The 56,964-nt window shown below is 70.0% G+C and carries 55 protein-coding genes (2 of these 55 cut by a window edge); 30 read left to right on the forward strand and 25 right to left on the reverse strand.

The features are described from left to right. Positions 1–655, reverse strand: partial view of a hypothetical protein gene (locus ACQP2H_RS30280; protein WP_433229894.1) — the start only. 1,610 nt of this gene lie to the left of the window's left edge; 655 of the gene's 2,265 nt are visible here — the first part of the coding sequence; its start codon is at positions 653–655; the stop codon falls past the left edge of the window. After that, the gene (locus ACQP2H_RS30285) at positions 652–1,314 is read right to left on the reverse strand and encodes a TnsA-like heteromeric transposase endonuclease subunit (protein ID WP_433229897.1); all 663 of its coding nucleotides are present in this window, start codon (positions 1,312–1,314) and stop codon (positions 652–654) included. The genes ACQP2H_RS30280 and ACQP2H_RS30285 overlap by 4 nt, the downstream gene beginning before the upstream one ends. A gap of 355 nt (positions 1,315–1,669) precedes the next feature. On the opposite strand from ACQP2H_RS30285, the gene ACQP2H_RS30290 reads away from it, so the two are divergent. Further along, entirely contained in the window at positions 1,670–2,176 is a 507-nt protein-coding gene (locus ACQP2H_RS30290; RefSeq protein ID WP_433229900.1) for an NUDIX hydrolase, read from the forward strand. Between the two features lie 105 nt (positions 2,177–2,281). Here the strand turns inward: ACQP2H_RS30290 and ACQP2H_RS30295 are convergent, their stop codons facing one another. Together ACQP2H_RS30295 and ACQP2H_RS30300 are read right to left on the reverse strand one after the other, a co-directional pair. Continuing rightward, entirely contained in the window at positions 2,282–2,905 is a 624-nt protein-coding gene (locus ACQP2H_RS30295) for a DinB family protein (protein ID WP_433229902.1), read from the reverse strand. Positions 2,906–2,935: 30 nt separating this feature from the next. Then, a complete protein-coding gene (locus ACQP2H_RS30300) occupies positions 2,936–3,889 on the reverse strand; it encodes a phosphotransferase (protein WP_433229905.1) in 954 nt (317 codons plus the stop codon). Positions 3,890–4,207: 318 nt separating this feature from the next. Between ACQP2H_RS30300 and ACQP2H_RS30305 the strand changes: the two genes are divergently transcribed. After that, on the forward strand, positions 4,208–4,726 hold the full coding sequence (locus ACQP2H_RS30305; RefSeq protein WP_091250974.1) for an AAA family ATPase: 519 nt from the start codon (positions 4,208–4,210) through the stop codon (positions 4,724–4,726). Positions 4,727–4,910: 184 nt separating this feature from the next. Here the strand turns inward: ACQP2H_RS30305 and ACQP2H_RS30310 are convergent, their stop codons facing one another. From ACQP2H_RS30310 to ACQP2H_RS30355, 10 genes are all read right to left on the reverse strand, one after another. Further along, entirely contained in the window at positions 4,911–5,258 is a 348-nt protein-coding gene (locus ACQP2H_RS30310; RefSeq protein ID WP_433229909.1) for a hypothetical protein, read from the reverse strand. Further along, entirely contained in the window at positions 5,255–6,361 is a 1,107-nt protein-coding gene (locus tag ACQP2H_RS30315) for a hypothetical protein (protein WP_433229911.1), read from the reverse strand. Before ACQP2H_RS30315 ends, ACQP2H_RS30310 begins: the two co-directional genes overlap by 4 nt. Positions 6,362–6,786: 425 nt before the next feature. Next, on the reverse strand, positions 6,787–7,227 hold the full coding sequence (locus ACQP2H_RS30320) for a hypothetical protein (RefSeq protein WP_433229914.1): 441 nt from the start codon (positions 7,225–7,227) through the stop codon (positions 6,787–6,789). Positions 7,228–7,255: 28 nt separating this feature from the next. Next, entirely contained in the window at positions 7,256–7,969 is a 714-nt protein-coding gene (locus tag ACQP2H_RS30325) for a hypothetical protein (RefSeq protein ID WP_433229916.1), read from the reverse strand. Between the two features lie 469 nt (positions 7,970–8,438). After that, positions 8,439–9,314, reverse strand: a complete 876-nt coding sequence (locus ACQP2H_RS30330; protein ID WP_363817539.1) for a replication-relaxation family protein — start codon at positions 9,312–9,314, stop codon at positions 8,439–8,441. Positions 9,315–9,523: 209 nt separating this feature from the next. Further along, positions 9,524–12,022, reverse strand: a complete 2,499-nt coding sequence (locus ACQP2H_RS30335; RefSeq protein ID WP_433233732.1) for a type IV secretory system conjugative DNA transfer family protein — start codon at positions 12,020–12,022, stop codon at positions 9,524–9,526. 17 nt (positions 12,023–12,039) lie between these two features. Continuing rightward, positions 12,040–13,827, reverse strand: coding sequence for a VirB4 family type IV secretion system protein (locus tag ACQP2H_RS30340; protein ID WP_433229919.1), 1,788 nt, complete (start codon positions 13,825–13,827; stop codon positions 12,040–12,042). Beyond that, on the reverse strand, positions 13,824–14,756 hold the full coding sequence (locus tag ACQP2H_RS30345) for a PrgI family protein (protein WP_433233735.1): 933 nt from the start codon (positions 14,754–14,756) through the stop codon (positions 13,824–13,826). Before ACQP2H_RS30345 ends, ACQP2H_RS30340 begins: the two co-directional genes overlap by 4 nt. Positions 14,757–14,794: 38 nt before the next feature. Further along, positions 14,795–15,709 carry a hypothetical protein gene (locus ACQP2H_RS30350; protein ID WP_433229922.1) on the reverse strand — a complete coding sequence of 305 codons (915 nt, stop codon included), beginning with the start codon at positions 15,707–15,709 and terminating at the stop codon, positions 14,795–14,797. Between the two features lie 6 nt (positions 15,710–15,715). Further along, entirely contained in the window at positions 15,716–16,096 is a 381-nt protein-coding gene (locus ACQP2H_RS30355) for a pilin (RefSeq protein ID WP_433229923.1), read from the reverse strand. 715 nt (positions 16,097–16,811) lie between these two features. Between ACQP2H_RS30355 and ACQP2H_RS30360 the strand changes: the two genes are divergently transcribed. Beyond that, entirely contained in the window at positions 16,812–17,705 is an 894-nt protein-coding gene (locus ACQP2H_RS30360; RefSeq protein ID WP_433229926.1) for a hypothetical protein, read from the forward strand. A gap of 192 nt (positions 17,706–17,897) precedes the next feature. Here the strand turns inward: ACQP2H_RS30360 and ACQP2H_RS30365 are convergent, their stop codons facing one another. Then, entirely contained in the window at positions 17,898–18,776 is an 879-nt protein-coding gene (locus ACQP2H_RS30365; protein WP_433229929.1) for a hypothetical protein, read from the reverse strand. A gap of 1,042 nt (positions 18,777–19,818) precedes the next feature. On the opposite strand from ACQP2H_RS30365, the gene ACQP2H_RS30370 reads away from it, so the two are divergent. Further along, positions 19,819–20,280 carry a tetratricopeptide repeat protein gene (locus ACQP2H_RS30370; protein WP_363817523.1) on the forward strand — a complete coding sequence of 154 codons (462 nt, stop codon included), beginning with the start codon at positions 19,819–19,821 and terminating at the stop codon, positions 20,278–20,280. Between the two features lie 44 nt (positions 20,281–20,324). Here ACQP2H_RS30370 and ACQP2H_RS30375 read toward each other — a convergent pair whose 3' ends face one another. The 4 genes from ACQP2H_RS30375 to ACQP2H_RS30390 all read right to left on the reverse strand — a co-directional run bounded on the left by ACQP2H_RS30375 (position 20,325) and on the right by ACQP2H_RS30390 (position 24,908). Beyond that, positions 20,325–21,095, reverse strand: a complete 771-nt coding sequence (locus ACQP2H_RS30375; protein WP_433229932.1) for a TniQ family protein — start codon at positions 21,093–21,095, stop codon at positions 20,325–20,327. Continuing rightward, positions 21,092–22,126 (reverse strand): ATP-binding protein, encoded by a 1,035-nt coding sequence (locus ACQP2H_RS30380; protein WP_363817518.1) that lies wholly within the window; start codon positions 22,124–22,126, stop codon positions 21,092–21,094. Before ACQP2H_RS30380 ends, ACQP2H_RS30375 begins: the two co-directional genes overlap by 4 nt. Beyond that, positions 22,120–24,123 carry an integrase gene (locus tag ACQP2H_RS30385; protein WP_363817515.1) on the reverse strand — a complete coding sequence of 668 codons (2,004 nt, stop codon included), beginning with the start codon at positions 24,121–24,123 and terminating at the stop codon, positions 22,120–22,122. The genes ACQP2H_RS30380 and ACQP2H_RS30385 overlap by 7 nt, the downstream gene beginning before the upstream one ends. Before the next feature lie 65 nt (positions 24,124–24,188). Beyond that, positions 24,189–24,908: a TnsA-like heteromeric transposase endonuclease subunit gene (locus ACQP2H_RS30390; RefSeq protein WP_363817512.1), complete on the reverse strand. Its 720-nt coding sequence runs from the start codon at positions 24,906–24,908 to the stop codon at positions 24,189–24,191. A 311-nt stretch (positions 24,909–25,219) separates the two neighbouring features. Here ACQP2H_RS30390 and ACQP2H_RS30395 point away from each other — a divergent pair, with 311 nt between their 5' ends. Genes ACQP2H_RS30395 through ACQP2H_RS30415 form a run of 5 tightly spaced genes read left to right on the forward strand, consistent with a single transcriptional unit; the run spans position 25,220 to position 29,449 of the window. Then, positions 25,220–26,155 (forward strand): hypothetical protein, encoded by a 936-nt coding sequence (locus ACQP2H_RS30395; protein ID WP_433229936.1) that lies wholly within the window; start codon positions 25,220–25,222, stop codon positions 26,153–26,155. Then, on the forward strand, positions 26,139–27,131 hold the full coding sequence (locus ACQP2H_RS30400) for a TRM11 family SAM-dependent methyltransferase (RefSeq protein ID WP_433229938.1): 993 nt from the start codon (positions 26,139–26,141) through the stop codon (positions 27,129–27,131). Before ACQP2H_RS30395 ends, ACQP2H_RS30400 begins: the two co-directional genes overlap by 17 nt. Beyond that, positions 27,128–27,994, forward strand: coding sequence for a hypothetical protein (locus ACQP2H_RS30405; RefSeq protein ID WP_433229941.1), 867 nt, complete (start codon positions 27,128–27,130; stop codon positions 27,992–27,994). The genes ACQP2H_RS30400 and ACQP2H_RS30405 overlap by 4 nt, the downstream gene beginning before the upstream one ends. Beyond that, positions 27,991–28,548, forward strand: coding sequence for a DNA cytosine methyltransferase (locus ACQP2H_RS30410; RefSeq protein WP_433229943.1), 558 nt, complete (start codon positions 27,991–27,993; stop codon positions 28,546–28,548). Before ACQP2H_RS30405 ends, ACQP2H_RS30410 begins: the two co-directional genes overlap by 4 nt. After that, positions 28,526–29,449 carry a hypothetical protein gene (locus tag ACQP2H_RS30415; RefSeq protein WP_433229946.1) on the forward strand — a complete coding sequence of 308 codons (924 nt, stop codon included), beginning with the start codon at positions 28,526–28,528 and terminating at the stop codon, positions 29,447–29,449. Before ACQP2H_RS30410 ends, ACQP2H_RS30415 begins: the two co-directional genes overlap by 23 nt. 107 nt (positions 29,450–29,556) lie before the next feature. Here the strand turns inward: ACQP2H_RS30415 and ACQP2H_RS30420 are convergent, their stop codons facing one another. Beyond that, on the reverse strand, positions 29,557–30,039 hold the full coding sequence (locus ACQP2H_RS30420) for a DUF2690 domain-containing protein (RefSeq protein WP_433229948.1): 483 nt from the start codon (positions 30,037–30,039) through the stop codon (positions 29,557–29,559). 67 nt (positions 30,040–30,106) lie between these two features. Beyond that, a complete protein-coding gene (locus ACQP2H_RS30425; RefSeq protein WP_433229951.1) occupies positions 30,107–30,421 on the reverse strand; it encodes a hypothetical protein in 315 nt (104 codons plus the stop codon). A 217-nt stretch (positions 30,422–30,638) separates the two neighbouring features. Between ACQP2H_RS30425 and ACQP2H_RS30430 the strand changes: the two genes are divergently transcribed. Then, a complete protein-coding gene (locus ACQP2H_RS30430; RefSeq protein ID WP_433229954.1) occupies positions 30,639–34,484 on the forward strand; it encodes an AAA family ATPase in 3,846 nt (1,281 codons plus the stop codon). A gap of 175 nt (positions 34,485–34,659) precedes the next feature. On the opposite strand, the gene ACQP2H_RS30435 is transcribed toward ACQP2H_RS30430, so the two are convergent. Together ACQP2H_RS30435 and ACQP2H_RS30440 are read right to left on the reverse strand one after the other, a co-directional pair. After that, entirely contained in the window at positions 34,660–35,067 is a 408-nt protein-coding gene (locus ACQP2H_RS30435) for a hypothetical protein (RefSeq protein ID WP_433229957.1), read from the reverse strand. Positions 35,068–35,183: 116 nt separating this feature from the next. Continuing rightward, complete coding sequence (locus ACQP2H_RS30440) at positions 35,184–35,345, reverse strand: hypothetical protein (RefSeq protein ID WP_433229960.1); 162 nt, start codon at positions 35,343–35,345, stop codon at positions 35,184–35,186. A 181-nt stretch (positions 35,346–35,526) separates the two neighbouring features. Here ACQP2H_RS30440 and ACQP2H_RS30445 point away from each other — a divergent pair, with 181 nt between their 5' ends. From ACQP2H_RS30445 to ACQP2H_RS30530, 18 genes are all read left to right on the forward strand, one after another. Then, positions 35,527–35,787, forward strand: a complete 261-nt coding sequence (locus ACQP2H_RS30445; RefSeq protein WP_433229962.1) for a helix-turn-helix domain-containing protein — start codon at positions 35,527–35,529, stop codon at positions 35,785–35,787. Positions 35,788–35,878: 91 nt separating this feature from the next. Then, positions 35,879–37,345 (forward strand): tyrosine-type recombinase/integrase, encoded by a 1,467-nt coding sequence (locus ACQP2H_RS30450; protein ID WP_433229964.1) that lies wholly within the window; start codon positions 35,879–35,881, stop codon positions 37,343–37,345. 425 nt (positions 37,346–37,770) lie between these two features. Then, positions 37,771–38,010, forward strand: a complete 240-nt coding sequence (locus ACQP2H_RS30455; protein ID WP_433229967.1) for a hypothetical protein — start codon at positions 37,771–37,773, stop codon at positions 38,008–38,010. Next, on the forward strand, positions 38,003–38,656 hold the full coding sequence (locus ACQP2H_RS30460; protein ID WP_433229970.1) for an RNA polymerase sigma factor: 654 nt from the start codon (positions 38,003–38,005) through the stop codon (positions 38,654–38,656). The genes ACQP2H_RS30455 and ACQP2H_RS30460 overlap by 8 nt, the downstream gene beginning before the upstream one ends. A gap of 14 nt (positions 38,657–38,670) precedes the next feature. Beyond that, entirely contained in the window at positions 38,671–39,408 is a 738-nt protein-coding gene (locus ACQP2H_RS30465) for a hypothetical protein (protein WP_433229972.1), read from the forward strand. Positions 39,409–40,944: 1,536 nt separating this feature from the next. Beyond that, positions 40,945–42,015, forward strand: coding sequence for an ATP-binding protein (locus ACQP2H_RS30470; RefSeq protein WP_433229975.1), 1,071 nt, complete (start codon positions 40,945–40,947; stop codon positions 42,013–42,015). Between the two features lie 14 nt (positions 42,016–42,029). Next, positions 42,030–42,455, forward strand: a complete 426-nt coding sequence (locus tag ACQP2H_RS30475) for a roadblock/LC7 domain-containing protein (RefSeq protein ID WP_433229977.1) — start codon at positions 42,030–42,032, stop codon at positions 42,453–42,455. Next, a complete protein-coding gene (locus tag ACQP2H_RS30480; protein ID WP_433229980.1) occupies positions 42,455–42,826 on the forward strand; it encodes a DUF742 domain-containing protein in 372 nt (123 codons plus the stop codon). The genes ACQP2H_RS30475 and ACQP2H_RS30480 overlap by 1 nt, the downstream gene beginning before the upstream one ends. Next, entirely contained in the window at positions 42,801–43,409 is a 609-nt protein-coding gene (locus ACQP2H_RS30485) for a GTP-binding protein (RefSeq protein WP_433229983.1), read from the forward strand. Before ACQP2H_RS30480 ends, ACQP2H_RS30485 begins: the two co-directional genes overlap by 26 nt. After that, positions 43,406–43,963 carry a GAF domain-containing protein gene (locus ACQP2H_RS30490; RefSeq protein ID WP_433229986.1) on the forward strand — a complete coding sequence of 186 codons (558 nt, stop codon included), beginning with the start codon at positions 43,406–43,408 and terminating at the stop codon, positions 43,961–43,963. The genes ACQP2H_RS30485 and ACQP2H_RS30490 overlap by 4 nt, the downstream gene beginning before the upstream one ends. Positions 43,964–44,133: 170 nt before the next feature. Then, positions 44,134–45,396 (forward strand): acyl-CoA dehydrogenase family protein, encoded by a 1,263-nt coding sequence (locus ACQP2H_RS30495; RefSeq protein WP_433229988.1) that lies wholly within the window; start codon positions 44,134–44,136, stop codon positions 45,394–45,396. Beyond that, positions 45,390–46,613 (forward strand): hypothetical protein, encoded by a 1,224-nt coding sequence (locus ACQP2H_RS30500; protein WP_433229991.1) that lies wholly within the window; start codon positions 45,390–45,392, stop codon positions 46,611–46,613. Before ACQP2H_RS30495 ends, ACQP2H_RS30500 begins: the two co-directional genes overlap by 7 nt. Further along, complete coding sequence (locus tag ACQP2H_RS30505; RefSeq protein WP_433229993.1) at positions 46,610–47,524, forward strand: endonuclease/exonuclease/phosphatase family protein; 915 nt, start codon at positions 46,610–46,612, stop codon at positions 47,522–47,524. Before ACQP2H_RS30500 ends, ACQP2H_RS30505 begins: the two co-directional genes overlap by 4 nt. Before the next feature lie 344 nt (positions 47,525–47,868). Further along, on the forward strand, positions 47,869–48,993 hold the full coding sequence (locus ACQP2H_RS30510) for a hypothetical protein (protein WP_433229996.1): 1,125 nt from the start codon (positions 47,869–47,871) through the stop codon (positions 48,991–48,993). Further along, positions 48,990–50,717, forward strand: a complete 1,728-nt coding sequence (locus ACQP2H_RS30515) for a DEAD/DEAH box helicase family protein (protein ID WP_433229999.1) — start codon at positions 48,990–48,992, stop codon at positions 50,715–50,717. Before ACQP2H_RS30510 ends, ACQP2H_RS30515 begins: the two co-directional genes overlap by 4 nt. Further along, positions 50,627–51,052, forward strand: coding sequence for a helicase associated domain-containing protein (locus ACQP2H_RS30520; RefSeq protein WP_433230002.1), 426 nt, complete (start codon positions 50,627–50,629; stop codon positions 51,050–51,052). The genes ACQP2H_RS30515 and ACQP2H_RS30520 overlap by 91 nt, the downstream gene beginning before the upstream one ends. Positions 51,053–51,310: 258 nt before the next feature. Then, complete coding sequence (locus tag ACQP2H_RS30525; RefSeq protein ID WP_433230005.1) at positions 51,311–52,492, forward strand: hypothetical protein; 1,182 nt, start codon at positions 51,311–51,313, stop codon at positions 52,490–52,492. Positions 52,493–52,879: 387 nt separating this feature from the next. Beyond that, entirely contained in the window at positions 52,880–53,821 is a 942-nt protein-coding gene (locus ACQP2H_RS30530; RefSeq protein ID WP_433230007.1) for an Eco29kI family restriction endonuclease, read from the forward strand. A 50-nt stretch (positions 53,822–53,871) separates the two neighbouring features. On the opposite strand, the gene ACQP2H_RS30535 is transcribed toward ACQP2H_RS30530, so the two are convergent. Continuing rightward, on the reverse strand, positions 53,872–54,297 hold the full coding sequence (locus ACQP2H_RS30535; protein WP_433230010.1) for a DUF4259 domain-containing protein: 426 nt from the start codon (positions 54,295–54,297) through the stop codon (positions 53,872–53,874). Between the two features lie 151 nt (positions 54,298–54,448). Here ACQP2H_RS30535 and ACQP2H_RS30540 point away from each other — a divergent pair, with 151 nt between their 5' ends. Together ACQP2H_RS30540 and ACQP2H_RS30545 are read left to right on the forward strand one after the other, a co-directional pair. After that, positions 54,449–55,753, forward strand: coding sequence for a DNA cytosine methyltransferase (locus tag ACQP2H_RS30540; RefSeq protein WP_433230013.1), 1,305 nt, complete (start codon positions 54,449–54,451; stop codon positions 55,751–55,753). Between the two features lie 392 nt (positions 55,754–56,145). Further along, on the forward strand, positions 56,146–56,550 hold the full coding sequence (locus ACQP2H_RS30545) for a very short patch repair endonuclease (protein WP_433230015.1): 405 nt from the start codon (positions 56,146–56,148) through the stop codon (positions 56,548–56,550). 272 nt (positions 56,551–56,822) lie between these two features. Here ACQP2H_RS30545 and ACQP2H_RS30550 read toward each other — a convergent pair whose 3' ends face one another. Beyond that, positions 56,823–56,964, reverse strand: the 3' portion of a protein-coding gene (locus ACQP2H_RS30550) for a transposase (protein ID WP_433230017.1). 119 nt of this gene lie beyond the right edge of the window; the window shows 142 of its 261 coding nt (coding positions 120–261); its start codon lies beyond the right edge, outside the window; its stop codon occupies positions 56,823–56,825.

A 56,964-nucleotide genomic window follows, 5' to 3' on the forward strand; every position in this document is an offset into this window, starting at 1 on the left:
GCCGACGCCGCGCCATCATGCTGATCCGCGACCGGTGGAGCGTCTCCACCCGCACCGCGAAGATCGCCTCGCGGACCGGCTCGGTGATGCTCGGCCGCCCACCGCCACGGCGTACCCAACTGCCCGGGATCGCCCCGGCGACCCCGAACCGGCGGCAGTCCGCGCCCAGCCGCTCCAGCGTGCGCAGGCTGACATGGGCGAACCCGAGCCGCCGGGCGTCCTGCGGATCAAGCTCTTGGAGTTCGGCCACCTTCGCCCGCCGCCGCGCGGTCAACGTCGTGGCGTTCGGGTCGTAGCCACGTCGGGGCTCGCCCGGGGCCGGCCGCAACGGATCCCCGCCACGGAAACCGGTCTCCACCTCCAGCACGTGTGCCAGCCGGACCAGCGCCAACTCCCGCTGATCCTGAGTCAGGTCGGCGAGCGTCACCGGTTGTCGGGTCGCCGAGTCCGGCCCCAGGATCAGCGCGTTCACCGGCGCGCGGCGTGCCGGGCCGGTCAGCAGGGCCCGTACCGTGGTCTGCATCGTCGTACCGTCACCACGGTGCAGCTGGATGTGCCCGTACTGCGGGGCGAACGACTCGACCAGCCACTCGACGCCATCGACCACGACGACGGCGCCGGGCGACAGGTCGAGCACGCCGACGTGCTGACTCATCGGCCAGCTCCGCCCAGTGAGGCCCGCACCTTCGTGGCGTCATTCAGCGGGGCCGATAGGTCGATCCCGAGTCGGCGGTGCCAGATCAGGTGCAGGGCGTGCGCTCGTGCCACCGCGGGTAGCCGCGTGGCCTCCACAAGATCGCCGAACGATCGCGGGCCTGACGCGACCGCCGTGAACAACTCCGGCTGCAGGCCCAACGGGTCGCGCAGCGGGCGGCGCTGCGCGGAGAGCGTGTCCAGACCGGTCTGCACGTGTGGCCGCCAGCCGGTGACAACCAGATACGACCAGCCGGCCGCCAACGCCGCTTCCCGCGCTGCGGCGAAGCACACCCGGTCGTCGTCGCCGATCCGCTCACCCGGCCGCACATCGATCAACAGGCCACCTCCGGCCGTCACCGCCAGGAAGTCCGGGATGTGCTCCCGCCAACCCGACCCGGTCGCGAACCGCAACCGGAACGGCTGACCCAACACGTCGATCACGCCGCCCGCGAAGTCCAACGCCAGCAGCAGCCGCTGCTCGGCGATGCTCTCGAAACCGTGGTGACGACCCGTCGACACCATGAACTGCAAGCCCGGACGGTGCCGCTGTCCCTGACGCCAGGAGAACCGGCGCACCGGCTCGCACCGTGATATCGGCATCGAGGCCAAGTCGCGCACCGCGCAGAGCACCGGGGCGCCCGAGGCCCGCCACTGCGCCCGCCACCTTCCGGACCACCCGTCCGCCAGAGCCAGCGATCTCGATGCCCTGTCGAAGCCGGCCCACTGCGTGCACAGATCCGCGAGCCTGCACCGGTCGGACCGCAGTCCACCGACGCTGATCGCACCGTCTGACGACACCTGCCCATTTAACAGGATCGATTAACGTCCGGGACTTGGATTCCCGATTCGCATAGTTTGCGGCGAGTCGAGCTAGAACGACGAGCACCGCCGAAAGGGTCGGGCCTGCTGAAGCGTTACCCTGCGTCTCACGCCGATCATTGCGGTAGCGCGCGCACGGGATCAGGAGTCTGCCATGCCGCTGAACCTTCGAACCTCCGCCCGCGCGATCATCCTCGACGAGGATGACCACGTCCTGCTATGCCGATTCGTCTTCCCCCACCCGGCGGTCCCGGACGGCGCACCAGCCGTCTGGGCTGCTCCAGGCGGCGGCATAGAACCAGGCGAGGACCGGCTGTCCGCACTGCGCCGTGAGCTGCGAGAAGAAACCGGCTTGGTCACCGCCATCGATCCGCCGCACGTCTGGCATCAAGTAATCGCTGCCGCAGACCTTCCACCCGGCCTCGACGGCCTCGTCAACGACTACTTCCTCATCCGCGCCACCCACTTCGAGCCTCAAGGCGAGATCACCGACGATCAACTCGCCGCTGATGAGCTCCTCGCCGGCTTTCACTGGTGGCAGCTCTCTGAGATCACCGATTACACCGGACCTGACTTGTTTTCGCCCCGTGACCTCGCCACACCCCTGACCGATTTACTCACCTTCGGGATACCATCCGACCCGGTCACGCTGGGCCTATAAAGATCAGCGGCCCACTGAAATCTGCGTGATCACTGACGGATATCGGCGCGCCACCCGATCAGCGAACCTCATCCCCACCAGACCCCGCCGACAACGTCCTGTTGCTCAGGGCGCAGTTCCACTCCCGCCGTGCGCGCCAGATTGGCCAGCATGATCCGAGCCGCCGGCCGCGGCCTGGGCAGCTCGCTCGATCTTCGCCCATTGGGCCTCGCGGGGCGCCGTGTCGATCGGTTCCTCGTACTCAGCTGTTACCCCGGTCCGGCCGTCGAGCTGTTCACGCAGGATGTCGGCGTGGCCGGCATGCCGGGTGGTGTCAACCAGGACGTGGACCATGATGTTGAAAAGCTTCACATCGGGGCGCGGCCACCACGGCACGTGGCCGGGAGCGTCGATGGCAAGCTCCTTGATCGTCGCGTCCGCATGGTCCCACGCGCGCTGATAGAAGCCGATGATCTGTTCACGGGTCTCGCCCGGGGTCGCCCACAGGTCGCTGCCGTCGGCGTCCTGCCATCGGCCCAGCGGCTCCGGGAACGGACGGTCGAAGATCTCACCCAGGTATCTGGCCTCCCAGGTCGCCAGGTGTTTGACCAGGCCGAGTAGGTTGGTCCCGGTCACTGTCAGTGGGCGTCGGACGTCGTACTCGGACAGACCGTCGAGCTTCCAGACCAGCGCTTGACGTGCTGATCTCAGCTGGCCGTGCAGGTACTCCTTCGCGAAGTCATCGATCACGAAGACCGAGCCTGCCATACGACCGCAAGATCAGTAGCCGCGGAGATCACGGCCTCGTGATGTCGAGAAGTCGGCGATCAGGCGGGTCACCAACGGGCGCAACGCAGCTGATCTCGCGCGGCGCCAGATGGAAATGCTCGGATTGAAGGTGTCCGGGACCGTCGCGGCGCGAATGGACCACATCCCGGCTAAGCCCACGACGAAACGCGATGCCTCAGCGGGCAGCGAGCACAACAGCCGATACGCGCGATCCGTCGCCGCTTGCTGACCGAGGGCGTGTCCGGTGGCGACCACGTCAGCCGCCATCTGGGCGAGATCGATCCACGGGGCACCGGCCGCCGCATATGCCCAGTCGAGCAGTACCGCCGACGTTCCTTGCTCGTCGACTGTCGTGTTGTCGAGGCGGATGTCGCGGTGGACCAACGCGTCGCCTGCCGTCCAGCGGTCCCACCCGGCTACCACCTTGGCCGCCGGCTCCGCGTAGGCCGCTTCCCAATCGTCGCGCGAGCCGATCTCGAGCAAGCGCGTCCAGCCGTCGAAGTCGAAGATGCGCTGGGCTACGGGCGGCAGCATGCCCGGCGCCCGATGCCCGTTCGCCGCCCGGCACGCCTCCGTGACGGCCTCGATGGACGCATCGGTCCAAGACGCCTTCGTCGCGCCAGGAGCCCAGGTAGTGGCCAACGCGACCCAGGACCCATGTTCGACGGTCGCGAGGCGTCGAGGCGCCGGCACGGAATCCGGCAGGATGTCCAGGATTCCAGCTTCCTGCAGAATCATCTTGTGGTTTTGCGCCCGAACCTCGGCGGACACGGCCTTGATGAAAACCTGTCGCCCGTCGGCCAGCCGCAAGCCCACAGCCGGCCCGGGTGACATGCCGCCGTGCAGATCCGTGTGAGCGACGATCGTTGAGCCGAGGGCCTCGGCGACCGCCGTTCGTACCGGCTCTGGCGTGTCGGCCCACGCGGCCCGGGGTGTAAACGTCACGCCGCATCATATTCCGGGCATGCACGTCGCCCTTGAGCATCGTCACCGGCGCGAGCCGCCACCTACGCCTGGCAAACCCCGCCAACTATCGCTGGTAACTGAGCCGACGCCCCTGGATATGGCGGCTCGACCCGCCATCTATCGGTGGTAGTCACAGTGGGTTGGTGTGGCTGCCAGCGAGAGGCGGCGGGATCGCACCCCCGACGCATCCGACGCGTGAGCGGAGGCACAGGGGCTGGAACCTGATCGCGGACCTTGGCACCGACGGGCATCAGGTCGAACGTCGATCTCCCGGGCGACGCGCTAGCGTCGGGTTCCATGATCGTGTGGCTGAACGGCACCCACGGCGCCGGCAAGACGACGACCAGCGCACTCCTGCAGCGACTGGTCCCGGACTCACGGGTTCTCGACGCCGAGAAGGTCGGCGAGACGCTCATGGACATCACGCCAGGGCTGCCCGAGACGGACAACTTCCAGCACTGGCCGCCGTGGCGACAGCTCGTCGTCGAGACCGCCCGCCGGGTACTCGACTACACCGGCGGCACGCTGGTGATGCCCATGACCGTCCTGGTCGAGCAGTACTGGAACGAGATCAGCACAGGCCTGGCCCACCACGCCATCCCGGTGAGGCACTTCGTCCTGCACGCTGACCACGACACCCTCCGCAGGCGTATCGAGGGCGAACATCCCGTGCCCTCCCCGTTCCGCCTCAGCTATCTCGAGCCTTATGCCGAGGCGGCCCGCACGTGGCTACATGCCGAGGCCGAGGTCGTCGACACCACGCACCTCACGCCCGCCCAGGCCGCTCGGCGAATCGCCGGTGCCGTCCGGACCTGAGGCCCGGCCACCCACCGAACGGGCACGGCCGCACGGCCACGCCCGGGGTGATCGCCTGTCCGACCGGACGCCAGCCGGAATTGGCGTGGTGCGGGACGTCGAGAGCCGCGGACCCGACACGCGCTCAACACCTCTGGTCGCTGCCGGACCACCGCTCCTCACCCTGGCGCTTCCGGTTGACGACCTACCCGGCGTCAAGGATCGCGGCAGCCCGCTGGAAGAGCCGCTCGGCGAGGTTCTCCAGCGGTGTCGGGCTGGTGCTGCGGTACGGCGTGGCAGGGTGCCAGGCCGAGGGGGGTTCGTCCGCGAGCACGGTCCAGGTCATGGCGGGGGTGAGGACCTCGACGAGGGCGTGGCTCTGCTGCGGGTAGGGGTCGCGGTGGATCCGGACCCGCAGTCGGTGGCCGCCGCTGGTACGGCGGACCTCGGTGAGGTCGTAGCCTCCCCCGCGTTCGCCGAAGCTCCGGTCCACCACCGTCAGGCCTCGTGGGCTCGTGTCGGTGTCGCCGGTGGGGGTGCCGCCGCGGGTCACCGCTGCTCCTCGTCTTGCTGTTCGGGGCCGGTGGCGGTGTGGGAGGCGGTGGCGAGGTGGCTCGCGGCGGTGCGCAGGGCAACGGCGGCGTCGGTGAGTGATGCCCGGATCGCGGTGGCGTCAGCGTCGTCGAGGCCGTCGCTTTCGCTGCCGCGTGGGCTGCCGGCGAGGTGCTGGAGCCCGCCCATGAGGGTGTGGGTGAGGTAGGTCAGGGAGGTGGTGAGATCAGCGAGGTCGTGCGGGGTGGGGATGGCGGCGGATCGGGCCGGGCCGAGGCAGTCGGCCAGGTAGCTGGCGGCGGTGCCGAGCATCCGCGCCGCGGTGTGGGTCAGCGCCGGGCTGAAACCGGCCTCGTCGCCGAAGGCCGAGCCGACCAGCTCACCCAGGTGCTCGGGAGACGCCTCCTGCGGCTCCTGCGCCACGGCCGGGCTCGCACTGTTCCCGCCGGATGGTTGCTCGTCGGTTCGCGGTGCGGACGTTGCCCCGGTCAGGGTGGCGAGTGTGCGGATGCGGGACCAGGCCACACCGGTCGCCTGCGCCGACTGGGCGGACCAGTCGGCGGCGTCGCGCAGCCATACCTGGACGTCTTCGGCGGCGTCGATGACCTCATCCCGCACGTCGCTGTCGTCGTCGAGGCCAGTGAACTGGGTCTGTCGAGCCTGGTCGAGCAGGTAGGACCCGGTCTGTGCGTGCACCCGGGCGAGGAGCCGGCTGGTGCGGTGCAGGTATCCGAGCAGGGAGGCGACGTCGGCGGCGGTGTGCAGGGACAGCAGCGCGCTGAAGGGCCCGGTGGCTGTGTGCAGCCACCGGTGGAGGTGTTCGGCGGCGGTGATGGCGCTGCCGAGTCGGGCGGGGGTGGAGGGGCCGTCGAGGGCGAACAGCTCGGTCATCGCGTCGATCCAGGCGCTGGTTGCGCTGTCGACCGGCAGCTGGTCCTCGACGAAGACCGCCGGGGCGAGGTTGCCGTCGGCGTCTGGGCAGATGGGTCGGTTGTCCGCGAGGTGCCACCATCGGGCATCGCCGCGGTAGGCGCTGGTCCAGTTCTCGGCGGGCTGGTCTACCACCAGCTCGCGGCAGACAGGGCAGATCGGGAGTTGAATCATGGTGCTCGTCCTTTCAGACAGGGTGATATCGGCGACCAGGATCTGGTCGCCGTCGGCTTCGGTGGGGTGACCGGCGCTCGCGGGTGTCGCTGCCGGTGGTGGTCGTGGAAGAGGGGAAGGGCGGCCGCATCGCCGGCCGGTAGCGCAACAGGTGCCCCTGCCAGGGGCGGCCGGCGGATCACAGGCCCGGCGCCGTGTCTCGGGTACGAGGACTGGGTCTGGGCCGGGGCGGCGAACCTGGGTCGGCTGATCTCGGCCGAGGTGCTCGGCGAACACCGCCCGTGGGGATCGCCTGCTGGTCGGGGACCTGCGGCAGTCGCAGTCGCCCGTGGGGCATGAGGTGGGTGGCGGGGCCGACCGGGCAGCAGCGCGCATCCTTCGGGTACAGGGATGGCAGCTGCTGGCCCGGCCGGTTCCGGGGGGTGTCAGTGCGGGGCGCGGAAGCGTCCGCGGCCGACACCGGGAATGACGGTGCCGTCGATGTAGCCGACGACGAAGGTGCTCCAGCCGGCGTCGACGCCGGACTGGATGAGGTGCAACAGGTCGCTCTCCGGCCCGCGCAGTGGCATGTCGCCGAGACGACCCGGGTGCAGCCGGCGGTAGCGCCTGCCGGTGAGCTCGCCGGCCAGCACCGGTGTCTCCTGCCAGCCGGTGAGGCTGGAGGTGACGGGCCGCAGGCGGTGATGCTCACCCACGGAGGTGCCGTTGCCGGACAGGTAGATCTGGTGGAACCCGTCGTGCATCACCCGCAGCGCCGGTGGCGCCGGGTGGGGTGCATCGCGGTCGCCTGTGTTCCGGCGGCGGGCGCGGATGCAGGCGTCGGCGAGTTGCTCGACCTCGTCGAGCAGGAACATGACGCGACCCATGGCAGTGTCCTTCCTGTCGATGCTGGGGTCAGAGCGCGACGGCGAGTAGCCGCTGATCGGGGTCGATGGTGGTGAGCAGGCGGAGGGCCTGTTCGAGGTAGGTGACCCGGTCGGCCATGGCGTCGCTGGTTGGGGCCAGCTTCGCGCCGTCGGCGGTGATCAGCGCGTCGGCCGCGACTGCGGTCAGCGCGCTGTGGTGCTGGTAGGCCATAGAGCCGGCCTGGTACATCTCCAGCTCGCCGAGGGCGATCTGCCCGGTGCCGTAGGTGGCGGCGTTGTGCATCCGGATCGCGTTGACCCGGGGCTGGTTGGTGAAGTCCGCCGCTGCCGTGTCGTAGGGGTACTTGGTGGGGTCCGCCAGGTGGCGGGCCTCGTAGACGTGCCACGGGGTGGCCGGCCGGGTGCCGTGCACGACCTGGCTGAACAGCTGGTGGCGGATGCCCGCTCCCATGCCGGCGGCCTGGCGCATGCCGTGCAGGTCGAGCAGTCGTACCGGTCCGCCCGCGCAGTAGGTGGGGCGGCCCTTGCGTAGGCCGAACATCTGGCCGCGCTGCCACGGGTACATGGCGGTGGCCCAGAACCGGGGCGACAGGGTGCCCTGCACACCGAAGGTGCGGTCGAGTTGGTGCGTGGTCAGGGCTTCCCGGGGCAGGTTGTCCGGAACGCAGACGATCATGGTGCTGACCGTCGCTGTGGGCGTGGCGGCCGGCGGGGTGGCCTTGTGGGTCGGGTTCTTGGCCATGGCAGTTCCTCCTGGGGTGTGGGCGCGTGAGGGCGCGCGGAGATGACCGGCCCACCGGGTACGTGGGTCGGTCGAAGGGGAGAGGTGCGGTACGGGGTGGTGCGGTGTGGCCTGGGGTCGCCGCGCGGCGCGGTGCCGACCGGCCCTGGGTGGGGCGGGTGGGCGTGGCGCACCGGTGGGTGCGGCGGTGGTTCCGAGGTGGGACCGGACCGGGTGGGGATATATGTGGGTGCTGTTGGTGCCGTGAAAGGTAGCGGCCTGTTCTGTCAGGCCGCTGCGGCGAGATGGTCGCCGAAGAGTGGGGTTGACCTGCACTGTGAGACGTTCCGGCCCGGGCTGGGTCGTCGTCGGCGCGGACGCTGTGAGACTCCGCGACTCTCACAAACGATCTTGGTGGATGACAGACGCGGTCGGTAGTCGACCTGCGCGGGGGCCCTTGGTTCGAGAGATCGGTGCCGCGGTGTGAGTTCTAAAGGTCGTCGAAGCGTTGCGGGTTGGTGACGGTGTCGGGTCCGTGGTCGCAGGGCAGTTCGTGCAGGTACCTGCGGTGGGTGGGGTCCGAGACGAGGGTCCACACCCGGCCGGCCGGGTCGGGTCCGTGCACGGCGGTCGCGATCGGGCTGGCGGTATGCAGTCCGGCGAGCACGCCCAGGAGGCTGGTCTCGCGGCGGCGGCTGGGTACCCAGAACAGGACGGGGTAGCGGGGTCCGAAGGTGGTGAGGCGTTCGTATCCGCGTAGCTTGGCCACGACGCGGGCGAGGTTCTCGGTGTCGTTGTCGTGTTCCAGGAAGAACCCGGTCGCGGTGTCGTCGACGGTCCAGACGCCGTGGCCGTCGGGGCGGATGCCGGCCTGGGCGTAGACGGTGGTGGCGTGCTGCTCGGACCACCACCGCGACAGCCGGACGGTGTCCATACAGCGGGCGGTGGCCAGGAGGTCGGTGAAGAACTGGTTGACCCCGAGCAGGTGGTTGACCTGGCCACTGGCGGCGATGCGCTTGGCGCGTTCCAGGGAACTGCGGGGTGCCTTGCCGCCGTGGCTGTTCGGGTCGTGGTAGCTCGTCGGGTGTAGTTGCAGGCCGACGGGCCCGAGGGTGTAGAGCAGGGATCCGTAGCGGCCGTGGGCGCCGCTGCGGCCGAAGCGGTGCAGCACGTCGAGGCGGTGCAGGATCGTGAGCCGCCGCTGGGCGGTGCGGCGGTTGTCGAAGAACGCGTGGGTGATCTGGTCGGTGGACAGCAGGTAGTGCTCGGCGAGCAACCCGAGCAGGGCGCGGTCGCGGGGAACGATACGACCGAAGACCGCCAGTGGGTCGGGTTTGCTGGAGAGGGATGGAACACGGGAATACACGGTGTTTGCTCCTGGGGAAGAGTGTTCCCTCCCGATCGGGAGGGGTGTCTGGCACGGGAAGAGACGGCACCGGGGGTCTGTCAGGGGGTGTGTGCGGCACTGACAGCCCAGGTCGGGGATGTGCGGCGGGTGTCGGGCGGTCACGGGTGGCGATCCCGGTGGCGAGCCGGTGAGCGACCCGGGCGACGCCACCGGCTTACAGAGGACGGTCAGGTGCGGTCGCTCTTCGGGCGGTTGCGCCGGTCGTCGGGTTTGCGGCTGAGCCGCTCCACGAGGTCGTCGACAGCGCTGGTGTCCTGGGCCGGTACCGCCGCGGCGGCGGCCTGACGGATGGCGGTCGCCTCGCCGACGACCGGCTTCGGCGGCCGGGTCTTCATCGTGAACGCCGGTGTCTGTCGGCCGTCGACGACGAGCCGCGCGGCGGCGGTGTAGGCGTCGAGGTGAGCGAGGTCGTGCTCGCCCAGCTCGGGCATCGTGTGTCGGGACAGCACCTTCGCGTCCTCCGGCGCCACCGTGAAGTAGACCTTGTTGCGGGCGTTCGCGGACGCGGCGGCGAGTAGGTCGCGCGGGAACTGCGCGAGGTCCTGGTGGGCGAGGACGAGCGACAGCCGGTACTTGCGGGCTTCGGCGAGCATCGTGTCGAGGCTGTTGGCCAGGGTGAGGAAGTTCTGCGCCTCGTCGATGATCAGGGTCGCGTCGCGTCGCCGGTCGGATGCTGTGGCGGCGCGGGCGGTGGCGGCCTGCCACACCTGGGCGAGGATCAGGGAGCCGAGGAGCCGGCTGGTGTCCTCGCCGAGCACACCCTTGGGGATCCGGACGAGCAGCACCCCACCGTCGAGGACCTTGCCCATGTCGAAGCTGGAGCGCGGGTAGCGCATGGTGCGCTTGACGAAGTCGCGCAGCAGGAACGACCGCAGCCTGGCCAGGACGGGCCCGATGACCTGGGAGCGGAGGCTGTCGTTGAGGCTGTCGTACCACTGCCAGAAGCCGCTCAACCCGGCCGGATCGTCCAGGTCCACCGTCATCGCGGCACGGAACTGAGGGCTGTTCAGAAGTGGCGGGATGTGCTGCAAGGTCACGTTGTTGTGCCGCAGCAGGGTCAGGCACGCCACCCGCATGACGTCGTCCATCCGCGGCCCCCACGCCTTCTGGAAGATGCTGCCGAAGATGCTGACCAGGTTGTCGACGACCAGGTCAGGATCATCGCCCTCAAGGGGGTTCAGCGTCGGCGGGTTCTCCTGGTCGGGGTCGAAGAGCACGACGCGGTCGGCGACGCTGGCGGGAAGCCGGTCGAGGATGTCCAGGACCAGGTCACCGTGCGGGTCGATGACCACGGTGCCCCGACCGGCCTTGATGTCGTCGAGGGCCATGTTGACTAGCAGGGTGGTCTTCCCGGAGCCCGTCGCACCGATCACATGCATGTGATACCTCGCATCGGGCACCGACAGCCCCACACTGTGGCCACCGATCTCGGCGTCGCCGAGCATCTTCACGCCACGCCCGCCTGCGGGGACGGCGACCGGTGCCGGCATGGACGCCGCCCGCGCCCGGTCGAGGCCGGGCACGGCGAGGTCCTGCGGCAGAGCTGCCAGGGCGGCGAGTTCCGGGGCGGAGGTGAGGAATCCGGGGCCGAGCCGGCGGGCGGCGAGAACGGCCACCGGGGCGGGCATCCGGGCCCGGTGGGTGAGCCGGTTGCGGCCGGTGTGGATGGCGAACGCCGAGGCGAGGGTGTCGGCGATACCCCGCAGCCGCCCCCCCGAGTCCGCGCCGGGACGCCGGTTGGTGGTGGCGACGGCGTACCGGATGCCGGTCTGCCACAACGGGTGCGCCGTCTTGTCCAAGATCGCCCGCACGTCCCGCTCGACCGTCGGATCCCGGCGGACGGCGGACACGGTGGCCCGGCCACCACCGCCGCTGCCGGGTAGGAACGCGTCGAGCAGCCACAGCAGCGGCGCGGCCGGGTTGATCGCCGGGACAGCGGTCGTGCCGGACCGTAGCCGTCCAGCGGAGCGGCGGGCTCGTGCCGCCCGCCGGGGGGTGGCCGGGCGGGCGAGGATCTGCACGCACGCGTACTCGCCGGCTTTGAGCTGCGCTCCGGCTGACATCAGCGCGCGCAGCGGGTCGGCGTCGTGGTCGGTGGCAAGCGGTAGCCACTCCGCGAACACCGGCAGCAGATGCCCGCCAGTGGCCGGGTGCGCGTGCAGGGGGATCGGCGGGGGCGGGTTGGTGTCGGTGGTGGTGGCCGAGCTGGGCCACGCCGCCCGTACCGCCGCCTCGACCGCCCCTACCGGGACAGTGCCGGGCACCCAGATCGAGATGAGCAACTGCCGACCGGACCACGTGTACTGCCACACCACGTGCGGGGCGCCGCAGAGCAGACGCCGCCGCCGTGACGGGGTGAGTACACCGGCGAGGTTCGCCCACAACGCGCCTGCGCTGTGCGGGTCGACCTCGGGCGGCGGCGCGATCGTCACCAGACGCGCGCCCCGGGCGTGGTGGCGGTGCCGCCAGATCTCGACCATGTTCCAGGCTGCGACCCAGACGACCAGCAGCCCGGCGGCGACAGCCGCCAACCACGGCCGCTGTGTGGCCCACACAGCGGCGTCGACCAGGGCGGCCCCGACTCCCGTAGGAGGCGGAACGGAACCGGTGCCCGGCCCGAACGTGGGGCTGGGCACCGGTGGCGGCGACGCGAGCACGGATCGCAGGGCGTCGAGGGGTGGTGTCACAGGTCGTCCTCCTCGTCGCCCTCGGCCAGATCGGCCGGGTTCGTGGTGCACAGCGCATGCTCCGCATCGGAGGAGATCGACTCGAAGCTTGTCCTGTTCACCCCGGAGATCAACAGGCCGTGGCCGCGGCGGGCCGAGAGCAGCAGGCGTCGTTCGCCGCCGGTGAGCCCGAACGCTTCCCCGACGGCGTCGATGGCCTGTGGGGCCTGCCGTAGCAGCACCTGGGTGGCGGCGTTGGACACCACGGCCTGGCCGAGTTCGGTGCCGAGTACGTCGGCGGCGTCTTGGGTGACGACAGTCAGCCCGGCGTTGCGTTTGCGGGCCGCCTTGGACATGCGGAACAGGAAGCGGGCGCCTTCGCCGTCGCGCATCAGCAGCCATGCCTCGTCGACGACGACGAGCCGGCGCTGCGACGGGCGTCGCGGTGCGTCGACGGTGCGCCAGATCGAGTCCAGGGCGAGGAGGGTGCCGACGGTGCGCAGCTCATCGGGTAGATGCCGAAGCGACCACACGACCAAGTGCCCGACCGGCACCTGGGTGGTGGGGCCGTTGAACAGGTCGGCGAAGCTTCCTTGCACCCATGGCGCGAGCCGGGCTGCCAGCGTCGCGGCGGCCGGGTCGTCGTCGGTACGCAGCGTCTGCGCGAGGTCCCGTAGCAGCGGCGCCGGTCGGTGGTGGGTGGCGGGTTCTGTGGTGATGCCCGCTTGCCGGTAGACGGCGAGGATGGCCCGGTCTAGGGCGGCCCGTTCCGCCGGTGGCGGCTGGTGGCCGAGTAGGACGCTGATGAGGGTGTGGAGGAACAGGCCGCGGCGGGTCAGGGTGTCGGGGCGGCGGTCGCCGTCGGGCAGGTCGAGGGGGTTGATCTTCACGCCGGGTAGGCCCAACCGGACGACGCTGCCGCCGACGGCGTCGGCCAGCCGCAGGTACTCGTCCTCGGGGTCCACCACCGCGATCTGCACACCGTGGTAGAGGTTGCGCAGGATCTCCAGTTTCACGAAGTACGACTTCCCAGCACCACTTCTAGCCAGGACGATCGAGTTGTGGTTCTCCTGCGCCCACCGGTCCCACCAGACGATCCCGGCGCTGGCCGGGTTGACCCCGTACAGGACCCCGCCGGTGGTGGGCGGGTCGCCGGGCAGCGGTGCGGGCAGGTCCGGGCTGGCCAGCGGGAACGCGGCGGCCAAAGCGGCGGTGTCCATCGTGCGGAGCATCCGCAGCCCGTCGGTGGCCAGTGGCAGGGTGGTGGTCCAGCCGGCCAGTTGCCGCCAGGTCGCCAGCTGCACGTCCAGGAGGGTCGACGCGGCGGCGGCCCGTACCTGCGCGCACGCCTGTGCCAGTTCGGCCTCGGAGCGGGCGTGCACCGTCAGGTACAGGCCCACCCGGAACAGCTTCGCCGCGCCGCGGGCGAGTCGTTCGGCCAGGTCACCGGCGTCCTCGGCGGCGGCGTCGACGTAGGGGTCGGCCAGCCTGCCCCGGTCGGAGTCCGCCCGACGAGATGACTCCAGGCGGGCCCGTTGGGTGCGTAGGCGGGCAGCGGCGATCGGTGCTGGCAGCGGCTCGATGTGCAGGGCGAGGTCGAGGCGGCCCGGCCAGGACAGCAGCGGTTCCAGCCACGCGCCGCCGACCTCGGCCGGGTAGCCGGTCACCACGAGGGTGGCCGCGTATCCGTCGCCGACGCGCAGCCACCGTGGGGTGACCTCGACCGTGGCCGGCGCGACCGCCGACGCCAGCGAGGCCGGCCGCGACTGCGCACCGCCTCCCGTGGTTCCTCTCTTCCTGATCATGGTGTCTTCCTCTTCGTGCGGGCAGGGGCAGGGGTGGTGGCGGTGATGAGGGCGTCGGGTGCGGCCAGTCCGCCCGGGCGCGGTGGCCGGTAGGGGTCGGCGGCGGATGCCAGAGCGGCGGTTACCGCCGGTCCGTCCAGCACCCGTGGGCTGACGCCGAGGCCGGACAGCGTCCGTGCCGTGTCGTCGGCGCGACGCAGGCCAGCGTGAGGGCTGTGCTCGCCGGCCGCCGTGCGGTGGACGATCAGGACCTGTCGGCGCAGCGGGTCTCGTCGGGTAGCGAGGTCGGTGAGGAACGTGGCGTGGTCGGCGCACGCCGCCCGCAGCTGGGGGTGCGGTTGGGCGTCCGCGGCGGCGGCGAGGGCACGTCCGTGGGAGGCCAGGTCAACCGGTTGGGCGGACACGACGATCTGCGTGGGCGTCGACAGGCTGTTGAGCCACCTGCCCCAGCCGTCGATCAGGGCCGCCTGCTCGGTGGGGGTGCGTAGGGCGAGGTTCACCGTGGTGGTGCCGACGATCGCCGCCCTGCCCGCGCCGAGGCTGATCTCCCCGTCGTCGTCGATGGCGTCTGCGGGCAGCCGCAGCGGCGCCGGCAGCGGCACTCGTCCGTTCTTGGGTGTGTCGACCCAGTCCGGCGGCCCGGTGTCCGCGGTGACGCTGGTGTTGGACATCGAGCGGGGGGTGCGGGTGTGGCGGATGGCGTGCAGCAGCCACACGTCCATGGGCAGGCCGTCGCGGCGGCCGAGCGCCAGGCCGGTGACCAGCCCGCCGAGCACCACACCCGCGCCGATGAGGACCGGTGCCGGCACGACATCGTGCAGGGTGCGCCACGCGGTGTAGAAGAGCAGGGTGCCGGCGGCGACGATCGCCAGTTGGTGGAACGTCAGGCCGTAGGCGACCTTGTCGGGGGCGTCGACGTCGGCGGGCATCCGCGCCCGGGTCAGGTCACTGTCGGAGTCGGGTCGGGTCATCGGATGGTCCTTCGTAGCGTGTTGAGGCCGGGGACGGCGCGGGTGAGTTGCTGGACCACGACGACGCGGACGACCGCGCCGAGCATGTTCGCGGTGCCGCGTCCGCTCTGCCCCGCCCAGCGGGCCATCAGGGTGGGGATCTTGACGGTGGTCCACAGCAGAACCACGACGACCAGGAGGTTCAGGGTGCCGCCGGGGTCGGCGGGCAGACCGAACACCGGCAGCATGGCCGCCGGGTCGAGGAGGGTCTGTTCGCCCGCGGTGAGGAAGAACGCTTGGGCGACGGGTATCGCGAGGCATCCGGTGTAGGAGCGCCACCACAGGCGGGCGAACGGGTCGGTCTGTGGCAGGGCGTGGCAGGCCAGCGCCAGCGGCGCGACGGCCGTCATCACCAGTAGCGCCACGAACCGGCCGATCACCTGGAACGCGGTCGTCACGACCAGTACGGCGATGATGAGGACCAGGATCAGGAACAATAGCGGGACCATGTGGTTCTGTGCCGCCGTGAGGTGCTTCCGGATCGCGGTGAACGCCCCCGTGTCGCCGGGGCCGCCCTCGCTGACCGCCCCGGTCAGGGCGTTGGCCACGTCGATCAACTGGGCGCAGGCGAGTTGGGAGAAGTGGGCGGCGGTGAACCCGACGACCAGCCGGGGGAGGAGGTCCTTGATCGTGTACCGGGACTGTTCGCCGCCGCCGGCGACCATGACGAGCACGCCGGCGGCGACGAACGCGAGGACGAAGACAGTGTCGACGATCCAGACCGACCGGCCGGTGAGGGCCTGCACCTGCGGTAGCGCGGTGACCTTCGGGGTGTGGAGCAGGATGCCGGTGATCAGGTCGAAGATCGCGGTGAGGCAGGCCAGGATCGCGGTGGTGAGCCAGTCGAGGGCCTGGTCGAGGAACCATCCCATGACGTCTCAGCCGCCGACGATGCCCTGGATGATCTGCAGCAGGATCGGCGCGAGGACCGCCAAGCCGTAGCCGATCAGCGCGTTGCGTAGGGCGAGTTTGGCCTTCTCCACCTGTGACGGGTCACCACCGGCGGTGGCCCAGTAGACGCCGGCCAGGACGAGGAAGAGGGTGGCGATCGCGGCGAGGATCCCCATGATCCAGGCCTGCAGATTGGCGATCACCACCGGCAGCGAGTTCGCCGCCACGTGAACGGCGCCACCGGGATCGGCGTACGCGGCGGCCGGGATGGTCAGGGTCAGGCCGACGGCGGCCAGCGGCACAACCGCCCGCAACGCGACACGACTGGCCCGGTGGGTTGCACGGATGTGATGTGGGGTGCGGGACATGGTGGTTTACCTCCCGCCGCGCCCCCGGGGCGCGGCGATTGCTCGAAGCGGTCCAGAGGGCCGCCGCCGGGCGCAGGTGAAGGAACCGACGACACCGCGAGCCCCGGGAGGAGCTCGTCCTCCCTTAGGGGTGGGTTGCGGTCATCAATGTGGTGTCAGCGCATCAACGTGGCGCGGCACCCGAGGCACGCGGATCGCGGCTCCTCGTGTCGCCCGGCGGCGGACGGGACCACCGAGCAGCAGTACCGCTCGGAAAAGTCCCGCACCCCCAAACCGGGTCTTGTGAGCCGTGGCGAACACTTGCCGCGCTCACAGCACGCTCACCAGTGGGCGGCAGCGTGCTAGGGGCTGAGGTGGTCGAGAAGCCAGGCGGTGACTGCTCGGGCGATACCGGAAGCGACACCGGCGGTCACCACCGGGACGATCCTGGCCCGCAGGCGGCGAGTGTGGTCGCTGTCGGCGTCCGGGAACGCGTCGTGTCGGCAGGTGCGCGGCGAGGGGGGCATGTCGGAGGGCATGTCACCAGGAGGCTCCTGCGACCACCCGTCCAGCAAGATCATCGACCGTCGTAGGACAACGGTGCCGTCCGGCGGTCCCCCGGGCACCGCCGGACAGCAGACCGTCCGGGGTGTGTCCGGTGGGACGCTCGGTCAGGTGCCGGACACCCCGGCCGCCGTCGATACTCGCCGCATCGAATCTCGTCGGGGAGGAACACATGTCCGACCGCAGCATGGCGACGGAGCTTTCGTTGGTGCAGACGGTGGAGGGGCTGGCACGGTGCATCCGTCACCTCCTGTCCCACTGCGGGAACCTGTCCCTGCGGGAGCTGGAGTCGTGGGGGATCGCGCACAACCGGCCGATGCCGCGGACGTCCCTCGGTGACGCGCGCTCCGGGGCCCGGCCGCCCAGCCGCCAACTCCTGCTCAACCTCCTCGCCGCCTGCGAGGTGCGCGACGACCGGGAGGTCTCCGAGTGGCTTGACGCGCTCGACCGCGTCCACAAGTCGAAGTCGCTCCAGACCCGCCAACGGCTTCTTCGTGACCTGACGCAGCCCGTGTCCGCCTACCGGTTCTTCGCCGAACTGGATGACGTCACCGAGATCTCCCATCTGATCCAGCAGGCTGAGGACGAGGTGTGGCTGTGGGGGACGACCCTGGCGCTGCTCATTCCCTATATCGATACCTACCTCGGTCAGGCGCTGGACCGCGACGTCCGGGTCAAGGTCCTCCTGATCAATCCCGGCGGGGCGGCGATGTCCATGCTGGCCTTCCGGGCCGGGCCCACGTGGGGCCGGCAGAGACTGGAGGAGCGACTGTCCATCAACCTCAGGATGCTCGAAGGGCGACTCGCGCAGGGCAACGGCCTGGAGGTGCGCCTGGTCGACTATCTGCCCCCGTACACGCTCTACGCCTACGACCCCGGTCTGAACGACGGTTCGATGGAGCTTCGCCTCGGCTCCGTCGGTGGCCGCCACGAGCTACGCCCCACCTTCCGGCTGATCCGCAAACGGGACGGTGAGTGGTTCGACTACTTCTACGAGCAGTTCACCAGCGTCTGGAACGCCGCCGAACCATACCGGAGTGGTCAACTGCCGGACGTCCCCCAATAGAGCCGGCGCCTGTCGGATGGAGCGGACCTTCCGGTTGCTCGTACGTGCCGCCTGCCAGGTCCGGTCGACAGCAATCCGACCCTGGCCCTGCTGGACTGCGGCATCTGTCCGCCGACGTACCGCAGGACAACGCAAGCCGACATGGTGGTGGCCCGACGCGACGCGTCGGGCCACCACCATGTCGGCATGCGTTCAGGCAGCCGCCGTGACCGGCGCCGTGGTGGTGTCGCGGCGGGCGGCCGCGGCACGCCCGGCCCGCCGCTGGCCGCGTCGCTGCGCGTGGGCACGCAGGCGCGCCAGAGTCTGCGGCGACGCGACCCCGGTCAGCAGCCCGTCGGCGAGGGCCTCGGCGATGCGGCCGTCAATGCGCGACAACCGCATCCGCAACGCGTCGACGCTGATGCCGGCCGTGGCGGCGATGGGTTCGATCGCCCGGTGCCCGAGCCGCACGTCGATGTAGGCCTGCTCGTCTTCCGGGTCGAGGATCCCGAGGGTCACCGCACGGCGGACCAGCAGATCGGGGTGGCCATAGGGCGTCTTCGGGGCCCGGGGTCCCGCGGCGGCGTGTTCGATGTCCTCCACCAGCAGGTACTCCTGCCGTTGCAGGCGCAGGTCCCGCCCGGCCCGCCACGCCGCCCGGCACAGACCCGCGTACGGCGCGGGTTTAGTCAGGTCGGCCCGGTCGCGTAGCGCGGTCAGGAAACCGGTCAGGATCTCGGCGTCCACGTCCGCCGGGTCACCGTCGTAGCCCTCGCAGAGCCGGGCCGCGTACTGCCGCAGCGCCGGCAGCGCCATGCCGACCGCAGCGACGACCCAGTGCGGCCCGTCGAGCCGGGCGCGGCGGATCAGCTCCCGCCACACCTCGTCACGCGCTGTGTAGGCACGGGGGTGGCGCAGCAGCCAGTCCCGCAGCGCCGGCAGCGGCATCACCCGCTGAGGGAGACCCGCGTCGGGGCCGAACGCCGCACCGTCGAGCACCAGCGGCGCGGGTTCGCACGTCAGCGCGGCGAAGGCGGTCGCCGCCGCGTCAAGGGCGGAGGTGGGCCAGTCCGTAGCGTCGGACACGCTCATGTCAAAACTCCTGTGACAGTGAAGGGATGCGATGACCGCCGCCGGTGTCATCGCGGCGAGCGGTGGCACCGATTCCGCCACACGAGCCTCACAAGCCTCTGACAGAGCTGCTCAGACCTCCGATCGCCACCCGTCCGCCGGCTTCTGTCAGGACCACCCCTACCGACTTCCATCGAATGTGATCGTTGGAATCGGATCTGACAAAGGCGGGTTGATCTGCCCTGTGACAGGCTGACAGAGTCCACCGGGCAGGCTCGCGGCGGCACTGTCACCGGCCCGCCCACGGTCCCGTGACACGACGCCGACGACACTCACAGCGCTCGCGGACGGGAGCCTGTGACAGGCCGGCCCGCTCACACACTGCTGTCACCGGTCGCTGCCGGCTGGCCGTGCCAGCTCGCCGGACGCACCTGCGTCGGCGGCAGAAGCTCTGCCACCGTTGACACGACCAACCTGTGGCAGTGCCGCCGCAGCGGTGAAACCGGGCTGCCCCGGTGACACTCACACCACTCTCACAGTGCTGGTCAACGCGGTGATCCACGCCGATCCTATGGCGTCCCCACGGGCCGAGGCCGGCATCCCTGCCCGTTCTGTCAGTGACGCTCGGTAACTGGCAGAAGGGGTGGAGTTCAGGGTCGCTCGGCGGCTTCCGCTGGTCGTCGCCATGGCGGACGGGCCGGAGAAAGCTATCCGAACCGGGACTGTCCGTTCTCAGTTGAGGTGATCCGGGATCAGCGCGCTGAGCTGGGGGGATCAGTTCGATTGAGAAAGCTGGTGGTTGAGTTTTCTCAACTGATCTGATCCGCGTCGGCGTTAGGTGCTGGTTTTCTCAGTTGACCTGCTCCGGAGAGCGCTATGGCGGCGGATCTTCTCCACGATGGAGTTGCGCGTTATCGACGGCGGCGCGGGCGACCACGGGACGGTTCCCATCGGGTCTGGGACGCGACAGGCGAACCTGCGGTGGCGTCGGGGTCCTGCTGATGGTCTTGAGGCAAGTACGATTCATGCCGTCGTCGCCAGATGAGCCGTGCAGGAGCAGCTGATGATCACTGATGAGACGCTCACGCGTATCAACCAAGGGGTGCAGTTGCATCATCATCAGGGTCAGCGCGAAGCTGCTCGCGGTTTGTTCGCGCAGATCTGGGATGAGATCGGCGGTGAGCAGGGTGATCCCTTGCATGTGTGCGTCCTCGCGCACTCGATGGCCGATGTGCAGGACGACGTCCATCAGGAGTTGATCTGGGATCAGCGAGCGCTGGCGGCGGCTGACTTGCTCACCGATGACCGGGTTGCGCAGGCTGGGGTGCCGATGTCGGTGGCTGGTTTGTATCCGTCGTTGCATCTCAATCTGGGCGAGTGCTACCGCAAGTTAGGCGATCTCGGCCGTGCCCGTGAGTGCCTCCAACGCGCGCAGGCGGGGATCGGCGCGCTTGGTGATGACGACTACGCGCAGCTGATCAAGGGCGGCCTGGACCGGCTGGCGCAGCAGTTGGCGTCCAAGTAGGCGCGTTTCCGATGGGGTCAGCCGGTGGCTGATTGTCGGTCTTCTCAGTCGATCCGTCCCGTGTTCCCGTTGTCGGCTGGGTCTTTCACGCTTCTTTTCCGGGGGATGCCTTGGTTGCGGATCTTGCCGGTGATGTAGTGGCAGACGGAGCCGTAGGACAGTTCGGCGTCGTGTTCGTCGACGAGGCGTTCCCAGATCGCCCAGCGGGAGAGGGGCGGTTTCTGGGCGAGGAGGTCGTCGATGATGTGGGCGTAGGGGTCGTAGACGCGGTTGCCTCGGGGTGGTGCTCGCCTGAAGGCCATCGGGTTCGGGTCGGTGGTGAGGGTGAGCAGGACGGTGTCGGCCCGGACCCTGAACTTGCGGGTGATGGCGCGCATCGACGGGTTGATCTTCGCTTCGTGGCGGATGGCGTCGAGAAGTTCGCGGGCGCCTTGCTGGCCGCGTCGTTTGATCAGGTTGGCGATGCTGCGCGGCCGGCGCGGAGGGCTGTCGGGTCCGGGCTGGCGTGGTATGGGCAGCTCGGGTTCGGGGTGCAGGCGGTGGGGGCGGGGCTCGGTTTGCAGGGCGGTGAAGTGGCGGGTCAGGGCGTCGACGGTGCGGTTGGTGAGCACGGCCAGGCGTGCGGCGCGTACTGATCCTTGGTGGCCGGGTGGGGCGCAGAGGTAGCGGCGTAGGTAGCTGGGTCGTAGGTGGTTGGCGTGGGCGAGGCGGCGGACGTAGGAGTTCAGGGTCTCGCCGCGGTGTGGGCGGGGTATGACCGGCAGTGGCTGCGGCCGGTCGGCCAGGACATCGCTGCTGGTGTCGGGGTTGGTCATCGTCGGGTCCTGCGGGTGGTCTCGGCGGCGATGTCGACGGCGATGCTGTCGAGGCTGGCGCGGGTGATGGCTTCGGTGGTGTCGATGACGGCTTGGATGGCGGCGCTGCGGATCAGCCGTAGGAGGCTGCCGATCATGCCGGCGGTGCGGTGGTGCAGGTAGCGGTCGAGGTCGGCCAGGGTGCCGGGGGTGTGGTGGTGCAGCCGCAGGCTGGTCTCGACGGCGCTGACCAGGGCGGTCCAGTCGGGTCCGAGGGGGAACGCGCCGGTGGGAACCATGCCGAAGCGGCCGGCGATCTGCTCGCCTCGGGTGCCGGTGAGCAGGCCGTTGCGTTCGACGTTGATGCCGGCGTAGACGAACGTGGCGGGGATGCGTTCGGCGAAGTACTTGAGGGTGTCGGAGACCTCGGCGCCGTTGCGGGTGGTCAGGCTGATGTTGTGGATCTCGTCGACGACGATGAGGTTGGTGCGGGCGTCGAGGCAGACGCCGCAGACGGCTTCCATGACCTCGGTGATGTTGGATCTGCGCAGCAGCGGGATGCCGAGGAACCGGGCGAACTCGACGGCGATCATCCGGCCGGTGGCCGCCGGTGGGGCGGTGATGTAGACGACCGGGATGTCCCCGCCGTTGTGGGGGTGGCGTTGCCGGTGGATGACCTCGAGGGTCTTGGCCATTTGGATGATCGCGGTGGTCTTGCCGGTGCGGGCGGGGCCGGAGACGATCAGCCCGCAGCGTCCGGTTTCCGCGCGCCGGTTGAGGTAGGTCAACCGGCGGCCTTCAAGGATTACCCGGCGGATGGTGGCGGTGGCGATGACCACGAGCTGGGCGTGGTGGGTGAGCCGGGCCTCGTCGTAGGCCAGCCGCTGGCTGGCGGTGAGCGTGGCCAGTTGGTCATGGTCGAGCAGGTCGGGGACGTGCGGGGCGGTCTGCACGAACCGTCGCCATCCCCGCAGCGTGGTCAGCTGCAGGTGTTCGGCGTCGGTGTCGGGTTGGGTCGGCGGGGCGGCGGGGGCGTGGGCCGCAGTCACCATCGTTTGGTTGCCTCCAGGTAGGGGTCGAACACGCCCAGCGGGATGACCTCGGCCAGTGCTTGCCCGGTGTCGTCGTCGGGTGTGTCGGTGTGGGTGGGGCCGGTCTCGGGCTCCGGGGTGGCCTCCGGTGCGGGGCGTGGCCAGGTGGGTTGGGTGGTGGAGCGGGTGCGGGCGCGGACTCGCCGGTCCCGCTTGGACGTCGACGACGCCGCCTCGGGGCCGCAGTTGGCGCGTCGCAGCAGCGCCTGCACCGCCTCGGCGATTTCGGTTTCGGTCGCGTCGGGCAGCTTCGCGCGGACGTGATCCCAGGCCAGTTCCCCGAACGGCAGCCCGTCGCGGCGCAGGTGGGTCCAGAACACGGTGATCCAGCCGCCGGTGCCCGGGTCGCGTATCCAGATCCGGGAGACGTCGTAGGGGTCGTGGTGGACCTGCCACAGGTTGTTGTGGGTCGTGTTGCCCGAGGGCTGACGGCGCAGCGGGTTGAGTTGTTCGGCGTCGTAGGTGCGGTGCCGGTGCTTGATGCCGTAGGCGTTGATCGCCTTCCAGCAGGTCGGCAGCAGGGCGATGTAGTCCTCGCCGGACAACGCGACCGGCAGGTAGCCGGTCGACTCGACCAACGCGGCGTACTTCTCGTTCGGGGTGAACGTGCGTCCCGGCGTCGCCGGATCGCGTAGGCCGTCGTGGGGCCGGTTCTGCCAGGCCGCGACGATCCACTCGTCGAGCAGATCCTGCAGTTCCAGCATCGACCACAGCGCCTTGGCCTCCAGCCGGCGGCCCCGCCGTTCGGTGTTGGAACCGGCGTAGCCGGACACGAACTGGGCGAACAGCGTTCCGACCGCCGACATCAGCTTCTCGACGTGCGGTTTCTCCGCCGGCGAACCGGGGTGGGTGGGCTGGAAGTTGATCCCCAGGAAGGCGCAGGACGAGCGGAAGTTGCGTGACAGGAACACGCTGCCCTGGTCGACCACGATCGTCTCCGGGACGATAACCGGCCGGGCGGCGGCGTGTTCGAGTCGCTCGTCGATGCCGGCCAGCCGCCGGTGCGGCAACACCGACCTCGACATCGCCAAGGCCTGCGTCCAGCCCGGCCGCATCGGCTCCGGTGTCAGGGTCCGGGCCAGCAGGATGCTGGCGTCGACCGATTTCGTGCTCGGGCGCAGCACCGCCGCGGTCACCGTCCTGGTCGCGACGTCGATCACCCCGGTCAGCTCCACCCGCCCCGGCGTGCCGTCATCGAGCAGGACCAGCACGTCCAGCGGTGTGGAGTCCATCTCCATCAGCTCACCCGGGGCGAACACCCGAGGCCGGTGAAACGGCGCCGCCGGCGCTGCCGCCACCGAGCGGCGGGTGCGAGCCGAGCCCGTCGTGTGCAGGCCGACGGTCAGCTTGTCCAGCAGCCGATACGACGTCGCCTGCGACGGCATCGCCACCAGGCCGTGATGGCGCTCATCCAGGATCTGCCGCGCCCGCCACAACACAAAACCACCCGTGCGGGTCGAGTCGTCGGTGGCCTCGGCGACCGCCGCCCGCACCGCCTCCACAACCCGCTCATCCACACGGCCGAACCGCGACGGCTGCCGCAACATCCGCTGATCGACCAGCGCCGCGACCCCGCCGGCCTCGTAACGCTGCCGCTGCCGCTTCACCGTCGCCACGCTCACGGCATGCCCGGCCTCCCGCAGTTCGGCGGCCTTGGCCTTCTCCCGGCTGGTCACCGTCGTGACCGCCGGGTCGAAACCGGGCCGGGCCACCGCACCGGCAGGCGCGTCCGGCGCCAGACCGTGGATGACCTCCAACACGTGCCGTTCCCACCACAACGCCTGCTCCGCCACGTCCTGCGGCAGACGATCCAACGTCGCCGCGTTCATCGGCGCGGCGACGCTGCGCTGCCCGAGCACCGAGAAGTCCGGCTCCGACAGCAGATGCGCCAACCGGACCTCCTCGGTCTGTCCGGCCTCGTCGGTCAGCAGCACCAACGTCCCGGACCAACCCACCACCGTCCGCACGACACCTGCGGACCGCACCCGATCCCCCGCACGCAGCCGGGGCAGCCGCCGCCCGCTCACCACGGCGGTCTCGCCACGTGCACCACCGTCGCCGGGCCCACCAACGCACCAGCCAGATCCGCCGCCAGCACCTGCCGCCAGAGCAGGTGAAACAGCACCGGCAGCACCAACAGCCGATCACCGGCCCGCGCGGCGCCCTCGAACAACGGCGTGGGCTGGTCGAACACCTCCACCAGCCGGGCGGTGACGTCCTCACGCCGGCCGCACCGCGGATGCCGATACCGCGACAACCAGCGCACGTTCGCCGCGAACACCGACTCCACGGCACCAACCCTGCGGAACCGCCACCCCACCGCGGAGCAGGCCGCAGCCGTCACCGCGAACGCCTCCGCGTCACGAGCCTTGATCCGCCCGTCGGGGCGCACATCAATCACCAGCCCGGTGCCGTCGTCGACGCGGGCGAAGTAGTCCGGCAGATGACGGCGCACCCCGTCTCCCGCCGGCCAGGACAACCAGAACGGCTGCGAGGCGATCCCCACCACCGCCGGATCGAAGTCCAGCAGCATCACATGATCACGTTCCAGCCACGACTCGTAGCCCACATGCCCGACAACAGTCGACGACCACCACCGGCCCGGGAAGTTCCGCTGACCCTTGAACATCGCGAACGACCGCGCCGGCGCGACGTCCTCGAACCGCACCCCACCACAGCGCGTCAACGGCTCACAGCGCAGCTCACCGCCCTCACCGACGAACTCGACCCTGAAGTCGGCCACATCGATGACGCGCGCAGCGGTGACGGAATCCGAAGAGAATCTCACGAACCTGACAAACGAGCCGCAGCCCTGTGAGAAACCCCCTGGCGGTCACCCGCTCACAGGAAGCCAGAGCACCTTGACTGAGAAAACCTGCCCATCGGAGCAGAAACATTGAGAAACGAGCAGGTCAACTGAGAAAGGACAGGGACGGGCTGCCACGCGGTGCGACGTCTGTGAGCGGCGGTGAGCGCGGCGAGTGTTCGCCGGGGCTCACAAACCCCGGTTTGGGGGTGTCAGCGCTTCACGGCGCGGCGCGGAGCCGACAGCACATGAGCGAGCACACGCCGCACCAGCACACCCCGGCCGACCACATCGACCCGGCCGACCCCACACTCATCGACCTGATCGCCGGCGACCCGCCGGTGCCGATCACGGTCTGGCGCACGGCCCGCACCGACGCCGAGCACCACACCAGCCTGCCCGCGCGTCTGACCTACCGCCTCGTCGCCGCCTACAGCCGGCCCGGGGAGGCGGTCGTCGACCTCACCCGCGACCACGCCCTGACCGCGACCTGCGCGAAGGGCCACCGCCGGCACCACCGCGCCTGGTTCACCGACACCAGCTCCGGCCTGCTCATCGGCCCGGCCACCACGACCCTGCCGGCGGGCCCCGACACCAACCCGCTTCCCCCGGGCCTGCAGGACGACGGCGGAGACGACGACGCACCCGAGCTGGTCGAGTGGTTCGGCGACGACCTCACCGACCCCGACCTTCCCGGCGCCGACACCGACGTCGCCAAGCCGGCCGGCGACGGCCCCTTGGACGCGACCACCAGCCTGGTGGTCGCGTCCTGGCCGCTGCACGAGACGGACACGACCGCCCGGGTCCGGCTCGCCTGGCTCCTCGCCGCCTGCGCGCGGCTGCTGCGCCCCGGCGGCTGCCTCGTCCTCGTCGTCGGCGTGCCCACCGGCACGCAGCCCACCCCCGAGGATTTCGGCCCCCTCGTCGCCGCCGCGTCCCGGGTCGGCCTGGGCTACCTGCAGCACATCGTCGCCGTCGAGGCCGACACCGACGGCGACCAGTTCCTCTACCACCTCGTCACCGACGAGGAACTGCTCACCCTCGCCCACGCCAACCCCGAGCAGTGGCAGGTCGCGCACCTGCGGGTGCATGCCGACCTGCTGGTCTTCACCCCACGGCAGCCCACGCCGGTGGCCGCGGCGCGGCGGCGTCGCGACCGCGACAGGGGTGAGCGCCGTGCCTGAGCCCACCACCGCCACGGGGCGTCCCGACCCGCACGAGCCGGACACCTCCAGCCCCGCCACCCGCCGGGCCTACCAGGGGCGGCACCGCGAGTACGACGGCCGCCACCGCGCCAACCCCGACGGCCTGTCCGTCTGGGCCACCGCACAGTCCACCGGACCCGTCCAACGACGCGGCCGGTACGTGCCGGAGTCGGTCAAGCATCCCGCCAGGATGCTCCCGGCGATCGCCGCCCACGCCATCACCGCCTACACCGAGCCCGGGGACCTGGTCCTAGACCCGATGTGCGGCATCGGCACCACCCTGGTCGAGGCCGTCCACGCCGGCCGCGACGCCTTCGGCATCGAGTACGAGCCGCAGTGGTCGAACATCGCCGACGCCAACATCCGCCACGCCCACGACCACGGCGCCACCGGACGCGCATCGGTCATCCGCGGCGACGCGACCCGACTGATGTCCCTCGTCCCGAAAGCCCTCACCGGGCAGGTGGCCCTCGTGGTCACCTCACCCCCGTACGGGCCCACGGTCCACGGCCTCGTCCGCCCCGGCGCGGACGGAGTCGTCAAGTACGACGACCGGTACAACGACGGCGAGGACAAGGGCAACCTCGCCTACCGCGACCTGACCGGCCTCACCGACGGATTCGCCCAGATCCTGGCCGGCTGCGCCACCCTCCTGCGCCCCGGGGGCATCGTCGTGGTCACCGCCCGGCCCTGGCGCAAGCAGGGAGAGCTTGTCGATCTGCCCAGCGCCGTCATCGCCGCCGGCATCCGCGCCAGCCTCGCACCGACCGAACGGTGCGTCGCACTCCTCGCCGCCGTCCGCGACGACCACCTCGTCGCTCGACCCTCGTTCTTCCAACTCCAACAGGTCCGCAAGGCCAGGGCCGCCGGGATGCCGATGCACCTCATCGCGCACGAAGACGTCCTGATCTTCACCAAGCGATCACCGCAGGACAGCACGGGGGTGGTCGCGTGAGCGCACCCACCCACCGCTACCTGTCGCTGGGCGCGGGCGTGCAGAGCACCACGCTGCTGCTGCTCGCCGCCCAGGGCACGATCCCCGGATTCGACGCGGCGATCTTCGCCGACACCGGATGGGAACCGGCCGCGGTCTACCGCCATCTCGACCGCCTGACCAGCATCGCCCATACCGCCGGCATCGAGGTCGCACGCGTCAGCACCGGAGACATCCGGGCCGACGCCCTCGACCCGGAGCACCGCTTCGCGTCCATGCCCCTGTTCACGCTCGGGCCGAACGGTGAACGGGGCATGGCCCGACGGCAATGCACCTCCGAATACAAGATCAAACCCATCAAGGCCGAGGTGCGGCGCCGGCTCGGCTACCCACACCCGACACGGGTGCCAGCCGGGCTGCGGGCGCGGATGGCGATCGGAATCAGCCTGGACGAGATCGGCCGGGCCCGCGACTCGGACGTCAGCTACATGCGCAACGTCTTCCTGTTGCTCGACCTGGGCTGGCGACGGACCGACTGTCTCCGATACCTGGCCGAGCAGGACCTCGGGGACACCCCGAAGTCGTCGTGCGTGGGATGCCCGTTCCACGACGACGGCTTCTGGGCCGACCTGCGGGCGAACAGCCCTGCGGAGTGGGCCGACGCGGTCGCCTTCGACCGGGCGATCCGCCACGGCTCCGCGAAGGCCAACGCCGACGGGCACCCACTACGCGGGCAGTTCTTCCTCCACCGAGCCCGGATGCCGCTCGACAAGGTGGTGCTACGTCCACGCCCTCGGCCAGCGGACGCGCCCGGCTGTGGGCCGTGGGCCTGCCCGCACGACGCGACGGCACCCGCCGCCGCGGGGCGTGGGGAGGTGGCGTGAACGGTGAACCCACCGCCGTACCACGGGTCGGTTCGGTCTGCACCGGCTACGGAGGCCTCGACCTGGCCGTCGAGCTGGTGCTCGGCGGCCAGCCCGCCTGGTACGCCGAAACCGACCGACACGCCGCCACCGTCCTGGCCCACCACTGGCCCGGCATCCCGAACCTCGGCGACATCGCCTCCGTCGACTGGACCCAGGTCACGCCCGTCGACATCCTCACCGCCGGATTCCCCTGCCAGGACATCAGCAACGCCGGCAAACGCGCCGGCATCACCGGAGAACACTCCAACGTCTGGAACCACGTCGCCACAGCCGTTCGCGTCCTACGACCACAGCTGCTGTTCGTGGAGAACGTCGCCGCCCTCCTACGAAGAGGACTCGACGTCGTCCACCGTGATCTGGCCACGATCGGGTACGACACGAGCTGGCTATGCCTACGCGCATCCGACATCGGCGCCGCCCACCAACGGGACAGGCTGTTCCTGCTGGCCACCCCCACCCACCAACTGGGAGGAGAAGAGGGTACGAACGTTGCCGACACCCTGCGCCCGTGACGGCAAAGGACCCGGCCACCAGTACGGGCTACCGGACCTGGTCGAGCCGACCGGCACCCGCCACCACCTGCTGCCGACACCGACCGCAGGGGCGTACGGGTCGAACAAGTCCCCCTCGGCCGGGGCGACCCGCCGGCCCAGCCTCGCCGGTATCGCCGGACAGTTGCTGCCTATACCAACCGCGGGAGGCGGCACCGGCTACATGAGCGGCACCCACCGTGACACCTGGCGACCGACCCTGGAATCGGCGGTCCGCGGCTACCGGCCGCAGCGCGGCGGGAAGCCGACGACTCCGCCGCTGCTGCCCACCCCGCGCGCCAGCGACACCGGCACCCCCGGCCGGCGCGCCGGAGCCGGATGGCGGCCACCGCTGTCGCAGGTGCTGCTGCCCACCCCGAAGGCCACCGACGGCACCAAGGGCTGCCCGAGGCAACGCGGGTCGCACGGGGACCTCACCCTGCCCTCGGCAGCGGTGCGGGTACCGGCCCGGACCCTGCCCACCCCGCGCGCCTCCGACGCGCGGGGACCCGGCCGGCACGGCGACGGCGGCGCGGACCTGCGCACCACCGTCGCCGGACTGGGCCATCCCGACGCCGACCGGTGGGGCGTCTACGCCGAGGCGGTAGCCCGGTGGGAGCTGCTCCTGGGTCGACCTGTGCCGGAGCCGACCCAACCCGGGCGGCACGGCAGACCGGTCCTGGCACCGCCGTTCGTGGAATGGCTCATGGGCCTCGACCAGCACTGGGTCACCGACCCGGTGCTCGCGTTGCCGCGCACCGGCGCGCTGCGGGTCCTCGGCAACGGCGTCGTCCCGCAACAGGCAGCCGCAGCGTTGCGGCTGCTGCTGTGCCCCAACCGGTGGACGATGCCAGCGTGCACGACCGGCCATCCGAATACCTGACCGACTACAAGCATCACCGGTTCGGTCCGGTTACGTGCGGCGTGGACAGGACGGACGTGGGGGCGGCTGCCGCCCCGCCCCCACGTCTGGTCTTCCTGAGATGCCGTTCAGCAGACCCGGTCGAGCGCCTGTCCGTTGGATCCGATCACGACGTTGTCGAGGGTGAGCACGGCACCGACATCCACGCAGACCCAGGACGGGGCGTAGAACTGCAGCCCGTAGCTCCAGCCGTAGTAGACATCGATGGTGCTGTCCGTGGCGTACTCCAGTGATCCGCCCGCCGGTGCGTGCACCCGCGGCCGGGTGATGATCTTGCGGGCGGCTGCCCCCGGGATGTAGTTGTTCACCCGCACCCAGTTGGTCTCGCAGGCGGTGGAGTAGCGCAGCTCCATGACACCGTTGACCGTTCCGGTGGCCGGGTGGCGCAGCTCCTTGGACCAGATCGTGATCCCGGTGGCGGAACAGCCGGTCTGTGCCGGGTCGGTGTAGTCGTAGCCGCTGCCGGGCGGCGCGGCCTGGGTGGGTCCGGCGGTGCCCAGTACCAACCCGACGGTGATTGCCAGGATCGTCGCGACATTCAGTGTCCGCATGGTCTTCTCCCTTGCCGAATATCTGGTTGTGGATGCTTGCCGCTCGGTTGGTGGGTCACCCCCGTGGTCAGTCCCGGAGGTAGAACCCGGTCCATCGGGGGGAGTACGGCCAAGGGCAACTGACGTGGGACGACCCGGTGGCAACGTTGACCCAGGGGCCTTGAGCGGTGGTCCACCAGCCGAACCACTCGCAGCCGGCCACGGCGCTGACGCTGCCGGTGCCGGTGGCGCACCAGGCGGACACCACCCCGTCGGACCGCAGGGCCGAGCCGCAGTTGCTGGGGTAGGCGACGGCCGGAGCGGCGGACAGGACGACGGTGGTGGCCACTGCGGCGGTACTCAGTGCCGCCGCCACAGCGCCTCGGACGATGCGTGCTCTCATCTCGGGGACTCCTTCCAAGTCGGGAATTCGCGTGTCCGGATCCCGTCTCCTCAGCCGGACAACCGTTGGTCAGACACCAGAATTGGCCCGCCGCACCAGGGCGGGGAAGCCTCGGGTGGGATTCCGTACGAGGCCGTACGCCCTGCTCAGCTCTGGTGTGGCGCCGACCGCCGGAGTCTGTGGCGGACCGGCCACGTGCTTGAGCAGGGAGGTCCCGGTGTCCGAACCGTCCCCGCCCGTTGCTGACCAGATCCGTACCCGCCAGGACTTCGCCCGGGAGCTGACCCACCTGCGGGAGCGGGCCGGCCTCTCGGTACGCGATGTCGTGGCCGCCATCCCCCGGCAGTCGCGACGGCACGGGACGATCAGCGACTGGTTCGCCGGACGTGGCCTGCCCCAGCCCTCCTCCCACGCCCTCTTCGCACAAGTGCTCCGCGCCTGCGCGGCTACCGACGAAGACGTCTCGCGATGGTTGGCCGTACTACGGCGGGTACGCCGGACCCGGACGTCGCGCGCCAGCGAGGAGCCGTACCGCGGATTGAACCGGTTCGACACCGACCACGCCGGCTGGTTCTTCGGCCGGGAGCAGTTGACCGCCCGGCTCGTCGAGCGGGTGCGCTCCCTGCGGCAGGCCGGCGGTGGCATCCTGCTGGTCACCGGAGCCTCCGGGATCGGGAAGTCGTCCCTGCTCCGAGCCGGGCTGCTCGCGGCGATCCGCGAGCACAACAACGACGCCTCATCGATCGACGCCACCGTCCTGACGCCCGGGACACGTCCGTTGCGGGCGTGGCAGGAACGCCTCGCCGGCCAGGACGCCGCGACCGCCCCGGTGATCGTGGTGGACCAGTTCGAGGAGGTGTTCGCACCGGAGGTCGACCCCACGGAGTCGGGCGCCTTCGTGGCGGCTCTCGTCACCGCGACGCAGCGGCTCACCGAGCCGCCCACCGCGATGGCACAGACGACCGTGACCGCGCGGCCGGGCACCGTCGTCGTCCTGGGGCTGCGGGCCGACTTCTACGCCGATCTGCTCCGCATCCCGAGCCTGGCCGTGGTGGCCCAGGAACACCAGTTCACCGTCGGGCCGATGGCCGCCGCCGAGCTGCGTAGGGCGATCACCGAACCGGCCCGCAAAGCCGGCGTCGACGTCGAGGACGGCCTCGTCGACCTGCTGCTGAAGGAGATCGCACCCCGCTCCGGGGATCTGGTGGCGGCCCACGATCCCGGTGCGCTGCCGCTGTTGTCGCACGCCCTGCTGGCGACCTGGGAGTCCGGCGGAGGCCGGCTCACCACCGAACGGTACCGCGCCACAGGCGGCATCGACGGCGCGGTCGCCGCGACCGCCAACGCCGTCTACACCAACCTCCACCCACGCCACCAGGAGCTGACCCGGGCACTGTTCCTCCGCCTCGTGCATCTCGGCCAGGGCACCGCCAACACCCGCCGACGGCTCCGCCGCACCTACCTCCTGCAGGGCACCCCCACCGGCACCACGAGCGAAGACATCGACGAGGTGATCGACCGATTCGTCGACAGGCGGCTACTCACCGTCGATGATGACACCGTCGAGATCAGCCACGAGGCGTTGCTCAACGCCTGGCCCCACCTGCGCGGCTGGCTCACCACCGATCGAGCCGGCCTGCTTATCGGCCAGCAGGTCACCGACGCGGCCGAGGTCTGGCTCACCGAGAGTCGAGATCCGGCCCTGCTGCTGCGCGGCAGCCGGCTGGTCGCGGGCCAACAGTGGTTGGCCGGGCATCCGGCGCCACCGGCGCTACCGGCGCGGTTTGTGCGAGCCAGCACCCGGCACGCCCGCCGCCGGCTCCGCAGGCTCTACCAGACCGTCGCGGCACTGACAGTCCTCACACTTCTCAGCACGCTCACCGGCATGATCGCGGTACGTCGCACCGGCGAGGCGGTGGCCCTGCAACAAGAAGTCGCCCACCAGCGGGACGAGGCCCGCTCCCGGCTGGTCGCGGCCCGCGCCGACCAGCTGCGCGACAAGGACGTCTCCCTGTCCCGGCAACTGGCGCTGGTCGCCCACCGGATCGCGCCGACCACCGAGGCCCGGTCGAGCCTGATCAGCTCATCGGCGACCCAACCAGCGGTCAGGATGCTCACCGGCAAGAGCCAGACCATGTACGCCGTCGCGTTCAGCCCGGACGGGCGACTGCTCGCCGCAGCCGTCGACACCACCATTCGGCTCTGGGACGTGGCCAGCGGTCCGCGACCCACGCCACTGGGCGACCCACTCACCGGCCCCACCGGCCCCGGCTACTCGGTCACCTTCAGCCCGGACGGCCACACCCTCGCCGTGGGCAGCGGCGACCACCGGCTGCACCGCTGGGACGTCACCACCCCGACCAGCCCAGTCCGGTTACCACCACTGGCTGACGCCGCGAACACCGTCTACTCGGTGGCCTACCGGCCGGACGGGCGACTGCTGGCCGCGGCCAGCGCCGACGGGACAACCCGCCTGTACGACACCACCGACCGCACCCACTCCACCCCGATCGGCGTCGGCCTGCCCTCGCCCTCCGGCGCGAAATCGCTGACCTTCCACCCCTCCGGCCACATCCTGGCCATCGGCGACATCGACGGAACAATCCGCCTCTGGGACGTCACCCGCCCGCAACGACCCAAACGGCTCAGCCAGCCCGCCGGGCCCTCCACCGAGGTCGGCCAGGTCACCTTCAGCCCCGACGGGCGAACACTGGCCGCCGGCAGCAGGGACTTCACCACCCACCTCTGGAACATCAGCCAACCCGCACGTCCGACACGCCTCGGACCCCCGCTGACCGGGCCGAAGAGCTTCGTCAACGCCGTCGCATTCCACCCAGACAGCAACCTGCTCGCCGTCGGCAGCTCCGACCCGGCCATCGGCGTCCAGATCCACGATCTGGCCACCCAGCGGATCACCGCCACACTGCCACACCCGGCACCGGTGACCGCCGTGCAGTTCAGCCCAGACGGCAGCGCCCTGGTCACCAGCTCCAACGACGGCACGGCCCGACTCTGGCCACTACCCGGCCCAGCGCTCGCCACACCCGGCGTGGTCAGCGCGACCCTGTTCAGCCCCGACGGCAGGACCCTCGCCGTCGGCAGCACCTCCACACAACTGTGGAACGTCGAACACTCCGACCGACCCACACCCGTCGGCCCCGCCCTGTCCAACCCCGACGGCTTCTCCGGCGCACTCGCCTTCACCCCCGACAACCACACCTTGGCCGTCTCTGCCCGCTCCGGCACCGTCCAGCTGTGGGACGTCTCCGAATCGACCCGACCCGCACGTCACGGTCCCGCCCTCCAGGCGCACGACCAACTCGTGGAAACCGTCGCCATCAGCCCGGACGGACGAATCCTCGCCACCGGCAGCCGTGACCACACCATCCGCCTCTGGGACATCACCCACCCGACGACGCCGACACCTCTGGCCACGCTGCGCGGCTTCAACAACTACGTATCGAGCGTCGCCTTCAACCACGACGGCAGCCTGCTCGCCGCCGGAAGCATCGACCAGACGGTGCGCCTCTGGGACACCAGCCGACCCGACGCGCCAGTTCCACTCGGTGAGCCACTGACCGCAGGCCACTACGTCTACACCGTCGCGTTCAGCCCCGACCACCGAACCCTGGCGATAGGCAGCGCCGACAGCTCCATCAGCCTGTACGACATCAGCCACCCCCAACGGCCCGCACCGGTCGGCGCACCCCTGACCGGGCCCACCAACTACGTGTACACGCTGGCCTTCAATACGGAGGGGACCGTCCTAGCCGCTGCCGTCACCAACGCCGGAACCTGGCTATGGGACCTCAAGGACCGCAACCGGCCCGCCGTGCTCGCGATGCTGCCCGCCCCCGGGGGAGGCGTCTACACCGTCTCCTACCACCGCGACGGCCACACACTTAGCGGCGGAGGCACCGGCAACACCGTCTGGCTCTGGAACACCAACCTGAATCTGATCCCCGAACAGCTCTGCGCCACAGTCGGCAACGCCATTACCCCGACCGAATGGGCGACCTACGTCCCCGGCCTGCCCTACCAACCGCCTTGTCCCGACCAGTAGTGCTCACCACTCCTCACCCAACGTTGCGGGACAAGCCCACTCGGCTCCCGACAGTGGTGGAGGTTGCCGCCTCGATGTCAGCCAAGGCCGACGACCTCGGCGTCGCCGCCATCGAGCACCGGGGGCGCCCAGCGCCGCAGAGATCACCCGTGAAGATCAGCGGCCCATCGACACGTCATCGCCTACCAGTACCCGGCCAGGTTTCGGGGTCGGCCCACTGCGCCTGTGTCGGCAGGCCCCCACACTCCAGCCGGCGGGTGACTTCGGTCTCTGTGGCCGCGTCCAGTGTCTCTGGCAGGTTCTCGAACGAGGTGGGCAGGACATCCAGCAGGGAGAAGATCTGCTGGCCGTCTCGCATCGTCAGCAACAGCATGCACCGCCAGTGCGGCGAGAATTGAGGTCGGTGCGGGGCCCGGTGGACCAGCACCGGCCGCAGATAGTGCACCGCCTCGGGATCGGCGAACTCCATCAGCCATCCGACACCGTGATTGCGGTTCAGCCCGCACTCGATCGCCTCCGCGTCGAGCCGGATCAACTCCGACGTGTCGACCGCCTTGACCATGCGGGGAACAACTGAGCTCACCCCACGAGTCTCCCCCTGAGACGAGGCAACCCACACAGCCGCAGGCATCCGGCCCACCACACAGTTCCCCATCAGACCGGCCGGCCGTCGCGCGCCTGTGACAGGCAGCAGACCGATCAGGCCGTCCGGTCGAACATGTCACCAGGTTCGCCACGCAGGCCTTCCCGCACCGGGAACAGGTCCGCGAACTCCGCATCGGTGAACAGCACCTCCCACTCGTCCCGCACCCGAGTCGCCAGGCGCCCCTTCGGAAACACGGCCTGCGCCACCTGCACCATCCCGCCGGGACCTCCCCAGCGACCACGGCCGAATCGACACCCGCCACCCACCCCACCACAACAACGTCGGCCTTCAAGACCACAACCAGGCCTTGAAGGCCGACGTCACGCAGACCCATGTACCGCCAGCATCCCACCGCGATGGCGGGCCCTCCCCTTAACCAGAAGAGGACCAATCCCCATGGACAGCACGGCTGGCACTCCTGCGGAGCACTCCCTCGTATGGACCGTCGAGCGCATCCGGGCGCTCGGGGCGGTCACTGACGTCGCGACCGTCGGTGAGATCTTCGGCATGTCCCGCAGCAGCGCCTACGAGCTGGCGCGCCGCGACCGGCTGCCGGTGCCGGTGTTGCGGGTCGGATCCCGCTACCGGGTCTCCGTCGCCGCGATCCTGGCCGCCCTCGGCGTCCCCAGCGACCCCCCGCCTCCACCCGCGACTTGATCACCCGGCCGAAACGAGCGGTGATCACCAGGCAACAGACACCCGACAATCCGATGCCCGCCAGCGGGCGTCGGCGAGGAGCGAACTCGACATGGCAGACGGATCCATCACCAAACGCTGCGGTTGCCGACACAACGGCAGACGCCTGGGCGCCCAGTGCCCCAAACTCCGACGCGGCAACGGCTGGAACCCCCACCACGGCACCTGGCGCTACCAACTCGAACTCCCCCTCGACGCCGACAACGGCCGACGCCAGATGCGCCGCACCGGATTCGACACCCGCGACGCCGCCGCCGCCGAACGCGACCACGCCCGCGCACTGCTCGACCTCGCCGGCCGCGACGAGATCCAGCGTCGGCGCATCGCCGACCTGCTGCAGGCGTACAAGCCCCAGCAGCCGCTGCCCGACCGCGACCACGTCGCCCGCCGCATCCGCGCCGACGTGCCCGCCGACACCCGGCTCACCCTCGGTGAGTACCTCGCCGAATGGATCACCAACCGGGTCAGGCTCGCGCCCGCGACCCGACGCAGCTACCACGACCACATCACCAGGTACTGGACCCCCCGCCTGGGTCAGGTCGCCCTGCAGGAACTGACCGCCGCGCACATCGAGTCGGTCTTCGCCACGATCGAAGCCCGCAACGACGAGATCCGCGCAGCGAAAGCCAGCCCCGTGAAGGAGATCCGCGACGCCGTCAAGGGAATCCGCACGGTCGGTGCCGCCAGCCAGCAACGGATCCTCGCGACCCTGCGCAAGGCCCTCAACGACGCCCGCCGGCTGTACCACCACAAACTGGTCGACCACAATCCCGCCGAGTCCGTCGAGCTGGCATCCGGCAGACCGCCGAGACCCCGGCTGTGGACCGACGCGGCGGTCAACCGGTGGCACCACACCCGGCTACGCCCCAGCCCGGTCATGGTCTGGACCCCCGCCCAGGCCGGCCGGTTCCTCGACTTCGCCGAGGCCGAGGACCCCGAGCTGTACGCCCTGTTCGACGTGGCGATCCACCGCGGCCCGCGCAGGGGTGAACTGTGCGGCCTGCACGACTACGACGTCGACCTGCAAGCCGCCGCGATCACCATCACCGGCCAACGCACCAGCGTCGGCTACCAGGTGATCGAGAAGGAAGTGAAGTCGGCAGCGGGCGACCGGGTCGTCGACCTCGCCGACGAGACCGTCACCAGCCTGCGCCGGTACCTCGCCCGCAGAGCGGCATGGAAGCTCGCAGCCGGCGACGCCTGGGCCGACAGCGGCATCTTCTTCGTCCGGCAGCGCGACGGCCGACCCTGGCACCCGGAAACCGTCACCGGCCGCTTCGACCGGCTCGTCCAACGCAGCGGCCTGCCACCTGTGCGGTTCCACGACCTCAGGCACATCGCCGCGACCCTGATGCTCGCCGCCGGGGCCAGTATCAAGGAAATCCAGGACACCCTCGGTCACTCGTCCTACAAGATGACCGCCGACATCTACACCTCCGTGCTCGCGGAACTGAAGAGGACGACCGCGCAGGCCACGATCAGGCTCGTCCCTCGACAGAACCGGGCAGACGCCGCGTAGCGGCCGGCGTCGAATGTGCTACTCAGCGAAGCGACCGAATGCATGCGGTTCTTCCACGCCGTGGTTAGGTCGACCGCAGACGCGGCGGCGGCCTACATCGGCCAGTCGGCACCGAGCTGGCCGTACGAGGTGCCGATGTGCTGGGGTTGGGCCCCGCGACGCTGTAACGCGCGGCGCTGGACGGCGGGTGTCGACCAGCCCTGCGCGGGTGGATCAGCCGCCGGCAGAGGTTCGCCGCTTGAGCACCACGCTCCTCGATCTCGACCAGCTCGAGGAACGTACGGTTGATCGGCTCACGCAAACCACGTCGTCGGCGGCGCTGGCCAGAAGATCTTGGGATCGGCGGTTCACGCTGACCCCGGTTTTGCCCTCTACCTACCAGCGACCGCGCACCGGCGCGGCCCGACGAGAAGAGCGAGGGTTCAGTGGACCTACTCAGCTGGGGCGGACTCGCGGCCGCCGTGGTCACCAGCCTCACGGGGCTGGTGACGCTGTGGATCCGCGCCCGGTGGCGCGTCAACCAGGAGAGGACCCGCGGTGAGTCGCTCATCGCGATCGCCGAAGCGCTGCCCAGCGGCGCCAGGCTCCGCGACCAGCGCGCCGACGGCTCGTCCATCACGTTGACGCTCTCCGCCCACACATCCGCCGGCGGCCACCGTGGATGACCGCATCAGGGACAAGCCGCAGCCGCCGCTGCAGAGCCTCGCCGAGATGGCGGACGCCGAGATGGAGGTTCGGCGCGCGGCAGTCGAGTGCCTGGCTGGCGACGTGGGCCATGCCCTCCAGGCGAAGGCCTACCGGTTCAACCAGCTAAACCGCGAGCGCGTCACTGAAGAGTTCAGCGCCTTCTACCACACCTTCGCCGCCCGCCTGATCGCGTGGCTCATCTGGCAGGGGGCGCCGGAGGCAGACGCGAAGGACGTAGTCCAAGAGACGATGCTCACGGCGTACCGGCGGTGGAACACCATCCTTGATCCGCAGGCGTGGGCCAGGAAGACCGCCTCCAGGACGTACGCGAAACGCGTCGCTGAGCTAGACACATTCCCAGTAGAGGACCCGGCCGAGCACGTCCAACACGCAGCAAGCGGGTGCGAGCTCGCCGCAGCGGACACCAAGCAGGTCATCCGTGTGGCACTGCAGAAGCTGGGACCGCGCCAGAGACAGATGCTCGCCTGGTACTTCGAGGGGCACAGCCCGGGTGAGATCGCCGAGCAGCTGAACATGAGCCCGGAGGCGGTCCGCAGCAACCTCTACAAGGCCAGGAAGAAGCTCAGCGAACTGCTCCAGGGTCATAACGAGGACGAGAAGTGAACGGGGGGGCCGAGATGAACGACCAGAGGACCGACCCCTTCGACGACCTAGCGCTGGCTGCCCGAGCCGAGCTGGACGAAATTCAGCGCCAGGTCGAGGCGAGCTGGGGTGTCGAGGCGGGCCTGCGGGAGATCTTGCTAGAAGACACGTACCACCGCTTTGTGGATGAGCAGGCGGCTGGGTTCGACGTAGCGGCGGGCTTGGTAGAGGTGCTTGAAGCGAAGGCGGATCTGTGCCTCCCAGAACTGAGAATCGGCCTATTTAGAGCAACGATCCCGCACCCTGCGGCCATTCTCGAGGCGCTTGGCGCGAGCGACGAGGAAATCCAGTGGCATCTGAACACGTTCGAACGGATGCGGAGGTTGGCGGACGAGGTCATTGTGACCATAGAGGGGTTGCGTCTGGATCTCGACGAGGCGGTGGACCCCTCGGACCCGTTAGGCGAGGAGCTGATGGACCTGGACCCTCAGTTCATCGACGCTGCACGCTGGGCTCTCCAGCTGCGGCGGCTAGCCGAGAAGCTCGAGCGCAGGGATGTGGGGCTTGACGATGCACTGAGGGTCGTGCGTCGGAACCTGCTCGCCATCTTGGACCTATATGAGGGGGTAGGGAGCTGGAGTGTAAGGCACGAGAGCCTTGATAGTCCCCGGCGGACCGAGCTGACTACCCTGGCGACCAAGGTGAATGACCTCGGGCCGGAGATCAAGCGGTTGTTCGATCCTTCGGACGACACCGTGGGATCCCTACTCTGACCGCCCGGCCGGGTGGGGCACGCCACCCGGCCGGGCAGCGCTACCTGGTGGCGGACACGTCGGTGCCGTCCCGCGCGGTGGCCGCTGCGGCAGAGCGAGCGAGTTCCGGCGCCCGCCAATACTCAACTGGCTGCAGTCAGGAGTTTTCTCTCGTAAGTGATGCACCTTCATTTAGCTCCGGCTGCCCGCTTACCGAGCATTTCACCGCCGCATCGCCGTCGATGGATAAGGTCGAGAAACGAGGTCCGTCCACAAGACGATTGACGCCGTGCTTCCCGAAAACGACGGCCACGGCGGCCAGTCCGACCATGGCGAAGGTATGGGACCTGACGACTGGGTAGCGATCGACGAGGCGCTGGGCAGGTTCACGGCTACGTCCGTGATTCCGCTGCTGGGCACCGCGATCGACACTCCGCGCGGTCGCGGCCGTGGGCGCACCACCTGACGCTGCTGGGGTTTCGGGCTGTTGGCGTGCCACCAGCCGGGTGTCAGCCAGCCACGGACCCAGACCTCGCCCTACTGGCGAATTCCGCCTTGGAGGTCGCCCTGCACCCATGCTGCCGCTGGGAGTGTCGATGGTCCACGGCACCCGGTCGGATTCACGGTCGAGGGATAGCCGCTATCAGACAGTTTTTCCTGGTGCGGTGTCGTGAGCACGGAACGCGGCCCGTAGCGTGCTCAGTGCAGGTTGCACCGCTCCGTGATCTGCGCCAGCGCCGTGCGCTCGCCGTCGTCAATCGACGTGCGGAAGTAGCAGGAGCTGGCGTGGGTGCCGATGACCAGCTGTTCTTTCATGGATCCCCAGCGCCGGATCGCTCGCAGGAGACGTCGAAGAGCCTCTCCTGCCTCACGGAGCTCTCTCATCCAGTAATCCGGCATCTGGTGGTGTCGAACAGCCTCGACGCTGATATCCGACACGGCCCGTACGCCCCACCGTCCCTTTGGTCAACGATCCCGATCCGCAGTACCCACCAAGACTACGTTGGGCTGCCGCAGTGGTGGAAGGGCGGGATGGGAGGCGTAGTCGCTGTTCCCGCACGGCCCGGCGCGCGCCGGCACCAGCGTTGACTCCTCACGTCGACAGTGGTCGACACCCATTCGCCGACCGAGACTGACTCGGCGGTATCGCCCACCACCATGCTACGGCCTATCAGGTCCGGCCTGGAGGGTGACTGCCGAAGCCGACCGGGTCCCCACCGGCGGTGGAACCGCTGACACACCCCATCCATGACTCACGGAGGCAGAGTGCGACTCGACGCGTCGGCCGGAGGCCCGCCCGGGGCTGGTCTGCCCGCTCGCCTGGTGCGGGTGTGTGTGGCCCTGGCCGCCGGGGTGGCGGCGATCGGCCTGGGGACGGCGACATGGGCGCTCGCTCTGTCACCGGGGCCTGTTCCGGCGGCAGCCAGTCTGGCGCTGGCGGGCGCGGCAGTAGCCAGCATGGTGGTCACCGCCAGTGCGGCCGTGTGTGTTCATCGACTCGCCCGGGCGCACGTCGGCACCAAGGCGGATGCCTCACCTGCCGGCGGCCAGCCGCCTGTGGGACAGCAGGAGGTGTACGTCGGCCTGGCCCGCCGGTTGCAGGGCCTCGTGCACCGCGAGATTCAGCTGCTGGACGTCCTAGAGGCGCAGGTCGAGGACCCTGACCTGCTCAGGGGCCTGTTCCAGGTGGACCACCTCGCCACGCGCATTCGCCGGTACGCGGAGAACCTCGCCGTGGTCGGCGGGGCGGTGCCACGGCGGCAGTGGAGCCGGCCGCTGCCGCTGGTGGAGGTGCTGCGCTCGGCCATCGCGGAGGTGGAGCAGTACGCGCGGGTGCGGGTGGTGCCGCCGGTCGAGGGAACCCTGCGCGGTCACGCCGGCGCCGACGTGGTGCACCTGCTGGCCGAGCTGATTGAGAACGCGACCACGTTCGCGCCCCCGCACACCGAGGTGACGGTACGCGCCCGGCGGGTAGCCGTCGGCGTCGCGGTCGAGGTCGACGACCGCGGCCTGGGCATGACACACCTGGAGCAGGACCGGGTGAACACCCTGCTGGCCGATCCCCACCGGGTGGAGGTCGGCGACCTGCTCCGCGACGGCCGTATCGGGACGTGGGTGGTTGCGGCGCTGGCCCGCCGGCACGGCATCACCACCAAGATCCAGAACAACGTGTACGGCGGGACGCAGGCGGTGGTGATCCTCCCGACGGCCCTGCTCGGCGACCGGCAGACCACCCCACCACCGGCCGTGGACACGGCCCGCGCACCCGCACGGGGCGAACCACCACCCGGCGCCGGGTTTCCCCCGTCGACAGGGGTCCCCACCGCGCCGACCGGTCCGCGGCACCCTCCGACGGCACCGCCACCGGCGGGGACACCCAGCCGGCACCGCGACGTGTCACCACCGATCCGCGACGGCACCCCCGGGCAGGCCGGCGGGGCACGGCCCGTGCTGCCTCGCCGCACCCGCCAGGCACATCTGGCGGCCCCGCTGCGGCAGGCCCGCCCGACGTCGGCGAACCAACCGTCGGGCACCCACAACCCGACCCTGATGGCCGACTTCCTGCGCGGCGCCGCCTCCTCCGGAGCACCCGCGGCGGGTGCGGGCGTCAACCACCGACCTGTGTGACAAGGAGCCTGTCTGTGACCACCACGAAGCCGTCATCCCCGGAACTGGCCTGGCTGCTGGCCGGCCTGGTGGAACGGGTGCCGCACACCCGCAGCGCCCTGCTGCTGTCCTCCGACGGGCTGCCCCGGGCCGCCCACGGCCTCGCCGATGACGCCGCGGACCACTTGGCGGCGATCGCCTCCGGGCTGTTCTCCCTGGCCCGCAGCGTGGGGGAGCGGTTCGACGCGGGCGGCGGCGTACGGCAGGTCGTGGCCGAACTCGACGAGACACTGCTGTTCGTCACCGCCGCCGGCGACGGTGCCGTGCTGGCGGTGCTGGCCGACCGGCAGGCCGACGCCGGTGTCCTCGGCTACGAGATGTCCCAGATGGTCAAGAGCGTCCGCCCGTACCTCGCGACACCCGTCCGCGACGTCGGCATCCCCGCCCCCGCCGCCCCGTGATGTCCGGCGCGCATCAGGAGACGTGGATCGACGACGCGGCGGGACGCCTGGTGCGCCCCTACACCGTCAGCGCGGGACGGACCCGACCCACCACGGCGATGGACCTGCTGTCGTGGGTCGTCGCCACCGGCGTACGCCCCCGGGCCCGGCTGGAACCGGACCACGACGTGGCGCTGCGGCTGTGCGGCGCGGCGACCACCGTCGCGGAGATCGCCGCCCGGATGAGGCTGCCGGCGGCGGTCACGAAGGTGGTGCTGTCGGACCTGGTGGCCGTCGGCGCGGTCCGCACCCGCCCACCCCACCCGGTCGCCGACCCGACCGACCGATCGATCCTGGAGAGGCTCCTTGCCGGCCTGCAACAGCGACTCTGACCGCACCCCGCACGCGTTCAAGATCCTCATCGCGGGTGGGTTCGGGGCCGGGAAGACCACCTTCATCACCGCCACCAGCGAGATCCCGCCGCTGTACACCGAGGAGGTGATCACCGCCGCCAGCGTCGGCACCGACGATCTCACCGGGGTGCAGACGAAGACGACCACCACGGTGGCCCTGGACTTCGGCCGCATCACCATCGACCCCGACACCGTGCTGTACCTGTTCGGCACACCTGGACAGGACCGGTTCTGGTTCCTGTGGGACGAGCTGTGCCACGGCGCGCTCGGCGCGGTGGTCCTGGTCGACACCCGCCGCCTGCCGGACTGCTTCGCCGCCGTGGACTTCTTCGAATCCCGCCGCACCCGGTTCCTGATCGCCGTCAACGAGTTCGACGGCGCCTACCGCCACGACCCCGCAGAGGTGCGCGCCGCCCTGGGCCTACGACCCGAGGTGCCGGTCGTGACATGCGACGCCCGCCACCCCCGGTCCGCGACCGCCGTCCTGGTGACGTTGGTACGCGCCCTGCTCACCCCGACATCCACCAGCCCTCACCTCACCCCGGCAGGCAGCCCGACATGACCCACGACGGTTTCGTACCCGCACCCCTCACCCCACCCGACCCGCAGGCGCCACAACGACTCCAACGCCTACGCGCGCTCGGCCTCGGCCGGCCGGAACGGGAGTTCGACGACTTCGCCCGCCACCTCGCCGACATCACCGGCACGCCCTGGGCGATGGTCAACTTCCTCGACGACGGCGGCCAGTTCTTCGCCGGCCTCTACACCGGCAGCACCACCCCACCAGGCGTGACGACACCGGCCAGCACCCGGGAGCCGGGCCGGTGGATGCCCCGGGACCAGGGATTCTGCCCCCACGTCGTCCACCGGCGACGCGCGCTGGTCCTCGACGATGTCTGCGCCTACCCACGGTTCGCCGGCAACCCCGTCGTCGACCAGCTCGGCATCCGCACCTACATGGGCGCCCCCCTGATCGACGCCACCGGCGTCACCCTGGGCACCGTCTGTGTCGTCGGCCCCGAACCCCGCAGCTGGGGCCAGGAAGGCCTCACCACCATCAAGACCTGGGCGGCCGACCTCGCCGCCCGCATCCAGCAGCGGCAACCCGGCAGATGACCGGCCGAGGACCCCTCCCGGTCAGGCCCCGGCCCACCCGCGGCCGCCGGGTGGACCTCGCCGCCCCGCGTCGGGCGAACCTCCTCCCAGCGACAGCCGGGCCGGCATCCCACCACCCGCCCCGCGATACCACCGATGGACACCGCGGCGACTCCCGAGGAGAGCGGCAGATGGTCGACGGCTACCACCTCACCCCCCACCACACCCGACTACGGGACACGGTCCGGGCGTTCGCCGAAGCCGAGATCCGACCCCACGTCCCACAACTGGAGGCGGCCCGGACCGTGGCGCACGACCTGTCCCGACACATCGCCCGCCAAGGGTGGCTCGGCGCCACGATCGACCCCACCTACGGAGGCCTCGGACTCGGTCACCTCGCCAAGACGCTCATCATCGAGGAACTGTCCCGGGTCTCGGCGGCCATGGGCGCCATGCTTCAGGCGTCCCACCTCGGCACCGCGAAGATCATCCACTTCGGCAGCGAGGCGCAGAAACAGACCTGGCTGCCCGCCATCGCCGCCGGCACCTGCCTGCCGACCATCGCCGTCACCGAACCCGGATCCGGCAGCCACGTCCTCGGCATGACCACCACCGCCGTACCCGACGGCGACGACTACGTCATCACCGGCACGAAGACCTTCGTCGGCAACAGCCACATCGGTGACCTGCACGGCGTCGTGGCCCGCACCGGCCCCGGCACCCGCGGGCTGTCCGCGTTCCTCGTCGAAGCCGACCGGCCCGGCGTTCGTCTGACCCCGCACCAGCCGAGCATGGGCCTGCATGGTTTCAGCTTCGGCGAGATCGTCTTCGACAACTGCCGTGTCCCTGCGGCGAACCGGCTCGGCGCCGAAGGCGACGGCCTCGACGTGGCCTACTCCTCCAGCGTCCTGTATGGCAGACCCAACCTCGCCGCCGTCGCCCTCGGCATCCACCAGGCCGTCCTCGACACCACCGTCGCGTACGCGACCCGCCAACGCCGCTACGGCAAACCCCTGGCCGACCTACCCACCGTGAGACAACGCATCGGCGCCATCCAGTCCCGGCTGATGACCGCCCGCCTGGCTGCCTACCACGCCGTACACCTTCTCGACAGCGGGCAACCCTGCGACGCCGAACTCATCAACGCCAAACTGATCAACGCCGAACACGCGATCGACTCCGCCCGCGACGCGATGGAGATCCACGCCGCGCACGGCCTCCACCCCACCCAGTCGCCCATCGAACGCTACTTCCGCGACACCCTGCACATCGCCGCCCCCGCCGGCACCTCCGACATCCAACTCCTCCGCCTGGCCGAACACGCCCTCGGCACCACCAGACAACCCTGGTCAACCCGCTTCCACTCCTCCGCCCCAAAGCGAAGACGAAACCGAGGCGAGGGGACGCCCACGCAGCGGGCAGGGACGAGCGCAACGGGATCCCCCGCATGCTGACCCGCACCCGCACCCGCACCCGCACCCGCACGCGCACGCGCATCGGCGGCCCGCCCACCGACACCCGAACCCGCACCGGCGCGTTGCTGCTCACCGCGTCCCTTCTTCTCACCGCCTGCGCCGGACCCTCCGCCAGCGTGAATCCCGACTCACCGCCCCCGACAACACCCCCGAACAGCGCACCACCGGTCCCGGCCGGGCCGGTCCTGAACCGCCTCGCCGACACCCTCACCGACGCGCCCGCCGACACCACCCGTGGCCCCTACCAGTACGTCGAGCGCCGCACCTGGTACCGGCGGATCATCGGGTCACCCGGCCCGGACGGGTGGCCTGAACGGGTCAGCGTCGACCAGTTGTGGCGTACCGACGACGCCGCCGACGGCCGGCTGGTCAGCGTGGACGTCAGCGGCGGAAGGTGTACCCCCGACGGCGGAAGCGGCAGCTGGACGGGCCAGACCGGCGACCGGTTCGACCAGCCACCACCGAGCCAACCAGCCGCCCTACGCACCCACCTGCTCATCACGGCTGGCCCCGGCGAGAACCGTCCCCAGCACATCGTCGGTGGTATCGCGATGCTCTACGAACGCCACGCGTCCACGCGCCCGGTCCGGGCCGCAGTCCTGCGGCTCCTCGCGGAGCAACCCGGCCTTCTAGCGCAGACCGGCGTCACCGACCGCATCGGGCGTCCCGGCATCGACGTGATCCTTCCGTACACCAGCCGCTCCGGTGTGCCAAGGCGCGACATCCTCACCATCGACGAGCACAGCGGCGCGCTCCTCGCCGCCTACAGCGCCATCACCGGACCCATCCCACCGCAGGACCCACGCCTGGGACCCGACTACCCAGCAACGATCATCGCCGACGCCGCCGGCTACCGGCTTTACGTCGACAGCCGCCGCACCCCGAACACCCACACACCGGCGGCCGGCTGCCAGCACCCCTCCCTTTGGCCGGACGCAGGGCAACGTCTCGCCGCAGTGAGCGGTGACAAGACTTACGCGCTTTCTCGGCCCCCTGGCGGCTCCTCGCCTCCGGATCAGGGCGTCGACCCGGCCGCGTCGGGGCGGTGCCGCCCCCGGTACGCCACTCCGAAGGAGGACACGAAGGTGAGCGATCCACGGCCGGTTAGGACGCTGCAGCCCGGCGTTGTCCCCGGCCCCGTAGGGCATTCGCGCCAGTCCCCGCCATCCACCACTCCCGAAGGCACCCGCCCATGACGCGCCTGCTGATCGCGACCTACAACTACGAGGCGGGCGGTTACCGCGACCGCGTCTTCCACATGCGGCCCCTGCAACAGACGTTCGCCGCCCTCGACGTTCCGCCCGCGATCATCCTGTTCTGCGAAGCCAAGCACTACCGGCGAAACCAACACGAAGGCTTACGCCTGGCGGAGAAAGCCCTCACCGACGCCCTCCACGCCCCCTACGCCGGGCTCCTCGGCACCAGCCAGCACGGACCCATCCCGCCCGCCATCTTCTACCACGCCGACCTCGTCACCCACCTGGTCTGGCCCGGCGACGACCCACACGACCCGGACGTCTTCCCCGACAAACGCAACGTCGGCCGGTTCCGGGTCAACGCCACCGGCACCGAGTTCGGCGCGTGGGTCGGCCACTTCAACTCGCGCAGCGGCACCGCCCGCCTCGACGAGGCGAAGCTCCTCGACCGCTACGGCACCGACCCGCTCCCGTTCATCGGCGGCGGCGACCTCAACTCCACCGCCAGCGGCCCGCATTTCCCCCAACGGGACTGGCAGACCGCGAACCACCATATCCGCACCCATAAAGGCACATGGATCGACGACGGGACTCCCGAAGGACGCTGGGTAGCCGACACCGCCGCCCTCGACCACCTCATCGGCCGATGGGGCCCGACCAGCAACCGCCGGCTCGACGGCGCCGGCTACCACGCCGTCGCCGAACTCACCTGGCTCGCCGACCCTGACACCGCCATCGCACCGACCGTCATTGACAAGCCCGGTGAAGGAGGCCCCGACCTGATCGACTACCTGCTGGTCAACAACACCATGCGCCCACACGTCATCCCCAGCAGCTACCACGTCCACATCCCTGACGGGCCGCCGTTCCCGTCCGACCACCACCTCGTCACCGCCGAGATCGATATCTGAGGCGCCGGGACCATGGCAACGACCACCACACGCTCCAAGCGGCGAGAAACGACACCTCGCGGTCGCGACACGAGCAGCTCAGCGACAGAAGGTAGGCGGGACGCCGCCCGACAGCCTGCCCACACTCCAGGACCTGTTCTGGCAAGCGTTGAACTCGCTCACCGAACCAGCTCACCAGACCACGAACGCCATCCGACAGTGACGTCCGCCCTGGCGCCACCAGCCCGCAGCCTGCGGGACCACCCACACCGGCGTCCACACGCCCGATCGCCCAGATGATCGCCCGGGCAGCGCCAACACCACATCAACCCCCGACTCCTCAGCCTGTCGAGGACCAACCTCCTGTGGCCCCGCCCCGCACCTACACCTCCGACGTCATCGCCGCCGCCGTACGCCGGGTCGAAGCCGCCCGCGCGACGGGACGACGTGGCCCGATCAGCAGCGTCGCCCGGGAACTCCACCTCGACCGCCGACTCCTCCAAACCTGGGTCACCAAAGCCCGCGCCCACGCCACCGCAGCACCACCCACCACACCGAGCACCCACACCGGCGTCGACCCGGTCCTGCTGCCTGACGGGCTGCTGCACTGCCGGTTCTGCCGACACCCCATGACGGCGGTCTTCACCTGGGCCGGCCTCGTCTACGACTGCCCACCACCCTGCCGCCGACCCGTACTGAACGCGGCAGTAGTCGCCAGCGCCATCGGTGAAGTGGTGCTGCGGCACGCCGCGCACCTCGTACCCGGGCTCACCCACCCCAAGGCGGCGAGTATCGCCGCCGGCCACGCCCGCCGGCTGATCACCCGGATCACCGCCGGCACCCATCCCACCGACCTGCGCATCACCTGGCCCACCGCCCGCCCACCCCAACCGGTTCCGCCCGGACATCTCCACCTCGCCCGCAAGCTCACCGGCACCGATCAGCAGCGTGCCCGCACCGTCCTGCGGAACATCCTCGCCGGCATCGACCCTGCCACGACCGCCACCGCGGTCGTTCACGCCGACGCCGCGCACCTGCTCGCCCCGCTCCTGCACGGCCCGGCGGCGATCCGCTGGGCCGACTACGCCCACCGCAGCCTCACCCACCTCCACGGCCCCACCCACCCACACACCCTGGCCACCGCGCACACCCTCGCCACCGCCCACCGCCAGGCAGGCCACCACCAGCGCGCCTACCACCTCCTGCGGGAGCTCGCCGACAACCTGGCCGCCACCGCCGGACCTGACGCGCACCCCACCCTCGCCGTACGGGCCACCACCGCCCTCGTCCTGCACGACCTCGGCCACCACCACGCCGCCCACAGCCTCCTCGCCGACACCATCGGCCGCCACCGCCGCGCCCACCCCGGGCATCCCGCAACCGCCCGCATGACCGCCCACCTCGACCGGCTGCGGCACCACCACACCACCCACCACGACAACAGCCCAGGAGCAGCAGTGAACCTTCCCGCCCCAGTGGCGCAGGCATGACGGCCTCGGACACGGCCGCAAGCGGCATCAAGGTGGGCGGACAGCGAGCCGTCGTTCCCCTCGACTACCACAGGCATCTACTGCCGGCGGACGCGTTGCCGCCGCTGCGTGGATATCAGCAGGCGGCGGTCGAGGCGATCGTCGAGGGTGCCGCCCGTGACGGTAGGGGCCAGGTGATCGCGGCGTGTGGGACCGGGAAGACGCTGATCGCCGCGCATGCGGCGGTGCGGTGTTGCCCACAGGGTCTGGTGGTGATCGTGTGTCCGTCGCTGGCGCTGGTCGGTCAGACCCTGCGGGTGTGGCGGCCCCTCGGCGTCCACACGGCGGCGGTGTGCAGCGACGATTCCGTCGCTGACGTCGCCGGCCACTCCGACACGATGAGCTGCCCGGTGTTGGCCGACACCGACGAGATCACCGCATGGCTCCGACACGCCCCAGCTCAGCGGATGCGGCTGCTCGCGGTGACCAACAATTCCGCCGACCGGGTCGGTGCCGCGCTCCTGGCCGCCGGTGTGACCGCCGACCTGCTGATCATCGACGAGGCACACCGCACCGCCGGTCTCGTGGGCAAGACGTTCGCCCGCGTCCACGACGACACCCGCCTCCCGGCGAGGGCGCGGGTGAACATGACCGCGACACCCCGCATCATCACCGCCCGCCGCCGTCAGGGAGAGTCGTACGAGGTGTTGTCGATGGACGACCCAGCGGTGTTCGGACCCGTGTGGCACCGGTACCCGTTCGGCCAGGCCATCACCGACGGCTGGCTCGACGACTTCCGCATCGTCGTCGTCGGCGTCCGAACCCACGACGCGTTACGGGTCCTCCGAGACGTCGACGAACACCGCATCACCGCCATCGGCGAAGCGCCACTGCGCACCGCCGTCGTGCAAACCGCCCTGCTGCGGGCCGCCGCCGAGTTCGGACTACGCCGGGTCCTCGCCTTCACCCCCCGCGTGGCCGACAGCAGAGAATTCGCCTCCACACTCGCACGGACCGCCTCGCGCCTCCCCGCCACACAACAGCCGAAAGGCCGGCTGACCACCGGCCACGTCGACGGCCGGCAGAACCTGCTTCAACGGCAGATCCACCTCGACCGTCTCGCCGAACCCCCCGACGACGGATGGACCGTCATCTCCTCCGCCCGCGCCCTCACCGAAGGCATCGACGTCCCCGCCGTCGACGCCGTCGTCCTCACCCGACCGATGCGCTCCACCGTGCAAGTCGTCCAGACCGTCGGACGAGCACTACGCCGCAACCCCCATGGCAGCGGCATCGCCACCATCCTGGTTCCCCTGCTGCTGCCCGACGACCCCACCCGGCTACCGCACGCCGACGACGAGTGGATGGCCGCACTGCAGGTGCTGTGGGCGATGCGCGCCCACGACGACACCCTCGCCGCCGACCTCGACACCCGCCGCCGCCACGCCCGCACCAGCGCCGGCAGCCGACAACCACGACTCCCCGAACGCGTCCTCCTACGCATGCCCGACGGGTACCTCACCGACACCCTGCTGCGGGACATCACCATCCGCATCCTCGACCACGCCACCACCGGCAGGGCACCCACCCAGCCCACCGAAGCTGGACGGCGGGCATCGCCGCCGCCCGCGCCTTCCGGCACCGCGAAGGCCACATGGACGTGCCCCGCTACCACCGCGAAGGCGACATCGACCTCGGCAGTTTCATCCACAACTGCCGAGGCCGCTACCGGCGCGGCGAGCTGACCCCCGACCAGGTGCTCACCCTGGAACAGTGCGGCATCACCTGGCGGGTCTTCGACGCCCGCTGGCAGCGACATCTCGCCGCGTTCACCGCCTTCCACCACCGTGAGGGACACCTCAAGGTGCCCCGCCATCACTACGAAGGCGACATCAACCTCGGAAGCATCGCCCACAACCTGCGCAACGAGCGCAAACGCGACCTCGTCCCTCGCGACCGCATCGACGCCCTCGATGCCCTGGGCTTCCCCTGGACGCACTCCACGAGCAGAAACAAGCCGGTGACGCCGCCGGCATCACCGGCCACCGCCCGAGACACCGAACACGAGAGCACCCGATGAGCGTGGAACTCGCCTCGCCAAACGCCTCACCACCGAAACCGCCCCAACATGGCGAGAACCCCGAAAACCACAAAGCACACAAAATACGTGAATCAGAAGTCGACCGAAATCGGTAGCGGCGTTGAGGATGCTTGACTTGTGAATGACGGATGGCGTGACGTAGAGGCAGGCCGTCGCGAGCTCGACTGGTCCATTGCGGTCGGTGATCCGGCAGAGGCTACTTACCTGACACCACTGGGTCGTCAGACGGCGTCTCGGATGATCGAGGATCTCGAGGCGTTCTTCGGGCCGGGTTGGCTGCACAAGGCCGTGCGTCCCGCCAACGGTGTAGCTGGTCCGACCATGGGGCCGTACTTCGCCTCTTTGATGGGCATCGGCGCCTTCAGAACGGCGGTGGGGTTGTGGGCGCGTCTGCAGTATCTGGTTGATGCCGCGACGCCGGGCGTCGGCCAAATGCGCCGAAACCTCCGAGCGAACCCTGTCGCCGACGAATTCCGCCATCACCTTGCTTTGGCGAGGCTCGCGGTGCAGGCGGAGTTAGCGGGCGCCACGGTGATGCTGGAGCCCAGCAAGCCCCGGGGTGGTCCGGGAGACCTGCGGGCGGTTCGCGCCGGCAGCGACGTATTCCTTGAGTTGCGGACGCTCGGGCCGGACAAGAAGTTCCTGGAGTACAAGCAGCAGGTCGACCAGGCGCAAGCGTTTCTCCGGCAGCTCGAGCACCGGTACGGGGTGCACTGGGACGGCGATCTGCCGCACGAGCCGACCGATCGGTGGCGGGAAGCCGTGGGCTCCGCCGCGCGGAAATCCGCGGCAGACGGCGCAACCGTCGAGGTCGCGCTGGGAGATACGACTCTCATCGTGCGGCCCGGCCCGGCGCCGGTCGGGACGGTTGTCGCCGGCCCGGTATGGGCGGCGGATCAGGGCCCTCGTCTGCTGCGTGCGCTCATGGCGAAGGCCGTCAAGACGGAGTCAGCGGGAGCGGCCTGGCTGTGGTTGGAGGACGCCGGCGCCCTGTGGCCGCTTTCCGCGTTTGCCCAGGACTCTCTGCCGGGTAAGGAGGAGGCACTTCGCCAGGCCCTAGACCCGTTGTTCGACGCCCATCCGCATGTCCTGGGTGTGGTCCTCACCTCCGGTGAGCAGCGAGTCGGCACTCCTGGTGATGACATCGATCATGTCGGCCATCGTGGCGTAGCTTTTCGGCGGACATTGCCGGGTGGGCTGATGCGCGAGAGCATCGTCGTCCACCGTCGCCTAGCCGTGCCGGGGCAGTACCGCCTCATGGCTGACATGTGCGCCGACGAACCGGCATGGCTTGACCGCGCGCTCGACATCCTCGGCGTATCCGGCGGACTCGCGGCCCTAACCATCCGGCCTGCTGCGCTCATCCAGCGGTTGTCACCCGGAACGCCACGGCCATCAGGTCTCTATCTGCCGTCGTAGGCCCAGCGTGTGTCCGGTCCCCTGCCCGACGATGCCGAACGATGGTTCTTGTTCGGAATTGATTACCGCCGGTATACGGTCATATGTAGCGGGACCACGGCCGATGACGTGTTTTCGAGGTGATGTTGATCGGGTCGCCACCGCAGCGTGCGATGGCGTAGCCGGATTGCTCGGTCATGCCGGCCAGGACGAGTCGACGCCAGCCGGTCATAGGGTGTCGAAGAGCCGGCGACGACGATCGCCTACACCTGCGGGCGCCGGAATGTCGCCCCATGACGTGCTCGTGTGCCGGGTTGCCCTGGCCCCGCTCGTTGGAGGATCTCCCAGACGACGAAGGGCGCGATCTTCACCCTCAGGCGAGGGGCAGGGCTCATGTAACCTCGGAGAGTGTCTTCGCCGACGCCTCACGGTGACCCCGCTAAGAATATCCTCAAGCAGCTCGCGGCCCTGGTTGACGAGTTGGAGTCTGTGACCCCTCCGAGCCGAACCGCCGCGCGTAACTCGCTGCGCAAGGCGCTAATAGCGGAGGCGACGCGACTCGAACAGGCGGTAAGTCGCCTTGATCCAGTTCTCAGACCGAGTAGCCTCTTCGACCCGAGCGCTCCGGCCACCACTGGTCGCATCGTCGCGTTGACGACGATCGCCCAGCAGCGGCATCCGCTGGTCTCTCTTCAGCCCTTCTATGGTGCCGGCGTCTACGCCCTCTACTACAAGGGTTCGTTCGACGCTTACTCACTGCTCTCGGGCAAGGAACAGCCGATATACGTGGGCAAGGCCGACCCTAAGGATGTCGGGGCGAAGGACGCGGTCAGCCAGGGGACGAGCCTGTTCGATCGCCTCAACGAGCACAGGAAGAACATCGCCAAGGCGACCTCGACGCTACGCGCGGAGGACTTCGACTGCCGCTTCCTGATCGTGCAGACGGGTTATCAGCGCGCGGCCGAGGAGTACCTGATCAACTTCTTCAAGCCCATCTGGAACAACGAGATGAGGATCTGCTACGGCCTGGGCAAGCACGGGGACAACGCCACCACTCGCGCGAACAAGCGATCCCCCTGGGACACTCTGCACCCTGGCAGGCCGTGGGCCGGCGGATCGATGGAAGATCAGAAGCCGGAGAGCCAGATCAGGAGTGAGATCGAGGATCACCTCGAGCGAGTGCCGCCGCACGCGACGCTTGAGGCGATCCTGGCGGACTTTCTCAGCGACCTCGGCCAGCTCGCGCCTGGCAGCTTCACCACCGCCGAAGCCGAGAAGGTACCTGTCGAGACCGACTCTGGCGGCGGGGATGGTACGGACGGCGGCGTGGTCGCGGGCGAGTTGTTCTGAACACCGGCGGCTCGTGACAGCGTCACGCTGTCACGAGCCTGCTCGGCCGCCTACGGGATCTCCGTCGAGGCGAGGTCGGCCCGAAGTTCCTCGATGACGGTTAGCGCGTCCTCCTCCTCGACGTCATCGGCCCACCGCAGCCGCCAGGCCGAGCCGTCCGCGAGCATCGCGTCGAGCGCCCGTGTGGCGAGGTCTCGCAGTGATGCGCTGACCTGGATGTCCCGCCGGCCGAGGAGGAACCTCGGTGCGTACGCGGAGTCCGAGACCGGCGCGCCGGTGATCGACTGCAGTACGGTCGCGGCGGCCGCGACCGCTCGAGCGGCCTCGCCCGAGGTGAGGGCGTGATCGGCTGACACCGCGGCGTCGAGCGAGCGGCGTACGAGCTCGGTGCGTCGGTCGGGGGCGATCGCCTCCAGGGCGGCGCACCACTCGACCGCGTCGTCGTTGTCGAACGGACCGAGCTGCCAGGTGGCCATCGCCCCTCCCTCTGCTGGCGTAACCAAACCACATCCGCGGCGCCGCCCACGTCGGGGCTCCGTCGTGGGCGGCCCTGGCGGGTGGGGTTATGAGTGGCGCCGCTCCGGGATCATCTTTCCAAGATCGACAACTCCGCGGTATGCTCCTGCCATGTCTGAGCCGGCAGGAGACCCGAAGAGGGACCGCACCTCGGTGGAGCTCTTCGCGGGCGGCGGTGGCCTCGCGATGGCCGTGCACCGCGCGGGCTTCCGTCCCCTCCTGGTCAACGAGCTCGTGAGGTACGCGTGCGAGACCCTCGAGGCCAACGCGGCGAGTCGTCGTGGCGACACCGAGCGCATTCCCGTCCCCGGCGAGCGCTGGCCCCTCGTCCCCGGCGACGTGGGCGGTGTCGAGTTCGACTACCTGTGGGACCGCGTCGACCTGCTCGCCGGGGGGCCGCCCTGCCAGCCGTTCAGCCTGGGTGGTGTCGCCAAGGGCGACGAGGACAAGCGCAACATGTTCCCGCAGATGTTCCGCGCCATTCGGCAGATCCAACCCAAGGCCGTCATCTGCGAGAACGTCCGCGGCCTGCTACGACCGTCCTTCAGACCGTACTTCGACTACATCGAACGCGAGTTGCGGCTGCCGTTCGAGGAACGCGTCGACGGCGCTACCTGGCGTGAGCATGACGAGGTGCTGCGGAGGCGACTGGACGAGGCGCCCTCAGACCCGAAACGCCGGTACGAGGTCGTGACCACGACGGTGAACGCCGCCGACTACGGCGTCCCGCAGGTCCGTAACCGGATCATCATCGTGGCGTTCAGGTCAGACCTCGGCGTCGATATCGAACGCTTCAAGAAGGCCGTGGGCCCGCGATACTCGGAAGCCGCGCTAGTCCGGTCGATGCTGGACGGCTCCTACTGGGAGCGGCATCCGGACGTCCCTGGCCACGTGCGTCACCGGGTCATGTCGCGACTACCGGACATCCCGCCCAAGGCTGACGACACACTGCCATGGCGCACCCTCCGAGACGCCATCAAGGGCCTCGACGGCCAGCGCCCTCTTCCCCCGGTGCCGTGGGATCGCCTCGACCGACGGGAGTACCGGCTCGGAGGGTTCATCGACCACATCGGCTGGCCGGACGCGCGCATCTACGCCGGCCACACGCCCAACGAGCTCGACCGACCGGCGAAGACGGTCAAAGCCGGAGTGCACGGAGTGCCCGGCGGCGAGTCGGTACTGCTGACCGACGACCTGCTACCCGCACCCATCGCCGGTTCGCCCTACGCCTACCGGCACCGGTACATGACCGTGCGCGAGACCGCCCGGGTCATGACCTTCCCCGACGACTGGAAGCTCGCCGGCCCGCGAGGTGAGCAGATGCGCCAACTCGGCAACGCCGTTCCCGTCATGCTCGGCGAGTTCTTCGCCCGAGCCATCGCCACCGCGCTCGACGAGGCCGAGAGCCAGCCGTGACACTATCGGCGCGGACCGACCAGCACTGGGCGGACAAGCCACCGAACCCGAGGGCATGGCAGGGCCGAAAGGGTCGCAGCCGACGAGCGGCCTCGGCCGAACAGGATCGCGCCGCCGGTGGCCCCGACCGCCGCTGGGTCGACCTCGGCGATGGCCGTCGGGCACGCGCCTCCGTCGCACTCAGACTGCTACCGCGAACACGACGAATCCGCGCCTATCTACGCTGGTCAGACCGTGGTCGATCGCCCGCCCGCTACCTCGGAGAGGTAGAACACTCCACCCGGGCCGAGAACCTCGCCGAGGGATGGCGCCTCGCCCTAGGCCGAGGACTCCTCGCCACGCAGGACACCGACCAGAACTCGTGGGCGAAGACCCCGGCCGTGCGAGCCGTGATGCGCGCCAACAAGGCCCGCGACACCGGCCCCGAGAAACGCATACGCTCACTTCTCCATAAGGCGGGCCTGCGATACCGGGTCAACACCCGCCCACTAGCCACGCTGCGACGTACCGCCGACGTGGTCTTCCCCAGCGCCCGCGTGGCGGTGTTCGTCGACGGCTGCTACTGGCACGGATGCCCCGAGCACTACCGGCCCGCCCGCGCCAACGAACAGTTCTGGCGAGAGAAGATCGACGGGAACCGCGCACGGGACCGCGAGACCGATCGACTGCTCTCCGACGCCGGTTGGACAGTCGTGCGAATCTGGGAACACGAGAGCCCCGTCGAGGCTGCCAGCCGAGTCAAGGAGGTCGTTCGCGGCTCGGCAACACCACCACCTGAGCGCCGAATCGGCGGGTAGCGCGTACTCGAATTCATGCCACAGCCCTCTCTATCATGTTCATAATGACGCTGCGTCCATCGGCCGGTTCCGGATTCTGGTCCTCGCCTGAGCCTCGATCCACCGACGCGGTTCGTGTTGATCGCTGTTGAATAGATTCGGTTCGATGTGGTTTCGGGGCAGGGTGGATTCGCCGACTACGTGGTCGGCTTGCTCCGGGCAGGGTTGTGCTGGAGTGGAACGGGGTTCGTGGCCTGTGGTCGGGCCGCCTGGTTCCGGTCGGTATGCGGCGCTCAGCCGGGTGCGGTGCGGACGGCGGTGAACAAATTCTCGAACGCGGCCTGCCAGGGCCAGTGCTCGGGTAGGTGCAGGTGGATGGTGCGGGCCCGGTGGGCGAGGCGAGCGGCGACGTTGACGATCCGGGTCCGGATCGTG

The sequence above is a fragment of the Micromonospora sp. CA-248260 genome (assembly GCF_050942205.1).
GTDB lineage: Bacteria > Actinomycetota > Actinomycetes > Mycobacteriales > Micromonosporaceae > Micromonospora > Micromonospora antibiotica.

What these genes read in the sequence shown, in the direction of transcription:
- ACQP2H_RS30290 (WP_433229900.1), top strand. Translation starts at nt 1,670, where the DNA reads ATGCCGCTGAACCTTCGAACCTCCGCCCGCGCGATCATCCTCGACGAG.
- ACQP2H_RS30305 (WP_091250974.1), top strand. Translation starts at nt 4,208, where the DNA reads ATGATCGTGTGGCTGAACGGCACCCACGGCGCCGGCAAGACGACGACC.
- ACQP2H_RS30315 (WP_433229911.1), bottom strand. Translation starts at nt 6,361, where the DNA reads ATGATTCAACTCCCGATCTGCCCTGTCTGCCGCGAGCTGGTGGTAGAC.
- ACQP2H_RS30320 (WP_433229914.1), bottom strand. Translation starts at nt 7,227, where the DNA reads ATGGGTCGCGTCATGTTCCTGCTCGACGAGGTCGAGCAACTCGCCGAC.
- ACQP2H_RS30325 (WP_433229916.1), bottom strand. Translation starts at nt 7,969, where the DNA reads ATGGCCAAGAACCCGACCCACAAGGCCACCCCGCCGGCCGCCACGCCC.
- ACQP2H_RS30340 (WP_433229919.1), bottom strand. Translation starts at nt 13,827, where the DNA reads ATGATCAGGAAGAGAGGAACCACGGGAGGCGGTGCGCAGTCGCGGCCG.
- ACQP2H_RS30345 (WP_433233735.1), bottom strand. Translation starts at nt 14,756, where the DNA reads ATGCCCGCCGACGTCGACGCCCCCGACAAGGTCGCCTACGGCCTGACG.
- ACQP2H_RS30350 (WP_433229922.1), bottom strand. Translation starts at nt 15,709, where the DNA reads ATGGGATGGTTCCTCGACCAGGCCCTCGACTGGCTCACCACCGCGATC.
- ACQP2H_RS30355 (WP_433229923.1), bottom strand. Translation starts at nt 16,096, where the DNA reads ATGTCCCGCACCCCACATCACATCCGTGCAACCCACCGGGCCAGTCGT.
- ACQP2H_RS30360 (WP_433229926.1), top strand. Translation starts at nt 16,812, where the DNA reads ATGTCCGACCGCAGCATGGCGACGGAGCTTTCGTTGGTGCAGACGGTG.
- ACQP2H_RS30365 (WP_433229929.1), bottom strand. Translation starts at nt 18,776, where the DNA reads ATGAGCGTGTCCGACGCTACGGACTGGCCCACCTCCGCCCTTGACGCG.
- ACQP2H_RS30370 (WP_363817523.1), top strand. Translation starts at nt 19,819, where the DNA reads ATGATCACTGATGAGACGCTCACGCGTATCAACCAAGGGGTGCAGTTG.
- ACQP2H_RS30375 (WP_433229932.1), bottom strand. Translation starts at nt 21,095, where the DNA reads ATGACCAACCCCGACACCAGCAGCGATGTCCTGGCCGACCGGCCGCAG.
- ACQP2H_RS30380 (WP_363817518.1), bottom strand. Translation starts at nt 22,126, where the DNA reads ATGGTGACTGCGGCCCACGCCCCCGCCGCCCCGCCGACCCAACCCGAC.
- ACQP2H_RS30395 (WP_433229936.1), top strand. Translation starts at nt 25,220, where the DNA reads ATGAGCGAGCACACGCCGCACCAGCACACCCCGGCCGACCACATCGAC.
- ACQP2H_RS30420 (WP_433229948.1), bottom strand. Translation starts at nt 30,039, where the DNA reads ATGCGGACACTGAATGTCGCGACGATCCTGGCAATCACCGTCGGGTTG.
- ACQP2H_RS30425 (WP_433229951.1), bottom strand. Translation starts at nt 30,421, where the DNA reads ATGAGAGCACGCATCGTCCGAGGCGCTGTGGCGGCGGCACTGAGTACC.
- ACQP2H_RS30440 (WP_433229960.1), bottom strand. Translation starts at nt 35,345, where the DNA reads ATGGTGCAGGTGGCGCAGGCCGTGTTTCCGAAGGGGCGCCTGGCGACT.
- ACQP2H_RS30445 (WP_433229962.1), top strand. Translation starts at nt 35,527, where the DNA reads ATGGACAGCACGGCTGGCACTCCTGCGGAGCACTCCCTCGTATGGACC.
- ACQP2H_RS30450 (WP_433229964.1), top strand. Translation starts at nt 35,879, where the DNA reads ATGGCAGACGGATCCATCACCAAACGCTGCGGTTGCCGACACAACGGC.
- ACQP2H_RS30465 (WP_433229972.1), top strand. Translation starts at nt 38,671, where the DNA reads ATGAACGACCAGAGGACCGACCCCTTCGACGACCTAGCGCTGGCTGCC.
- ACQP2H_RS30480 (WP_433229980.1), top strand. Translation starts at nt 42,455, where the DNA reads ATGTCCGGCGCGCATCAGGAGACGTGGATCGACGACGCGGCGGGACGC.
- ACQP2H_RS30490 (WP_433229986.1), top strand. Translation starts at nt 43,406, where the DNA reads ATGACCCACGACGGTTTCGTACCCGCACCCCTCACCCCACCCGACCCG.
- ACQP2H_RS30495 (WP_433229988.1), top strand. Translation starts at nt 44,134, where the DNA reads ATGGTCGACGGCTACCACCTCACCCCCCACCACACCCGACTACGGGAC.
- ACQP2H_RS30500 (WP_433229991.1), top strand. Translation starts at nt 45,390, where the DNA reads ATGCTGACCCGCACCCGCACCCGCACCCGCACCCGCACGCGCACGCGC.
- ACQP2H_RS30505 (WP_433229993.1), top strand. Translation starts at nt 46,610, where the DNA reads ATGACGCGCCTGCTGATCGCGACCTACAACTACGAGGCGGGCGGTTAC.
- ACQP2H_RS30515 (WP_433229999.1), top strand. Translation starts at nt 48,990, where the DNA reads ATGACGGCCTCGGACACGGCCGCAAGCGGCATCAAGGTGGGCGGACAG.
- ACQP2H_RS30520 (WP_433230002.1), top strand. Translation starts at nt 50,627, where the DNA reads ATGGACGTGCCCCGCTACCACCGCGAAGGCGACATCGACCTCGGCAGT.
- ACQP2H_RS30525 (WP_433230005.1), top strand. Translation starts at nt 51,311, where the DNA reads ATGATCGAGGATCTCGAGGCGTTCTTCGGGCCGGGTTGGCTGCACAAG.
- ACQP2H_RS30535 (WP_433230010.1), bottom strand. Translation starts at nt 54,297, where the DNA reads ATGGCCACCTGGCAGCTCGGTCCGTTCGACAACGACGACGCGGTCGAG.
- ACQP2H_RS30540 (WP_433230013.1), top strand. Translation starts at nt 54,449, where the DNA reads ATGTCTGAGCCGGCAGGAGACCCGAAGAGGGACCGCACCTCGGTGGAG.
- ACQP2H_RS30545 (WP_433230015.1), top strand. Translation starts at nt 56,146, where the DNA reads ATGCGCGCCAACAAGGCCCGCGACACCGGCCCCGAGAAACGCATACGC.